General features: G+C 39.7%; 56 protein-coding genes and 3 pseudogenes (1 of these 59 running past the window's edge). 8 read left to right on the plus strand and 51 right to left on the minus strand.

From position 1 onward, the window contains the following. Positions 1 to 248 precede the first annotated feature (248 nt). Together AEQ18_RS00005 and AEQ18_RS00010 are read left to right on the plus strand one after the other, a co-directional pair. Positions 249 to 596 carry a GNAT family N-acetyltransferase gene (locus AEQ18_RS00005; RefSeq protein WP_082348556.1) on the plus strand — a complete coding sequence of 116 codons (348 nt, stop codon included), beginning with the start codon at positions 249 to 251 and terminating at the stop codon, positions 594 to 596. A 551-nt stretch (positions 597 to 1,147) separates the two neighbouring features. Continuing rightward, positions 1,148 to 1,684 (plus strand): hypothetical protein, encoded by a 537-nt coding sequence (locus AEQ18_RS00010; RefSeq protein ID WP_054114318.1) that lies wholly within the window; start codon positions 1,148 to 1,150, stop codon positions 1,682 to 1,684. A 378-nt stretch (positions 1,685 to 2,062) separates the two neighbouring features. Here the strand turns inward: AEQ18_RS00010 and gtfA are convergent, their stop codons facing one another. Genes gtfA through AEQ18_RS00025 form a run of 3 tightly spaced genes read right to left on the minus strand, consistent with a single transcriptional unit; the run spans position 2,063 to position 6,200 of the window. After that, positions 2,063 to 3,505: a sucrose phosphorylase gene (gene gtfA, locus AEQ18_RS00015; RefSeq protein ID WP_054114319.1), complete on the minus strand. Its 1,443-nt coding sequence runs from the start codon at positions 3,503 to 3,505 to the stop codon at positions 2,063 to 2,065. Then, the gene (locus tag AEQ18_RS00020; protein WP_054114320.1) at positions 3,505 to 4,917 is read right to left on the minus strand and encodes a glycoside hydrolase family 1 protein; all 1,413 of its coding nucleotides are present in this window, start codon (positions 4,915 to 4,917) and stop codon (positions 3,505 to 3,507) included. Before AEQ18_RS00020 ends, gtfA begins: the two co-directional genes overlap by 1 nt. 2 nt (positions 4,918 to 4,919) lie before the next feature. Further along, positions 4,920 to 6,200 (minus strand): PTS sugar transporter subunit IIC, encoded by a 1,281-nt coding sequence (locus AEQ18_RS00025; protein WP_054114386.1) that lies wholly within the window; start codon positions 6,198 to 6,200, stop codon positions 4,920 to 4,922. A gap of 129 nt (positions 6,201 to 6,329) precedes the next feature. Between AEQ18_RS00025 and AEQ18_RS00030 the strand changes: the two genes are divergently transcribed. Then, entirely contained in the window at positions 6,330 to 7,055 is a 726-nt protein-coding gene (locus AEQ18_RS00030) for a MurR/RpiR family transcriptional regulator (RefSeq protein WP_054114321.1), read from the plus strand. A gap of 205 nt (positions 7,056 to 7,260) precedes the next feature. Here the strand turns inward: AEQ18_RS00030 and AEQ18_RS00035 are convergent, their stop codons facing one another. The 14 genes and pseudogenes from AEQ18_RS00035 to AEQ18_RS15280 form a co-directional block, all read right to left on the minus strand. Continuing rightward, positions 7,261 to 7,614: a PTS glucitol/sorbitol transporter subunit IIA gene (locus tag AEQ18_RS00035; protein ID WP_054114322.1), complete on the minus strand. Its 354-nt coding sequence runs from the start codon at positions 7,612 to 7,614 to the stop codon at positions 7,261 to 7,263. A 16-nt stretch (positions 7,615 to 7,630) separates the two neighbouring features. Beyond that, entirely contained in the window at positions 7,631 to 8,887 is a 1,257-nt protein-coding gene (locus tag AEQ18_RS00040; protein WP_054114323.1) for an NAD(P)H-dependent oxidoreductase, read from the minus strand. After that, the gene (locus AEQ18_RS00045) at positions 8,862 to 9,266 is read right to left on the minus strand and encodes a transcriptional regulator GutM (protein WP_160316036.1); all 405 of its coding nucleotides are present in this window, start codon (positions 9,264 to 9,266) and stop codon (positions 8,862 to 8,864) included. The genes AEQ18_RS00040 and AEQ18_RS00045 overlap by 26 nt, the downstream gene beginning before the upstream one ends. A gap of 5 nt (positions 9,267 to 9,271) precedes the next feature. Continuing rightward, positions 9,272 to 10,273 carry a 2-hydroxyacid dehydrogenase gene (locus AEQ18_RS00050; protein WP_054114325.1) on the minus strand — a complete coding sequence of 334 codons (1,002 nt, stop codon included), beginning with the start codon at positions 10,271 to 10,273 and terminating at the stop codon, positions 9,272 to 9,274. Beyond that, on the minus strand, positions 10,270 to 11,361 hold the full coding sequence (locus tag AEQ18_RS00055) for a zinc-dependent alcohol dehydrogenase (RefSeq protein ID WP_235505450.1): 1,092 nt from the start codon (positions 11,359 to 11,361) through the stop codon (positions 10,270 to 10,272). Before AEQ18_RS00055 ends, AEQ18_RS00050 begins: the two co-directional genes overlap by 4 nt. 26 nt (positions 11,362 to 11,387) lie before the next feature. Then, positions 11,388 to 12,398, minus strand: coding sequence for a PTS glucitol/sorbitol transporter subunit IIB (gene srlE, locus AEQ18_RS00060; protein WP_054114327.1), 1,011 nt, complete (start codon positions 12,396 to 12,398; stop codon positions 11,388 to 11,390). A gap of 12 nt (positions 12,399 to 12,410) precedes the next feature. Continuing rightward, a complete protein-coding gene (srlA, locus tag AEQ18_RS00065; RefSeq protein ID WP_054114328.1) occupies positions 12,411 to 12,941 on the minus strand; it encodes a PTS glucitol/sorbitol transporter subunit IIC in 531 nt (176 codons plus the stop codon). 730 nt (positions 12,942 to 13,671) lie between these two features. Then, positions 13,672 to 16,547, minus strand: a pseudogene (locus AEQ18_RS00070) (DUF3427 domain-containing protein). Position 16,548: 1 nt separating this feature from the next. After that, on the minus strand, positions 16,549 to 16,956 hold the full coding sequence (locus tag AEQ18_RS00075; RefSeq protein WP_054114329.1) for a (deoxy)nucleoside triphosphate pyrophosphohydrolase: 408 nt from the start codon (positions 16,954 to 16,956) through the stop codon (positions 16,549 to 16,551). A 392-nt stretch (positions 16,957 to 17,348) separates the two neighbouring features. Then, a complete protein-coding gene (locus AEQ18_RS00080) occupies positions 17,349 to 17,552 on the minus strand; it encodes a hypothetical protein (RefSeq protein WP_054114330.1) in 204 nt (67 codons plus the stop codon). Positions 17,553 to 17,570: 18 nt separating this feature from the next. Further along, positions 17,571 to 18,170 carry a hypothetical protein gene (locus tag AEQ18_RS00085; protein WP_152911850.1) on the minus strand — a complete coding sequence of 200 codons (600 nt, stop codon included), beginning with the start codon at positions 18,168 to 18,170 and terminating at the stop codon, positions 17,571 to 17,573. 158 nt (positions 18,171 to 18,328) lie between these two features. Continuing rightward, positions 18,329 to 18,472 carry a hypothetical protein gene (locus AEQ18_RS15835; RefSeq protein WP_160316037.1) on the minus strand — a complete coding sequence of 48 codons (144 nt, stop codon included), beginning with the start codon at positions 18,470 to 18,472 and terminating at the stop codon, positions 18,329 to 18,331. A 42-nt stretch (positions 18,473 to 18,514) separates the two neighbouring features. Continuing rightward, positions 18,515 to 18,610 carry an NUDIX domain-containing protein gene (locus AEQ18_RS15840; protein WP_160316038.1) on the minus strand — a complete coding sequence of 32 codons (96 nt, stop codon included), beginning with the start codon at positions 18,608 to 18,610 and terminating at the stop codon, positions 18,515 to 18,517. A 128-nt stretch (positions 18,611 to 18,738) separates the two neighbouring features. After that, complete coding sequence (locus AEQ18_RS15280; RefSeq protein WP_235505451.1) at positions 18,739 to 18,900, minus strand: hypothetical protein; 162 nt, start codon at positions 18,898 to 18,900, stop codon at positions 18,739 to 18,741. Positions 18,901 to 19,247: 347 nt separating this feature from the next. Here AEQ18_RS15280 and AEQ18_RS00090 point away from each other — a divergent pair, with 347 nt between their 5' ends. Then, a complete protein-coding gene (locus AEQ18_RS00090; RefSeq protein WP_054114332.1) occupies positions 19,248 to 20,087 on the plus strand; it encodes a hypothetical protein in 840 nt (279 codons plus the stop codon). Between the two features lie 655 nt (positions 20,088 to 20,742). Here AEQ18_RS00090 and AEQ18_RS00100 read toward each other — a convergent pair. From AEQ18_RS00100 to AEQ18_RS00150, 12 genes and pseudogenes are all read right to left on the minus strand, one after another. Then, complete coding sequence (locus tag AEQ18_RS00100; protein WP_054114334.1) at positions 20,743 to 21,042, minus strand: rhodanese-like domain-containing protein; 300 nt, start codon at positions 21,040 to 21,042, stop codon at positions 20,743 to 20,745. Positions 21,043 to 21,145: 103 nt separating this feature from the next. Next, positions 21,146 to 21,280 (minus strand): annotated as a pseudogene (locus AEQ18_RS15285) (Txe/YoeB family addiction module toxin); the annotation flags it as partial. A 105-nt stretch (positions 21,281 to 21,385) separates the two neighbouring features. After that, the gene (locus AEQ18_RS00105) at positions 21,386 to 22,549 is read right to left on the minus strand and encodes an MFS transporter (protein WP_054114335.1); all 1,164 of its coding nucleotides are present in this window, start codon (positions 22,547 to 22,549) and stop codon (positions 21,386 to 21,388) included. 3 nt (positions 22,550 to 22,552) lie between these two features. Beyond that, positions 22,553 to 22,864, minus strand: coding sequence for a carboxymuconolactone decarboxylase family protein (locus tag AEQ18_RS00110; RefSeq protein ID WP_054114336.1), 312 nt, complete (start codon positions 22,862 to 22,864; stop codon positions 22,553 to 22,555). 16 nt (positions 22,865 to 22,880) lie between these two features. Continuing rightward, positions 22,881 to 23,294 (minus strand): cupin domain-containing protein, encoded by a 414-nt coding sequence (locus tag AEQ18_RS00115; protein ID WP_054114337.1) that lies wholly within the window; start codon positions 23,292 to 23,294, stop codon positions 22,881 to 22,883. 113 nt (positions 23,295 to 23,407) lie between these two features. Beyond that, positions 23,408 to 24,289 carry a LysR family transcriptional regulator gene (locus tag AEQ18_RS00120; protein ID WP_054114338.1) on the minus strand — a complete coding sequence of 294 codons (882 nt, stop codon included), beginning with the start codon at positions 24,287 to 24,289 and terminating at the stop codon, positions 23,408 to 23,410. 94 nt (positions 24,290 to 24,383) lie between these two features. Further along, the gene (locus AEQ18_RS00125; RefSeq protein ID WP_054114339.1) at positions 24,384 to 24,653 is read right to left on the minus strand and encodes a hypothetical protein; all 270 of its coding nucleotides are present in this window, start codon (positions 24,651 to 24,653) and stop codon (positions 24,384 to 24,386) included. A 75-nt stretch (positions 24,654 to 24,728) separates the two neighbouring features. Then, positions 24,729 to 25,172 (minus strand): hypothetical protein, encoded by a 444-nt coding sequence (locus tag AEQ18_RS00130; protein ID WP_152911851.1) that lies wholly within the window; start codon positions 25,170 to 25,172, stop codon positions 24,729 to 24,731. Between the two features lie 7 nt (positions 25,173 to 25,179). Then, positions 25,180 to 25,821, minus strand: a complete 642-nt coding sequence (locus AEQ18_RS00135) for a hypothetical protein (RefSeq protein ID WP_054114341.1) — start codon at positions 25,819 to 25,821, stop codon at positions 25,180 to 25,182. 235 nt (positions 25,822 to 26,056) lie between these two features. Then, positions 26,057 to 26,902: an SDR family oxidoreductase gene (locus tag AEQ18_RS00140; RefSeq protein ID WP_054114342.1), complete on the minus strand. Its 846-nt coding sequence runs from the start codon at positions 26,900 to 26,902 to the stop codon at positions 26,057 to 26,059. A gap of 196 nt (positions 26,903 to 27,098) precedes the next feature. Then, complete coding sequence (locus AEQ18_RS00145) at positions 27,099 to 27,476, minus strand: hypothetical protein (protein WP_054114343.1); 378 nt, start codon at positions 27,474 to 27,476, stop codon at positions 27,099 to 27,101. Between the two features lie 66 nt (positions 27,477 to 27,542). Then, complete coding sequence (locus tag AEQ18_RS00150) at positions 27,543 to 27,968, minus strand: cytidine deaminase family protein (protein WP_054114344.1); 426 nt, start codon at positions 27,966 to 27,968, stop codon at positions 27,543 to 27,545. A 110-nt stretch (positions 27,969 to 28,078) separates the two neighbouring features. Here AEQ18_RS00150 and mazE point away from each other — a divergent pair, with 110 nt between their 5' ends. Further along, on the plus strand, positions 28,079 to 28,309 hold the full coding sequence (gene mazE, locus AEQ18_RS00155; RefSeq protein WP_054114345.1) for a type II toxin-antitoxin system PemI/MazE family antitoxin: 231 nt from the start codon (positions 28,079 to 28,081) through the stop codon (positions 28,307 to 28,309). A 221-nt stretch (positions 28,310 to 28,530) separates the two neighbouring features. Here the strand turns inward: mazE and AEQ18_RS00160 are convergent, their stop codons facing one another. The 10 genes from AEQ18_RS00160 to AEQ18_RS00205 form a co-directional block, all read right to left on the minus strand. Then, positions 28,531 to 29,565 (minus strand): threonine aldolase family protein, encoded by a 1,035-nt coding sequence (locus AEQ18_RS00160; RefSeq protein WP_054114346.1) that lies wholly within the window; start codon positions 29,563 to 29,565, stop codon positions 28,531 to 28,533. Further along, positions 29,565 to 30,008 carry a MarR family winged helix-turn-helix transcriptional regulator gene (locus AEQ18_RS00165; RefSeq protein WP_054114347.1) on the minus strand — a complete coding sequence of 148 codons (444 nt, stop codon included), beginning with the start codon at positions 30,006 to 30,008 and terminating at the stop codon, positions 29,565 to 29,567. The genes AEQ18_RS00160 and AEQ18_RS00165 overlap by 1 nt, the downstream gene beginning before the upstream one ends. Before the next feature lie 189 nt (positions 30,009 to 30,197). Beyond that, complete coding sequence (locus tag AEQ18_RS00170; protein WP_054114348.1) at positions 30,198 to 32,831, minus strand: calcium-translocating P-type ATPase, PMCA-type; 2,634 nt, start codon at positions 32,829 to 32,831, stop codon at positions 30,198 to 30,200. Between the two features lie 140 nt (positions 32,832 to 32,971). Continuing rightward, positions 32,972 to 33,319 carry a 2-dehydro-3-deoxy-phosphogluconate aldolase gene (locus AEQ18_RS00175; RefSeq protein ID WP_054114349.1) on the minus strand — a complete coding sequence of 116 codons (348 nt, stop codon included), beginning with the start codon at positions 33,317 to 33,319 and terminating at the stop codon, positions 32,972 to 32,974. 31 nt (positions 33,320 to 33,350) lie between these two features. Then, on the minus strand, positions 33,351 to 34,634 hold the full coding sequence (locus AEQ18_RS00180) for an SLC13 family permease (protein WP_054114350.1): 1,284 nt from the start codon (positions 34,632 to 34,634) through the stop codon (positions 33,351 to 33,353). A gap of 102 nt (positions 34,635 to 34,736) precedes the next feature. Further along, a complete protein-coding gene (gene dapA, locus AEQ18_RS00185; RefSeq protein ID WP_054114351.1) occupies positions 34,737 to 35,645 on the minus strand; it encodes a 4-hydroxy-tetrahydrodipicolinate synthase in 909 nt (302 codons plus the stop codon). Between the two features lie 102 nt (positions 35,646 to 35,747). After that, positions 35,748 to 36,917, minus strand: a complete 1,170-nt coding sequence (locus tag AEQ18_RS00190; RefSeq protein WP_054114352.1) for a sialidase family protein — start codon at positions 36,915 to 36,917, stop codon at positions 35,748 to 35,750. 20 nt (positions 36,918 to 36,937) lie between these two features. Beyond that, a complete protein-coding gene (gene pdxA / locus AEQ18_RS00195) occupies positions 36,938 to 37,954 on the minus strand; it encodes a 4-hydroxythreonine-4-phosphate dehydrogenase PdxA (protein ID WP_082348564.1) in 1,017 nt (338 codons plus the stop codon). A gap of 52 nt (positions 37,955 to 38,006) precedes the next feature. Beyond that, a complete protein-coding gene (locus AEQ18_RS00200; RefSeq protein WP_054114354.1) occupies positions 38,007 to 39,164 on the minus strand; it encodes an iron-containing alcohol dehydrogenase in 1,158 nt (385 codons plus the stop codon). After that, positions 39,158 to 40,417, minus strand: a complete 1,260-nt coding sequence (locus AEQ18_RS00205; protein ID WP_054114355.1) for a four-carbon acid sugar kinase family protein — start codon at positions 40,415 to 40,417, stop codon at positions 39,158 to 39,160. The genes AEQ18_RS00200 and AEQ18_RS00205 overlap by 7 nt, the downstream gene beginning before the upstream one ends. A gap of 179 nt (positions 40,418 to 40,596) precedes the next feature. On the opposite strand from AEQ18_RS00205, the gene AEQ18_RS00210 reads away from it, so the two are divergent. Further along, positions 40,597 to 42,384, plus strand: coding sequence for a PrpR N-terminal domain-containing protein (locus tag AEQ18_RS00210; RefSeq protein ID WP_054114356.1), 1,788 nt, complete (start codon positions 40,597 to 40,599; stop codon positions 42,382 to 42,384). Between the two features lie 462 nt (positions 42,385 to 42,846). Here the strand turns inward: AEQ18_RS00210 and AEQ18_RS00215 are convergent, their stop codons facing one another. From AEQ18_RS00215 to AEQ18_RS00230, 4 genes are all read right to left on the minus strand, one after another. After that, on the minus strand, positions 42,847 to 43,581 hold the full coding sequence (locus tag AEQ18_RS00215; protein ID WP_054114357.1) for an amino acid ABC transporter ATP-binding protein: 735 nt from the start codon (positions 43,579 to 43,581) through the stop codon (positions 42,847 to 42,849). Between the two features lie 12 nt (positions 43,582 to 43,593). Beyond that, entirely contained in the window at positions 43,594 to 45,201 is a 1,608-nt protein-coding gene (locus AEQ18_RS15290) for an ABC transporter substrate-binding protein/permease (RefSeq protein ID WP_082348558.1), read from the minus strand. Between the two features lie 379 nt (positions 45,202 to 45,580). After that, positions 45,581 to 46,822 carry a DUF4179 domain-containing protein gene (locus AEQ18_RS00225; protein ID WP_054114358.1) on the minus strand — a complete coding sequence of 414 codons (1,242 nt, stop codon included), beginning with the start codon at positions 46,820 to 46,822 and terminating at the stop codon, positions 45,581 to 45,583. Beyond that, entirely contained in the window at positions 46,819 to 47,367 is a 549-nt protein-coding gene (locus AEQ18_RS00230) for an RNA polymerase sigma factor (protein WP_160316039.1), read from the minus strand. Before AEQ18_RS00230 ends, AEQ18_RS00225 begins: the two co-directional genes overlap by 4 nt. Before the next feature lie 327 nt (positions 47,368 to 47,694). On the opposite strand from AEQ18_RS00230, the pseudogene AEQ18_RS15295 reads away from it, so the two are divergent. Further along, positions 47,695 to 47,796: pseudogene (locus tag AEQ18_RS15295) on the plus strand (transposase); the annotation flags it as partial. 132 nt (positions 47,797 to 47,928) lie between these two features. Here the strand turns inward: AEQ18_RS15295 and AEQ18_RS00235 are convergent. The 5 genes from AEQ18_RS00235 to AEQ18_RS00255 are packed head-to-tail and all read right to left on the minus strand — an operon-like array spanning position 47,929 to position 53,151. Next, positions 47,929 to 48,987 (minus strand): zinc-binding dehydrogenase, encoded by a 1,059-nt coding sequence (locus AEQ18_RS00235; protein ID WP_054114360.1) that lies wholly within the window; start codon positions 48,985 to 48,987, stop codon positions 47,929 to 47,931. A gap of 13 nt (positions 48,988 to 49,000) precedes the next feature. Next, positions 49,001 to 50,269: a PTS galactitol transporter subunit IIC gene (locus AEQ18_RS00240; RefSeq protein ID WP_054114361.1), complete on the minus strand. Its 1,269-nt coding sequence runs from the start codon at positions 50,267 to 50,269 to the stop codon at positions 49,001 to 49,003. Between the two features lie 27 nt (positions 50,270 to 50,296). Beyond that, the gene (locus AEQ18_RS00245) at positions 50,297 to 50,587 is read right to left on the minus strand and encodes a PTS sugar transporter subunit IIB (protein ID WP_054114362.1); all 291 of its coding nucleotides are present in this window, start codon (positions 50,585 to 50,587) and stop codon (positions 50,297 to 50,299) included. A 19-nt stretch (positions 50,588 to 50,606) separates the two neighbouring features. Beyond that, the gene (locus AEQ18_RS00250) at positions 50,607 to 51,083 is read right to left on the minus strand and encodes a PTS sugar transporter subunit IIA (protein WP_054114363.1); all 477 of its coding nucleotides are present in this window, start codon (positions 51,081 to 51,083) and stop codon (positions 50,607 to 50,609) included. A 1-nt stretch (position 51,084) separates the two neighbouring features. Then, positions 51,085 to 53,151, minus strand: coding sequence for a BglG family transcription antiterminator (locus AEQ18_RS00255; RefSeq protein WP_054114364.1), 2,067 nt, complete (start codon positions 53,149 to 53,151; stop codon positions 51,085 to 51,087). Positions 53,152 to 53,499: 348 nt separating this feature from the next. Here AEQ18_RS00255 and AEQ18_RS00260 point away from each other — a divergent pair, with 348 nt between their 5' ends. Continuing rightward, the gene (locus tag AEQ18_RS00260; protein ID WP_054114365.1) at positions 53,500 to 55,872 is read left to right on the plus strand and encodes a phosphoketolase family protein; all 2,373 of its coding nucleotides are present in this window, start codon (positions 53,500 to 53,502) and stop codon (positions 55,870 to 55,872) included. Between the two features lie 47 nt (positions 55,873 to 55,919). On the opposite strand, the gene AEQ18_RS15980 is transcribed toward AEQ18_RS00260, so the two are convergent. From AEQ18_RS15980 to AEQ18_RS00275, 3 genes are all read right to left on the minus strand, one after another. Beyond that, complete coding sequence (locus AEQ18_RS15980) at positions 55,920 to 56,162, minus strand: transposase (protein WP_268760903.1); 243 nt, start codon at positions 56,160 to 56,162, stop codon at positions 55,920 to 55,922. A gap of 172 nt (positions 56,163 to 56,334) precedes the next feature. Continuing rightward, positions 56,335 to 57,303, minus strand: coding sequence for a LacI family DNA-binding transcriptional regulator (locus AEQ18_RS00270; protein ID WP_054114366.1), 969 nt, complete (start codon positions 57,301 to 57,303; stop codon positions 56,335 to 56,337). Positions 57,304 to 57,356: 53 nt separating this feature from the next. Next, positions 57,357 to 57,671, minus strand: partial view of an ROK family protein gene (locus tag AEQ18_RS00275; protein WP_054114367.1) — the end only. It continues 564 nt past the right edge of the window; only the last 315 of its 879 coding nucleotides appear in the window; its start codon lies beyond the right edge, outside the window; the stop codon is at positions 57,357 to 57,359.

Raw genomic sequence — 57,671 nt, forward strand, 5'->3', positions numbered from 1 at the left:
TAGTTCGTCTGTTGTAAGATGGGTGTAGGTCATTTGTACTCACTCCTTAATAATTCTTTGGTCGGAACTATTTTGAGTGTAGCACAAATGATCTTTTTAGTTGTCTAGCTTAATTTTACAATCGACGTATCTATAAAATTTATTCTTATTATATAGCTAATTCCACAGCTACATTTGAATATGAAAAACCAAATGAAGCATAATTTTCGAAGGAATTAAGAAACGAGTTAAACTGCTTACCTGGATTTATTGCTTATACCGATAATGATATATGTTTAGGATACGCCTATGCCTCGAAATACTCTTATGAAAAAGCTTATGAGAAAACAGTAAGGCTAACTATTTATATGAATCCGCATCATCATCAAAAAGGGGGAAGTTCAAAATTATATGATTATTTAGAACAGGCTTTAACAGACCAAGGTATTATTCAAATGTTAGCATCTATCACAGCAAGTAATTTAGCAAGCTTAAAATTTCATAAAAAGAGCAATTTCATAGAAATTGCACGTTTAGAAAAATTGGGATTTAAAATGGGGGAATGGCATGATGAAGTATTGATGCGAAAACAAATTAACCCCTATAAAAATTTTTGATTTTCTACTATTTTTTTATAAATTTGTACTAATTTGAACCATCCGTTTTTTGTCTTAACCAATATATCTATCTGTATTTTCAAAAAAAACTATAAATTAAGTAAAAAAAACTTTCAGTATCCCATACTAATACGAAAGTATTGTAATAATTAATCTGATGTTAATCTGAATGGTTGGCACTTGCTTATAGTCTTTAGAGACGCACTAAAATACAAGTAAATCTATTATTTTAATACTCGGAACTTTCCCTGCTTTATTCAATATAATCCCAAGTTAATTCTTCTGCCTCATATTCAGCATCGCTCTCATCCAACCAACATACTTGATTATTTCTTTTCTCAAAAAAAGATTGACATTTTTTTGAAATCTAGTATATATTCCCTGATCCAAAAGAGCGCTCAGATTTATTTTGAGGTCTCTTAGTAGTTCTTAAGCATTTGCTTTTTTTCTCTTAAAACCAATCAGATTCAACATAACTTGGTTTATGCTAAGCTGTTTTTATTTGTTAAAATAAGTAGCAAGTATACGTCTAATTTTGAGAGGTGATCAGGATGATAATAGAATCTAAACTAATTGAGCAGCCATATTCAGGCAAATACAAAGAGACAATTTTTGATGTAGAGAGTAATTGGAATTCATCTGATTGGACTTATGTTGAATTTATAGAAAAAGATTTTAATACGTGGTGTGGAGTCTTTAGAGGCGCACCTAGAGGGATTTCTTTTTCTAAAAAACACAAAAGTATATTGATTCTTACTTCAGATTATTTATATGAAATGAACAGTCTTAACAGTACTCTTGTTGATTATGAAGCCAATGAGGTATATAAAAATCTAACAGTAGACGAAATATCGGGAGATTTTCTAATTTCAGATGAGTATAAAATTGAGATAATTCAATTGCCACTAAGTAATAAGGTATTAATTGAAAGTCCAATAGAAATGGATTTAATTGAGTTCACATCTTGGTCTAATAATAAATTAAAAATAGCTTGTAGTGAGCTTACAAATTGGGATAACCAGTTTTATCTAGAATTAGATCCTAAATTACGCAAAATAAATATATTGAATTCTGAAATTAAAAAATAGTTATTTAGCACATCACTTAACATAAACCCATCTATCCCAATATCTATTAATTCTATGGTTTTTCAAGGTTTCTGAGAGATTGATCACCTAAGGTAGAATGTATACGTTTTGTGTTATAGTAAGTTTCAAACTATTTAATTTCTCCCATTTGAGCCTGATCGATATCTCTGAATGGAGTACCATTGATCAGCTCTCTTTTTTTCTTTTAATAGAAAATCTAAAACATGCACTAAAAAACATACCATCTAATCAGTTTATAAATAATTTGGATAAAAAAATCAAGACCTTAAATATTCTAAAAGGTCTTGATAACATCTATCGTATTGATACGTCCTAAGGATCTTTAATACAAAAGGCATTATTTCCTGCATCAGAAACCTAAAATAATACCAATGTATCTCCTTTGAAAATTTGAAAAGCTTTGGTTTTTAGATTCGCTTCTAAGCGAACTTGTTCAAGCGTCTCAAGATTCGTTCGCGTAATGTGTATTGTATTCTCTGAAGGTGTTTCTACTTCAATTGATCCAGATAAATCAAATGCAGATTCTGTATTTCGAAATTTTAGAAGCTTCAACAAGTTCTGAACGATCGGCTGCTCTACCTGATTGGCAATCTCTACTAGGTCATAATAATGACGGTTTATATTCCGACCTTCTTTGGTTTGTTCCAACAACTCTATATCATTCTCTCCAGCAAGCAAGCCAACATAATAGACCTGTGGAATACCTGGGGCAAAACATTGCACCGCGCGCGCCAATAAATAACTTGCATCATCATTTCCTAAGGCACTGTAATAAGTGCTATTGATTTGATAGACGTCTAAATTATTATAGTTAGCAGTTGAGTATATTTTTTTTACATTCGCACCAATCTGATATAATTTTTCAGAAGTATATACCAACTCTTCATCTGCCAAAATATCTTTTGCATCAACAACGCCGATTCCATCATGTGTATCTAAAGTAGTAAATTGTTTCATTGGACTTTGACGAAGCCACGCTGCCAACCGTTCACTTTTCCCACTATATAAGGAATATAAAGTAACCATGGGTAGCGCAAAATCATAAATAAAGTAATCATGCTTTGCAATTTTATGTTGAATCGTAAAGTGCTCATGAATCTCTGGAAGCAAATCTACTTTATACTTGATTGCTTCTTTTTCCACAAATTTTAGCAGATCCCATATTTCTGGTTCAATAAAGAAATCAGATGTACCCAATTTCTTTATGGCATAAGCGAATGCATCTAGACGGATCAACGAGCATCCATGACTCGCCATCTCAGAAATGGTCTTTTTTATAAATGTTTTTGTAGTATCGCTTGTGACATCTAAGTCAATCTGATCCTCTCCAAAAGTGTTCCAGACCTCTGCTGTCTGGCCATCTGAAAAGGTCACTTTTTGAAAAGGAGCCTTATCTTTTCTTTTATATATTAAATCAATATCCTCTTTGGTTGGACGACCGACAGGAAAGAATTCATCCTTTAGAATAAACATATCTTTGTATGCTGAATCTAAGTGCTTTTCTTGAAAATCTCGAAAAAAAGGAGATTCTCTTGAAATATGATTAATCATAAAATCAAACATGAGGTAGTACTGATCACCCAAAGCTTCAATGTCTTCCCACGTACCAAACCCAGAATCCACTGTCGTATAGTCCCTCGGTGAAAAGCCCCGATCACCAGAAGAAGGGAAGAACGGTAATAGGTGCAGACCCCCAATTGCTTCGGAAAAATAACGATCTAATACCACAGTTAACTCAGATAAATTCTTGCCTAAACTATCTGCATAAGTAATCAACATTACCTTATTATTTATTCCCATTAAAGGTCTTCTCCATTCGTTGCAATCACTTTTTGATACCACATAAAGCTATCTTTTTTATAGCGTTTCATTTCTTTCAAGTCAAATTCGTCACGATCAACATAAATAAATCCATATCTTTTTTTCACGCCAGAATGTGTACTGACAAGGTCTATCGCTGACCAAGGACAAAAACCAAATACTTCAACACCATCGGATATCGCTAGTTTCATTTCAGCAATTTCATTTTTTAAATAGTGAATGCGATAGGTATCGTGAACCTTTTTGTCCTCTGTCAACTCATCAAACTCACCCAATCCATCTTCAGTAATCATGATGGGTAATCCATATCTTTCATACACACTCCGTAATGTTGCTCTAAACCCTACAGGATCTATTTCCCAATTAAAATTAGTTCTTTCTAAATAAGGATTGTACTCGGCTTTATACACGCCCTTTTCTCCTAATTCAATCTGCTGATCGCCATCATCCGGACCGACTACTTCATCTGTAAAAGAACTGTGAGATGCGGTGGATGTATTATAATAATTAAATGCGATAAAGTCAGGTTTCCCAGCTTTGAACACAGCGATATCTTCAGGTGTAATTTTTGGCGCATACCCACGGTCTCTCAGGTAAGAAAGAGCTATAGGATTATAGCGACCATAAACTGCCACATCCAAATATAACCAATTTCGAATCGCGTTCAAATTTTGAGCTGCAATAAAATCTTTAGGATTCGATGTCGCCGGATAGACTTCTGAAATATTGGGTGCTGGACCAATTTTGGCATGCGGGCACAAATCATGGCACAACTTCATTACCTTTGCTTGAGCAAGAAGCATGTAATGATTTTGTTGATATAAGTCTTTTTTAACATTCGATACCTTTTCATTGACCGTACCAATAGCTGCTCCATGAAGAATCATCATATTTTGCTCATTTATAGTCAACCAATAGTTTACTTTATGGCCTAGTTTTTCAAATAATACCCTCGCATAGTGCACAAAAGCTTCCGAAGTTTTAGGGTTACTCCATGCGCCTATTTGATTCAAAGCATCTGGTAAATCAAAATGATACATTGTCACAATTGGCTCGATTCCATGCGCCAGACATTCATCAATTAATTGACTATAAAATTCAATTCCTTTTTGATTCACTTCTCCGGTACCATTTGGAATAATCCGTGTCCAAGCAATTGAGAAACGGTATGCTTTAAATCCCATTTCGGCAAATAATTGTATGTCTTCTTTATATCGATGGTAGTGGTCACTCGCTACTTTAAAATCAGTCGTACCTGGTGTGACATCTTTGGTATCTTGAACGGATAAACCTTTCCCATCGATATTATAAGCTCCTTCAACTTGATAGGCAGATGTTGAGCCTCCCCACAAAAAATCTTTGGGGAAAGTGGCATATTTTTGATATTCCATCTTTATTTCTCCTTCGCTTCAATCAATAAATTCATCTTATCTACTTTCTTTATGAATGGAAAATACATAGCAAATGACAAAGCTAAAATGATAACTTGTGATAAGGCCATACGCCACCCACCTAATAAAAATCCAGAAATAACCGCAGGTGTTGTCCATGGAACAGTAACCCCACTAAACGGTGGTACCAATCCAAAGTAAATAGCGCCATACATTAATACACCGACTAATGTTGGTGTTAAGACAAAAGGAATAAACAAAAACGGGTTCATAACAATCGGCGTTCCAAAAATAACTGGTTCATTGATATTAAAAATTGAAGGAACAAAAGATAATTTCCCTAGTTCTTTTAGTTGTTTAGATTTCGCAAAAAATGCCATAAACAGCACTAACCCAAAGGTAGTTCCTGTGCCTGTTAAGTTAATAAAAATAGCTGTAAATTGATCTGTTACAATAAATGCACCATTTGAAACAGTTAACGCTTGTCCACTATCAACAAGTGCTTGATTCGCCGTTAAATTCGACAGTAACAAAGCACCCATGATACCTGTCACAATGGAACCTCCATGGACACCAAACCACCAAAAGATAGTAGCAATTGTACAATACAAAATGATGCCAAATAGAGAATCAGTTACGCCTTGCATTGGGGCTTGAATCATTTGATAAATAAACTCAATAAACGTCGTATCAAACGAAGCAAAAACTTGATATACAATAGTTGATCCTGCAATTAATACCGCTCCTGGTACCAACGCTGCAAACGAACTAGCTACATTTGTTGGTACTCCTTCTGGCATTTTAATCGTAATTCCAGACTTGATAAACCAACTATAGACAGCACCTACAATTAAACCAATGATGATTGCTCCAATCATCCCTTGACCAGAAGTCCAAGATTTATTAACAATATTTGAAACCACATCACCGCTTTCAGACAATACTGTACTTCTCAGAGTAATCAAAAAGCAAACAAGTCCTAAGAATCCGGCAGAAAGTGGTTCTACTTTCTCATTTTTTGCATAGGAATAGGCAATCCCTACAACTGCAACAATCGCGCTTATATTAAATGTTGCTCCACTAACTTGGTTAAACGCTTCCATCCAACCCAATTCATTGATAATATCTACAACCGGTTGATAAGGAAAGCTGGAAATCAATAAAAAAACTGATCCAATCATTAATAGTGGTAAAGTAAATAATATCCCTTCTTTTAGTGCGACTATTCCTTTCATATTGACAAATTTCAATGCTTTTGGTACTACTTTCTCATTCATAAACATAAATAATTTCTTTTTCAATGATATCGCTTCCTTTCTTAAATATAGTTTATAATAGTTTTAAAGAAAGCGGAACCGATTCCCTGGCTATTGTAATTTATTACATCAAAAAAAATAAAAGGAATGAATATAATGTTTACCATTGAACAAATCAATCGTTTTAGTGAATTAGAAATCATGATTTACAACTTCATTATCGAGCATCCTAAAGACGTTGCGAATATGTCTATCCAAGAATTAGCTAATCACACACATGTCTCAACAACTACTATCTTAAGATTTTGTCGTTCACTTGGTTATACTGGTTATTCTGAATTCAAATTACAATTGTCTTATTCTCAAAATAACAAAGAATTGGTTTCTCTTCATTCGTTTTATCAAGATATGTCATTCTTAAACAAATATACTGAATCGGACTTTCAAAAAAAGATTGAGGAAGCCGCAACAATTCTTCAACAATCAACTGGGATTATTTGGTTAGGATTTGGTGCATCTGCTGGAATTTGTAAATATGCGGCAAATTATTTTGCAAACACTGGAAAAATAAATCTTGTGATCGATGATCCCTATTTTCACAGCAAAGTTCCTCTTTTTAGTGGAGCGACTTTGGTCGTTCTCTCTGTTTCAGGTGAAATTGATAATACTATACGTATTTTACAACCCTTAAAAGCAAAAGATATTACCGTCCTCAGCATCACGAACTATGATCAATCAACATTATCCAAAATATCTGATTACGTTCTTCCCTACTATATAACTTATAATAAAAATAATGAAATTGACATGACCACTCAATTACCTGTCATGCTCATTATTGAAATGTTAGGCAATAAGTTGATGGAACAAAAAGCGCATTAACGCTTCTAGTCAAAAGTATATGGTCCTATTTAACGCAACAGTAAATACACACCTTTCTTTGTCTACGTATTGAATTTCTTGATGCAATCTGTCTAGGAAACAGAATACCTTTGAGCACTGAACAACAAAAAGCCAGACCTCTTCGCAATCGGTCTGGCTTTTTCACGTGAATTATTACTGAAAAACATGGCAAAGTCTAAGATAACTACTTCACCAAAATCTGATCTCCCACCATGATTTCAGGTGGGCAATCTGGTTCGATGACTACTGAGCCAGGGAGGTCAGCACCATCTGTTTCTCGAAAATACAAAGAAACATGTCCTAGTTCATTCAAACTTTGGTTCGCGTGCTCGCCGACTTTTTTGATGTGATAGGTCATCGTGCCAATCACTATTTGGCCGCCTTCGCATAATTGTGGTGCCTTTCCTTTGATGCCATCATGGACAATGGAAATCTCTTGGAGCTCTGGAGTAGCTTCCGGTCCAAAGAGAATGATGATTCCTTCTTCTAAAAAATCATCTACCAAAGAACCGATTGAGGTGATCGTCCATTTGCTCATCACTTTCCCCTCTTTTCTACTTGGATGATTTGAATGTCGTATTTTGTAACTGACGCAATTGCCATACCGTTGTACTTTGGTCTAAAGTCACATCTTCCTCTGTGATGAATGTGCCAGCAGAAATAGACCGTTTGGCCACGACTGTACCAGAAATCAAGCCAATGGGAATATGTCCATTGTCGGTCATGTCTTGGTGGGTTTCTAACACCCCACGTACACAATAGCCGCCAATCCCATCTAATATCTCTCCAGCGGCGATGTCTTTCTTTACAACAGCAACGGTTTCAGAGATAGGTCCGCCTTGTGGTACGATAGCATGGTCTTGTTGCAAGACTGCTTTGGCAATTGTTAGTGGTGTTTCTAAACTTGCTAAATGATATGGTCGGTAGAGAATGTGATGATCTCTTTGCCCTTTTTTCATGAGATAGTTCAGCTCATTTGAGACTTCTTGGTTTTGCCCTTTCACAATCACGAAGACGCCGGGTGCAAGTCCATCGACATACTCCACCACTCCGAATTGACTAAGTACGCCACCATTTGTTTGTAAATCAAGATCCGCTACTACCGTATCCAAATCACCTGATAGACCATGCATGCCGGTTTTATCTGGCACATAGCCAATCGCATTGGACAGTAGATTCATTTCTGCCATTGTTTTGGTTCCATCTTGGAAGGCAGCTAGCATATGTGCCGCCATATGTTTTGACTCTGCTTCTTTGGCTGCTGTCGTTGGATTGGCATGGATTTGCAAGGCATTGTTTTTGCCTTTGCCGGCAACCAACACTTCCATGCCCATCGAACGCGCAAACTCAAAAAGCTCGACAATAGCAGCTGGTTCATCTCCATCTGAACCGGTATACACTAAGTCAGCGCTTTGGTAAAGCTGATGCATCAATGGGCCAATCGTGATATCGACCTCGACATTCAGCAAAACCAAATGCTTTTTAGCCATTAATGTTTCTAAGGCTATTTTCGCACCAACTTCCGGTACACCTGTCGCATCCACGATGACTTCTGTCTGGGGATCATGGATGATTTCTTTGTAATCAGAAGCAATCATTACACTATGCTTGTCTTCTGACGAAGCCGTATATAATTCTTTTGCGTGACGTGCTTGATCTAGAAATAAATCACTGATTCCTGTGACTTGCATGCCTGGAATCGATGCGATTTGCGCAATCATCCCTCTGCCCATTTGTCCTGCACCGATTACGCCAACTTTGATTGGATTGCCAGCTGCTTGGCGTTCAATTAATTGTTGATAAAGTGTCATGTCTATTTCCCCCTATTGTTTGTCGATTTACTTCTCTTTTCACTTGTTCTCTCGCCTGTGCTATGGCTTTTTGTTCTGTTTTACTAACTGATTGACATGGCGACAGATAGGATTCTCCGTGCCATTCTGGTAGTTCTTTGAATCGTGCAAACATACTAATGCCTCGCATAGCTTGCAGACAAACGACCTTCTCATTTTCATCGACCACCAACAATACGATTGTGGATCGAATAAGTCCCTTATGCTGGCCAATTGCTAGGTAGCCTGTTTTGTATTGCGCCTGTGTTTGTTTGATATGCGTTTGTATGTTACGCCATTGCCATGCAGTCATAGAGATTCGCATGGACATGACGACGAGTATAACGATGATGAATGGCATTTGGCTCATTTTTCTTCAGCCAATAGATTCACTATCCGCTTGGCCAAAATTCTTGGTGAATTGGCAAAATTACCGTATGTGGATCCCGCAATATGTGGTGTGATCGTCAGGTTGTCCAGTGACAAATATGGGTGATCTGCTGGCAAAGGTTCTTGTTCAAAGACGTCGATTGCAGCTCCAGCAATCCTTTGGTTCTGTAATGCCTCAATCAGGTCTGGCTCACTAATTAGTCCTGATCTGGCACTGTTGATGACAACTGCATTGGCTTTCATTTTGGAAAAATGTGTATGGTTCAACATACCTCTTGTTTCTTCGGTCAATCGATAATGCATCGATATAATATCTGCTTGCTCAATCAGATACGACAGCGATACTTGCTGATCGATTGTTGCTCCATTGTAATACGCATCATAAAAGATGATTTTTCCACCAAATGGTCGTAATAAATTGGCCACTCTCTGTCCAATCGCACCGTAGCCAATCAAACCAATCGTTGATTCTTTCAATTCAGGGGCCAATATACCGTTTGGATACGCTTTGACCCATTGATTGTCTTGTAATTTCTGATGTCCTCTGGCAATATTGCGTATTTCCGATAAAATCAAGCCAATAGTGAATTCCGACACACTGGTTTCGCTGCGCCCCGGGGTGTTGATTACGTGAATACCTCTAGACGCAGCATACTCGACAGCAACGTTCTCAATGCCAGCACGTAAGACACCTACACCCTTTACCTTTGTCGCTTTGTCTAAGGTAGTCTTTCCGATGGGTGCGAATTGAGTGATGATCCAGTCGTATTGGTCAATTCCTTCTAATAGGGCTTCTGGCAATGGAATTGCGTCACTTCCTTGTTGTTCCAATGTTATATTGTCTTTTTGCAGATTATCTAAAGATGAATGGTGCCACATCTTGATATCAATGTCGAAGCCGGCTTCAACTAAGTCGGTTAAGCCGGCTTTCATCATTTTGGGATCGATAAATAAATCGGCGATAGCCAAACATTTCATTTCCCTTCCTCCTTCTCCTCTGGTTGATTCATCACAACGGAGACACGAAAACTACCTGGGGTACTGGCACAGACAAAGGCTTCATGGATTTGCCCCAACGGAAATTGCTTCTCCACTAATTTTGATACATCCACACGTTTGGTATTTAGCAAGAAGGCGGCAGTTGCAAAGTCCGCCAATGTTGATCCATACGTGCCAACCAGCTCTAACCGCCGATAATGGATTGTGTTGGAATCAATCTCCATCTCCGGTGCGGGGTAACCTGCAGCATATAAAGAGATTTTGCCGTCTTTGGCTTTAACCATTTGAAGGGCTTGATTATTGGCAATCGTGGCACCCACTGCGACAATCACTACATCTGCCCCCCGCCCATTGGTTCGATTCTTTACTGCTTGAATGGGATCTTCTGCGTTGGCAGTGATGGTTTCGAATCCCATGGCTTGTGCGGTAGCTATTTTTTTGGGCATAATTTCTGAGACAATGACTCGGGCACCAAAAGCTCTTGCTGTCTCAGCATTCAATAGCCCCATTGTGCCACCACCAATGACAACAACTGTATCAATACCGCCTCTCAAGCGTAACTTGTTGAGATTTTGGACAACGGAAGACAACGGTTCTACAAAGGCTGCTTCACTAGGCGATAAGTCAGTATCTAATTTGACGAAGGATTGCGCTTTACGGACAAAGTAATCTGCAAACCCGAAGATCCCATAGTACGTACCTGAGTAGTTTTTGCCAAATTGTTGAATATTTTCGCAGCCTGTGACTTCCCCTTGCTTACAGGCTTGGCAATACCCGCAATAATCATAAACCACGGCTACGCGATCGCCGATATTGAAGGTGTCTTCAACTGCCTCGCCTTTGGCCATCACAATGCCGGTACATTCATGACCACCTGCCATAGGATAGCCTTGGTGTTCTCGTAATCCTTGCCATTGTTGATAATCCGTTGTGCAGATATTGCACACCTCTTGTTTCACCAAAAGTTCATCTGGCTGAATCTCTGGCAGAGGCAATGTCCGTACTTCCATCTTTCCCTGCGCAACCAAACAACCAAATTGACATGTTTCTGGCAACATCATCTTCATCTCCCTCGTTCTTTCTTCTTGTCATGCTACAACCCAATAGAAAATAGATAGGCAATGCCCACGGCCAATGGCCCTGTGATCAACCTTGAAAACAATACAGCAGGTACGCCGGTCGTAATCGTCTCCGGTTCTGCTTCTCCTAAGGTCATTCCAACAGGCGCAAAGTCACAACCAACTTGTGAATTGATAGCAAACAGCGCTGGCAAGGCATAATGAGGCGGAATATTCCCATTGGCTATTTCAGTACCAATCAGCAAACCGATGACTGCTGCGATGACTGCCCCAGGCGCCAATAACGGTGATAGGAAAGGCAGACTGGTAATAAAACCTAAGACAACTAATCCAAGAAGGCTGCCAGCTAACGGAGAAAGTCCCACAGCTATCCAATCGCCAATACCCGTATAATTGATAATACCGATCAACGTTGCGACAAAAGCCATAAACGGCAAGATATTGGTCATGACCGTATCTATGGTTTCCCGACCTGCTTGATACATGATATTGATGAACTCCCCTGCGATTCGACCGATTTTGTCAATGAAGCCAATCACACCTTTATTTTTGACGGGCTGTTCTTCTGCTTTTACGGTCACTGTTGTTTCAGATGTGTCAATTGCTGGGGTTTTACTTGTGTCCTCAGGTTGATGCAGGTTGCTTGGTTCGCCTTCGATCGTGATGCTTTCCAGATCATTGATGGTTGTTCCCGACACAAAAATATCTTCTGTCATAAATTTAGCCAATGGTCCCGAGGGCGCTTGAAGTTTGACATTGACTGTTGGAATCCGCATCCGCGGGTATGTACCGCATCGAGCCGTTCCACCACAATCTATAACTGCCGCAAGTGTTTCTTCTTTAGCTACCGGATTTTTGAAGGCATCAACGGCCGTCGTATGGGTCATTTCTGCTAACTTGTGGGCAACCGGATGGATCCCACCTCCCGTGACACTGATGACATATTTCTTTTGTTCGTCTGGGATAACGGTCAATGGACCGCCCCAGCCGCCTTTTCCTTTGTGAATCTTTACTGCTCTAACCATTCATTCTCCCCCTTAAGCAACTGCTTGTTTCTGATTTCGCCGGGCCAACAGTTGGGCAATCTTCTCGGTGATCATGCCGCGAATCAAAATAATGACAAAACCGGCTAACAAGTAGCGCAAAGCCAATTCGCTTTGGTTTGCAACCTCGCCAAAACCGGCGGCTACACCTAAGTACACAAATAATTCAGCCGAATTGGCATGAGGAAAGAGACCAACAATAGGGTGCAACATAGACACAGTGGCATCATAGTACCCCGCCTTGTGCTCTTCTTTGAGAAAACGGCCAAATGTATAACACATCGGATTGGTAAGGAAAAAGCAAGCAAGAAACGGAATCAAGGTGTAACGTAAAAAGAAGAACTTGGTGCATTTCTGCATAAAACCAAATACACGGTCTTCTCCAATAATTTTAACAAGAGCATTGACGAATAATATCAAGGTAATCAGCAAGGGAATGATACCAGTCAAGAAACCCATAAAGGTTTCTGCCCCGGATTCAAACATGCCAATAAAATGGTCAGATAATGTGACTAAAAAATCCATTTCGTTCCTCCTTCTTAGATAAACTGCTGTACTGTGCAATCAAACGAATAGAAACCAAAAACTGCCCTTCTTTATCTAGGATCAGAAGATTGATCCCGATGCTTATTTCAGCGATAGGTGGCACAAGTTGGTGCGACGTGTATATTTTCAAATTATACCTATGCCTTGGTTCAACTATGACTGCCTATTTTCGTGCCACCTATGTGCTTTGCGGTCTCAGTAGTTGGCAGCTGCTGAGACTAGAAAAGACGTTGCGGTACTGCGCTGGTACCGAGGGTATACCCATCATTCATTTCAAATCGTCTATCCTTTATCAAACAAAGCAAAAAGGCACTGGACGGGTGTCCAATGCCTGTGAAATAGCGAAATAAGCGTATAGCAGCACGTATTTTTTTCACGAAAAAGGTGGAAAACCACTAGAAATGAATCCGCTTTTTCGGTACAATAAACACGTTGATGCCTACGGGTATCAACTATGGCAACTTGATTGGTCATTCCGGTATAGTTGGTGACTAGTCAGGGCTTCGTATAGGTGCGCCAACACCTTACGAAGTGCCTATTTTTTTGGTTTCTATTCGCTTACTAGTTTATCTGAAAGCGGTTTAGGTTTGCAAGGGGAACATTTGCGGTGAGGGGTTTAATAACATGGGGATTGGGGTGCATATATAAGGGAGGGGTAAAAATAACAAAAAAATCTGCACAGCGGTTGGGCTTTGCAGATTTCCATGCTTTATTCTACTTCTTCACTGCTTTGTGTCAAAAACTCATAATAATTTGGTTCTACTGGATCTTGTAACTTAACTCTAATTCAACTACATTTTTTAGCTTTCCATCGGTCGTAGGTTTTTGTAATTGCTGAATCGTTTCTTCAATTGGTGTTAATTCACCTAAATAATAGAAGTCTGTTTCATTGTCTTTATTATTATATTTTCGCTTAATAAATAAATGAATATGCCAGTCATCTGCATTTTTTAAAATCTGAACTTCTTGTGAAGCCAATGTTCTTGGTGATTTGGTGAACCATTTGAAAGTACTCTCATCAATGAACTCATCTTCATACGCCATTAATGAACCTTTAAAGTCTTTTCCTTTATGCAGTGTAACGAATATAGCGAAATGTTGATTGCTATGAGTATAACCACCTATAATCTGTTCATTATATTTAAACTCCATATTTAACATTCGTAAAACATCTTTTCGCCGATACTTCTCATAAAGGTTAAGCGGCTTGGTTATATCATATCGTTGCGATTTGGCTAATCCAGTATCTACCAAGTCTTTCAATAATTTAAGGAAATAAGGATTCTGACGGTATGATTTGAAATTATCTGTAACCGCTAATCCCCGATCAGTTAATGTAAACATTCTCGAAGCTAGATAGCTTTTCCTAGTTCCTTTTTCGTAGAAAGAAAGATCTAAAACATGGACTGCTGATTCGATCGTGTCTTTCGTATAATACACATTCAGTCCATCAAACAGCTGCTTCATTTCAGAAAATGTTAAGTTATTTCTTTCTGTATTTATGAATTGGTCAATAAGCAACAATTCATGAGGTCTAATCCCTAGCAACAGTTCTACTGAAACGAACCGTAATGCTAAGTTCTCTGCTTCTGATATTTCACCTTCGGCTTCACCTATTTTTTTCAAGAAATGATAATACGTTTTTTCTTTCCCGCTGATAATTAATGGATCAATGCTATCCATTTTTTCAAAATCCAGTAGATAGGGTACACGATTTAAGCGATGTTTAGCTTTGTAGAAGCTATCCTTCAAATCCGCTAACGTATTTAAGCGCACTTGATCAATTGATTTGAATATACGTTCTTTAGCTACTTTTTCGAAGTTAATGGAAGATAATCCAGAAATATAAGTGACATCAACAGTATCTCTACGAATGTTATTTTTGTTTCTAGAATTGTCTCCCGATAATGCCATTGGAATCATATAGTTATTTTTATAATTCCCAATGAAATCAATGACGGTCACAAACTCTTTGGACGGATGTTTTCTTAATCCTCGTCCAAGTTGCTGGATAAAAATAATGCTTGATTCGGTATTTCTTAGCATCACTACTTGATTAATTTTGGGTATGTCTATCCCTTCATTAAAAATATCGACTGTAAAGATATAATTTATTTTGCCATTTTCAAGTTTTTGAACCTCTTGCTCACGTTTTTCTAAATTGTGATCGCCAGTAAGATAGGCACTTGGAATCCCCCTTTGTGTAAATAGTTCTGCCATTCTCTGTGCTTCTTCTTTACGACTACAAAAAACTAGCCCTTTCGGTACATTACCTGAGCAACCATAATAGTCAATTTTTTGAATTAAAAAATCAACTCTTTCCTGATCCATCAAATAATTCAAATCAGATGTTTCGTCAATAACATGACCATCTTTTTCATAATCGGTAACGCCAAAATAGTAAAAAGGACATAGCATATCTTCTTCTAATGCCTGCTGTAGACGTATCTCATAGGCAATATTATAATCGAATAATTCAAAGATATTAAACCCATCAGTCCGTTCAGGTGTCGCTGTCATGCCTAACAAAAATTCCGGCTGAAAGAAATCGATTGTTTTCCTGTATGAGCTGGCTCCAGCTTTATGGACCTCATCAATTAATATATAGTCAAATGCATCGGCACCTAATTCGTTTTGATAACTATCTTTAGAAATAGTTTGAATTGTTGCAAACAAATATTTAGCCGACGTATTTTTTGAATTGCCTGATAAAATACCAAAGTCTGCATCATCACCACTGATAATTTTTTTGAACGATGCCATTGCTTTTGTTAAAATTTGTTCTCGATGTACAATGAACAGCATACGCTTCGGACTAAATTGATGCACATCAAAGCCGGCAAGATATGTTTTACCTGTACCTGTCGCTGAAATCACTAATCCTCTTTTAGCGCCGGTTTGTCTTAACTCTTGTAGATTATTTAGCGCTTGCTTCTGCATTTCATTTGGGACCACATAAGGTGGGTATGATTTTTGTTGAATATCCTCAATCCATTTTGTTACTTTAAGACCCTGATAATTTTCTTCAAAGTTTTCTACCCATTAACGGGTCAAGGGAACAGCCGCTTCCCATTCTTGAATCAGATGTTCTTCTATTGTTGAGATCATCTCACCATTATCGTTGGAAGTAAGTTTGACGTTCCACTCATAATTTAATTTTAAAGCGGACATTGTTAGATTTGAGCTACCGATAATAAAGGTTTTATGGTCTTCTTTATCAAATAAATAACCTTTAGAATGGAAACCTTTTTTAGGTGAGATTCTTACTTCGACATTGGGAATGTTTAGCAGCGAAGCAAATGCTTTCGGTTCATTGAAACCTAGATACGTTGATGTTAAAATTTTTCCAGCAATTCCTCTTTCTGCTAAATCTGCAAGTTGCGCTTTGATTGCATTTAGACCATCTTGTGTAATAAAAGCAACTGAAATAAAGAAGGACTGACAGCTATTCATTTCTTGGTGTAACGTCGTTAATAAATAGTCTTTTTTTTCAGGATTATTCACAATAAATTTCGGATTCAGTTTGTCACTTGCTATTGTCTTATCGATGAATGCTTTTTGCAGTGCCCGCTCTAAATACTCCATTTTATATGCTCCCTACATCATATCTCATTAATTTTTCAACAGTTGGCACATCTGCTGGTGCCCATTCTACTGTCTGCAATTCTTCAGGTGATAGCCACTTTACTTGTATGTGTTCTGTTAATTGTGGCTCTCCTTCATCTAATGCACAAATAAAGGTAGTTAGATTGACGAAACCAAAATCATATTCATAACGACAAAATTCAAAGTCTTCCTCTTGAATGCTTACTTGTATCCTAAGCTCTTCTTCTAACTCACGTCTAAGCGCTTGCACTTTAGTTTCATCTTGTTCGATCTTGCCACCAGGAAATTCCCACAGGTTCGCTAATGATCTTTCAGGTCCTCTTTGACAGCATAAAATCTTCCCATTTTTGATAATGATCGCACCAACTACATGTATTTCTTTTTTCATATATAACCCTCTTATCTTGATAGTATTCTTCTTATTAGGATCGCATAAAAGTTCAAATGAGGCAACAAGTTAATTCATGGCTAATATGTAATACACTATCATTTTGAATGCAAATTTATTTCCATTTTTAGTTCACAAAAAATCAGGCCCAGTTTCATTTTAGATATCAAAAAACATATCGTTCTCTCTTACGATTAAATCACGACAAAATAACCAACTAAGAGGACGATATGCTATATGAATGATTCTATCAAAAAATTGTTGAGGATGACCGATACAAATTTTTATCTTTTCTTTTTCACAAGATATATCCTTTTTCTTTAATTTGACACATAAATTTTTCCATTGGATCAATAATTAAACAAAGATGTATTCCATAAATCCATGTATTATTAGAGGTCTTTTAAAATTAGTTTAATGCCGAAAAAAGACAATATACATGCCATAATTAAATATCTAGCTGCATTAATACTCATTCTTATATTGTACTCCGTTGTGGGCATATCTTCAAAAGAACGAGGCTCAATAAAGTTATTTAAAAATATTAGTATCAGCACACCAACAACTAATAATAGAATTCCTATTGTTTTTTTCATTAAGAAACCTCCTCAGGTCTATTTATATACAAATTTTTTACTAAATGAAACACCATAAGCTTTTTTTATAGTCCCAGTTCCTTGTTTACTCCATTGGAATGAATTCCAGGGCATCTTATGAACATCAAATGTCTTCGTTTTATAAACTGTCTTAGCAATTAAAGAACAATTCTTAACTTTTTTCTTTCCAACTGTTTTGGGTACTGTATACGGACCGCCAATAATTGAAATTGATGTACTACCAGTAACACTCCATCCTACTTCCCCAGAGATTAATTTATTACTTGCTCCAAACTTCGCACTTACCGTTGTGGATACTGACTTTGTTTGATTTATAGACAATGGAATATCAGGTTCACCTACTGCTATAGCAATTTGCCCTCCGGTATAATTAGAACCAGATTTCACATTATTCACTTTATACCTGGTGACTCCAGCTCTAGTTTGTATACTTTCTTCTGCACTTTCATCAGGTGATAAGATCTCATCAGTAGCTAATTCTGGATTGATAACTACTAATTCATCAATGTTCTCATTATTTAAAAAATCTTGAACTATTTCTTTTTCATTTACTTTAAAATCTTCATTGGTAACAAGAATCTGATGTGAATCACCCACGTTTAACTCTTCTGCACTAGCAAGGTTTACGCCAAATATGAATAGTGATAAACCAAACAATAAACTTAATTACGCCATTTTAATAAATAAAATCTTCCTTCCTTGTTTGATGAAACAAATATCTCATGATTTTACTATTTTTATAAGCAATCATTGGTTTACATGGTGTCAATCAGAGAGCGCACATCTTTGATATCACTTTTTACTTGTATGTGTTCTGTTAATTGTGGCGCTACTTCACCTAATACACAAATAAAGGTCGTTAGATTGACGAAACTAAAATCATATTCATTACGACACAATTCAAAGTCTTTCTCTTGAATGCTTACTTGTATTCTAAGTTCTTATGCTAACTCACGTCTAAGCGCTTGCACTTTAGTTTCATCTTGTTCGATCTTGCCACCAGAAAATTCCCACAGGTTCGCTAATGGTCGCGCCAACTACTTGTATTTCCTTTTCAGATATCCCTCTTAACTTGAGAGTATTCTTCTTATTTAGAATCGCATAAATGTTCAGATGAGGCAACAAGTTAATTTAGAGTTAATTTGTACTATACTAGCATTTGGTTTCAATTTCCAAACAGCTGTATCCGCTCTTCCACTTTTGTCACAGTAAAAGAAACTGTTGACCAAACTGGACCAGCCTCAGCTTGAACATTTACTTCGAATGCAATAACCATAAAAATTGTTAATGTCAGTCCTACAAAAACTGTTCTAGGAAATTTCTTCATAAATAAACCCTCCTATTCCTTTGATACTCTCAATATATATATTCTTTTCAAAATTTGTATAGCACAAATCTGTTTATTCGATAGTAACTAAACCTGCCCATGTAGCCTTAGTGGGCTTTGTATTTTGAGATATATTCATAAAACGTACTCGACAAACCCTTCCCGTCCCACGTATTGTATTGGAATTTTTAGGACCTGCATTAACAATGAGGACACTACAACATCCCTATGCTTGAAAAACAAGGTGGAAGTTTTAATCATCTTGAATTGAAACAGAAATTATCTATTGTAATTTTTTTCACAATAAAGTATATTTTTATTATCTAAACTAAAAACGAGGTGCGTTAATGAAAAAGAAAACTTGGTTGAAGGGTATGATTGGAATGATGAGTATATCTGTAATTTTGTCAGGATTTCCTGTAAATTTGTTTGTTCAGCATGAATCTGGTGAATCAATCCTTGAAAGTGTTGCTTTGGCAAGTGATATTTCAGAGGAAGTTGTTGATGTTCCTACAGATATGGAAATAGAAAGCTTAGCAAAGGAAAAAATAGAAGCATTATCTTTAGAAGAAGATGTTTTTCAGGAAGATTTGGCTACAGCTTTTTCGGAGTATGATTCTGATGAATTTGATATACAACAAATGAATTCTGAACAAGAAGCGATTTTAACAAATCTTGTAGTACAAGAAGCCGATAAAATAAATTTGCCTACCGAAGAAGATAAGGACTCATATGTTCAAGTAATGCTAGATTTTTATGATTCGTCAAGTGAGGTTTATCAAGATATAGAAGCAGGTTCGAAAGTTTTGTTGGAAGAAATTGATGAAAATCACTCGTCTCCTCTAGATCCTATTACAGGTGAAGATGTTTTGGCGGCTTCTCATGGATGGATTTCTAGGAGTTTACTAGCTTCTGTTACTAACACAACAATTACTCTTATTGTTGCTGGTGCTGGCTTTGGTACAATATGGAGTTTTATAAAGAAAAAAGGAGTATCATATGTCAGAAATTATTTTAAGAGCAGAGTAAAAGCGCGAATAATTGCTTGGTTTGGTGCAGCTGTTGGGGTATATGCAGTTTATATTTGGGATTTTCTTATGACTGTCTTAGATCCAGGAGCAAAATTTGCGAAGTGGTTAGATGCACGAGATAAGATCCGTAATAACGGTTGGATTGAGTTGTGGTAGTTATGAAAAAATTCAAGAAAATATGGTTAGTAGCTGTGGTTCTTTGGTTTATTGTCGTAACATTTGTAGATTATTTTTTTGGACATTCAATACGTGCAAATTCTTGGTTTGTTCTTGTTTTTTCAATTGTGAAAACAACAATTATTTTGATCTTTTTATACAAGTTAGTAAGTGACAGACCTAAGTAAGTGAATTAACGAAGGATTCAAGACTTTGCTATGGTCGGGGATGTTGCACCTTTCTTACAAGCTAGGACGTACCGAGTTACTAGAAACGTTTGAGGTAACTGACCCAGATAGTACTGAAAGTATAGAAACGAAGCCGTTTGCTCAATTACAACAAAAGGATCAGCTGCAGTCTTTGTTAGACCACCAACAAAAACTTCTCGATCAGGAACATTTCTCAGACGGTTTAAATAAAGAATCGAAAAGTAAAATTTTTTTAAACTTATTAGAAACACTATGAGCGGCGTTATGAATTTGATCCAACGATCGTTACTGACTGCAAACACAAAATTATTCGGATCGCATAAAAGTTCAGATGAGGCAACAAGTGAATTCAGACTAATTTGTACTAAACTGTCATTCTGAATGCAACTTTATTTCCGTTCATAGCACAAAAAAACATGAGCTCTTCACTCGCTCATGTTTTTTATTTACCTACTAATCTCACCTTGCCACTCAGACATCCCGCCTAAAACATTCACCACTCGAACGCCTTCACTGCTCAAATAACTACAAGCCTGCGACGAACGCCCGCCGGACTGGCAAACGATATAATACGTTTTATCCTTCTCAAATGAGTCGATTTCTTCCACCAATATACTCAATGGCCGATTGATTGCCTGGGGTATGTGTCCTTCTGTAAATTCATCGCTTTCTCGTACATCGATGATCGTTAAAGGTGTTTGTTTGCTTTTTTGATAAAATGCGTCATTGCTGATTGATGGGAACATTTTTGCCACTCCTTTATGTCTTGTGGCTTTATTTAACAGGTGAAGTGGCTTTTTGTCAATTGAACTGCAATAAACCACATCGCTGGATGTGGGTTTGCTTGTTTCAGTAATGATCTTTTGCCGAGTAAATAAAAATTGTGTCATTTTCAACTTTATAAATCAGCCGGTGCTCATCTGTAATTCTTCTGGACCATTTTCCAGATAGATCATATTTTAGTGGTTCTGGTTTTCCTAGAAAAGGGTATCCACGCCTTACCTTTCCATCTCTGCCTCAATTAAATCATGTGTGGTAAATTCACCTTTATTGTACATTATATTCTACGCTAAAGTAAGCGACCTTTTTCTATCTCTTCCTTGAATCATTTTTTCCTATCATAAAGCCAACATTCCCCACAACCACAACGCCACCCAACACCAGCATCAACACAGCCCCGCCATAAAACAAGCCTGACTGGTGCAAGAAAGGAAATAGATGTTGCAGATAGGCGATTGTGAGTGGTGTGGCAGCAGTCCCGATATTGAAGAAGATCAGCAGCAGCGCTGTTTGAGCTGTGGCTTGTTGACTCTTTTGGTTGACTTCATTAAAGACATACGGGACGAAGGTTCGGAAGGAGAAGCCGCATAGGATGACTGCGAGAGAGGCGATCCAGAGATTTGGTGCACGCGCTAAAAGCAGGAGCGCTATGCTCATTCCTAAGAATGACACGGGAATCGTCCATTCCTTAAAGATACGGACTGTTTTGCCGAATACCATGCCGGCTGTCATTGCACCGAACCCGATGAACGCCAATAAATTACTACCATCTGTTGCATCCCCGATCGCTTTATCATAGAGCAAGCCCGTGACCTTTACCGCAATCGACATATAGACAGTCACTGCCAGAAAAAGCAAGATCAGATAATAGATCAGTGTCCGATCAATCGTTGGCCCTGTCTTGGCTTCTTTCTCATTGGATGTGGTTGGTCTGATGTCAGGTACAAACAAACCAAATAGAAAAAGAATTGGTATGGCTAGGGCGTAGACCATAAAGGAATAGCGCCATCCAGTGACCAATAATTGGCCAACCAAAAAGGTGATCAGCATCCCACCAATACCTTCAAAGGCACTTTGCAATCCAATGACTGTCGCCAGATGACCGCCCGAATATAAACCGGCAGCTATCGTATAAAGCAACGGATTAAATAGCCCCACGCCAACGCCAAAGAGGATCCGGCTTAAGAAAAGACTAGTGAAGGAGGTTGTCACCATTGGCAGTAAGCCTGCCAGACAGACAATGCCAATCCCTACTTGGACAGTTCGTTTGTAGCCGATGCGTTGCGCGACTTTGGGACTGATAAGAATGGTTAAGATAATAAATAATGAAGGGATCGTTGTCAAAAGTTCGATCAACGTTTCATTAACGGTAGGATAAGCCTGAGCGATCGCTGGGATATTTCCGGCGATCGCCCCTGCTGAAACAACCAATAAAGAAACGGACAATAAAGAAATCTTCCTTAGTTGCGCCATTGATTATTCGAAGATTTCTTTTGCCAATGCAAAGGCACTCCAAGCTTTTGGCCAGCCTGCGTAAAAAGCCAAATGTGTGATCAGCCCAACGATTTCGTCTTTGGTCACACCATTGGTTTTTGCGATCGTCAAATGTGCCTCCAGTTGTGGGGCACCCATTGCCAAAAGTGCCGCACAGGTGATCATACTTCTGTCATGGGCAGACAAGGTGTCTTCTTTTGCCCAGACTTCTCCAAATAAAATATCATCGTTCAATGCTGCAAATTGTGGGGCGAATTCGCCTAGTTGCTCTCTGCCAGCTGTTTGTTTTTTCATCATAAATCTCTCCTTCTTATTTGTCTAAGTTGTTGTACCATTCATCTGTGACTGGTTCCAACCATTCTGGGGTGCCTGCGGTGATCGCGATATGCGTGAACCAGCTATCCTTTGCGGCACCATGCCAATGTTTGACGCCATCATGAGTGGTAATGACATCTCCAGCTTGTAAGAATTGCGCTGGTTGACCTGCTTCTTGGTACCAGCCTTCTCCCCCTGTGACGAGGAGTAATTGGAACCCATCATGATGAATATGCCAGTTGTTGCGGCAGCCTGGTTCAAAAGTCACGTTGCCGACACCAACATTGATTGCTGGATCAGCGATTAGGCTTTGCAAGTAGCTTTGCCCGATAAAATATTGTGCATAGGCATCATTTTTTTCTCCGATTGGGAAGATCAGACCGTCTTTTACTTCTTCATGTTTGCTCATATTACTTTCCTCCAGTATGTTGATTTCGCCCTACAAAAAAAACGAGAGGTACGATGTATAGCATCATCGTACCTCTCGTTTCACTATTCGTCTAATGCTCTTTTTAGATCATACTATGCTTTGAAGGCATGTTTGAAGCGCGTAATGATTTCTTGCACTGCAGGTGTTTGCATCCGTTCTTTCCACACCAATAGACAGTTTGTCTGGATCGCTGGTTCCATGGGAATAAACACGGTATGATCAGCTGCTCGTTTCGTCACAGCACCTTCAATCGTTAAGGCGATTCCCACGTTATGTTCAACCAATGGCAAAGTATTGAACAATAAATTGAAATGGCCAACGATCGAGAGCTGTGCCATTGGCACACCAGCCCACGAAGCCAGTAACCGCTGCACTTCTTCTCTATTGGAACACAGCAACGGCAGTCCTTGAATATCTGCTGGCGTCAACTGGTTTTTGCGTGCAATGGGCCAATCTTTTGACACTAAGAACCCCCATGTTTCTTCTCGTGGCAGCTTTAATACATGGACATTTGTCAAGGATGCTGGTTCCAGTAAGACAGCTAGATCCAACAATCCTTTGTCGAGTTTGTCACTGATATCATCACTAGTGCCCGTCACCAAGTTGAAGGTGACTTTGGGGTAATCCTTGACCATTTCTTCCAGCATCATGGCAACAGTGTCCGAATTATCTGCTTCCACACAGCCGATGGTCATCACGCCTTCAAGCTGCGCCTGCTTCCTTTCAGCAAAGTTCTGATCTAATTTATCACTAAGAAGAATCAACTCTTCTGCCCGCTCTTTGAGAAAAAGGCCATCCGGCAATAAATACAGCTGGTTCTTTTCTCTGCGAAACAACGGCACGCCCAAGGTTTCTTCTAACTCGCGAATCTGACGACTCAAGGTAGGTTGTGTGATATTCAATAGTTTCGCTGCTCTTGAAATATTGCCTTCTTGGGCAACTGTCCAAAAATAACGTAAAAGTCTGATTTCCATCCTGTGCCTCTTCTTTTTTTATTTTTACTATAGCAGATTTATGGGGATAATGCGCTATCGACTTTTTTCAAGGTTTATCGTCTTGAAATCTACTTTATACGTACTGATAATAGACAATTATAAGGCAAATAATCAAAGCCAAAAAAACGACAATGACCTTTGTTGTGCTTTCTAGACTATCTGTCTTCATTTCAAACTTGGCCGGTCTAAAAGTAGGATTCAAGGTTTTCGTCTGATAGTCAACTGAACTAGAAAAGAAACTATCTGAAGGAATCATAAAAATGAACATCACGCCATAGATAATCGCTGCAAAAATGAATGGGCTGAAATCAAATATATGACCAACAATCAATCCAATAATCATTGGCACACCTATATATAATATGGTTCTGAGTAGGATCAAATAGCTTTTTTTAATATTAACTCCCCCTTTTTTATTTCACTCAAAAACAAATTCCCTCTTATGGTCATTCAATCCGTCAACATACGTGACAGCCATCACGATTCTTCCTGCGGCTTCCTCGAAATCAACGACTTTAAGCTCGAGTGAATATTTTTTTGTATTGCTATCGATATACCCAACGATTGTCTGAGCTTGACCATTGATCATCAAGGATAGACTACTCTCACCGCTGATCTCGTTATCAGGGATAGCTGCTTCTGCAGAATGGATTGTATCGCTGTGATATATGGTTTCTTCTCCATTTTGATACTGTCTTGTCAGGGTCATCGACTGTTGAATCGTCCCTTGCGCATTGATGATCGACAGGTCTTTTTTGGGGTGAGTGAGAAAGAAAACAGCTGCGCCTAAGACAATGATGAGCCCACAAAATAATACGCCGATTCCAATCTTTTTCTGGTTGCTTGTCATAATACTTGTCATCCCTTCTCTACAACGTATCCGGTTGATGATAGACATAGATTGCAGCTGGCACTGCATCTAACTGATCGAATTCTGTAAAAAATGCATGATACGTATTTGCTTCTTTATTGTATACAACCAACCATTGGTGTGAAGGAACGCTTTCAAAAGCATAGTACACCAACGTGGCATCTTCATCTAGGATAAGCAACTGCTGGGTGATATTTTCTTCGACCGCCAAATATTGATGAAATGACTGGCCATGATATGTGATAGCATCTATCGATTCATATGGAAGTTGGTCAAAAAATGTGATAGGTATCGTCTTCACATGGTTGGCAACATGCAGAACGCGAATCAATTCCATTTCGGCATGAAGTGTATAGAGATGATAGTCCATTGGCTCTTCATCAGTGACTTGATACAGTTTTTCTTTTGAATCAAAAACCTCTATTCGATTGCGCCCGTTTGTGAGATAGCCCAAAAAGTCGCCTTCGTCTATATGTTCTGCATTGTAGACGGGATAGTACATGGCCTCGTTGAATTGTAGGCTGCTGTCTTCATCTTGTATAATCCCAACAATATGTCCATTGATATAATTGCTATAAGCATAAAATATGATGCTACCGATGAGCATGATACTGATAAGTACAAATATGCTTTTTTTCACAAAATCACCCCTTTACATGCTGCTGTCGTCTACATGCTTCGCATCGACTTAGTCATAGTATATCTTACCCTTCAAACTAAATAAATACTCTCTTGTTGGCAAAAGTTGAGCGATTGAGGCCTTGAACGCCTCAGAAGAAAATTATATACACAAAAATGACAGCCGAAGCAATCAATATCTGCTTTTGGCTGTCATTTTTGGACTGCATGTTCCAGAATAAAGCTTCTCTATTTCCTTATTGCAGCAGTTCTTTTAACCCGTCCACACGGCTGACCAATGGTTTGCCTAATGCTTTTTCAAAGTCATCGCTGTAAACTGCCAGTTGATTGTCTCTGATATCTTGTTGGAAAGTCAAAAAGATTTCCGCTACTGATTGCGGCAGTCCTCCTGCCACCAAGTGCCGTACAAAGCCTTGATCATCGGTGGCCACGATCTCTAGATTTTTACCAGTTGCTTCTTTTAGGGCTGCGCCCAATGCTTCATACGTGATTGGTGCCCCTGATAATTCAAGAATCTCAGGAAAGTCCTTACCAGCTAATGCATGGGCGGCAACTTCGGCATATTCTCTTCTCAATGCCCAGCCAGTCTTGCCTTCTCCTGCAGCGTACACAAACTTACCCGTTTTGAGTGCTTCACCAATAAGCAATAATTCGTTTTCCAGATACCAGTTGTTGCGCAAAAATGTATGGGCAATCCCGCTTTCGCCAATCAATTTTTCCGTAAAGATATGGTCTGCAGCTAACGCAGTTGTCGATTTTGTGGCCTCAGCGTAACTTGTGTAGGCAATATATGAGACACCCGCTTCTTGCGCCGCTTTCACAACATTGGTATGTTCCGCCTGACGATTGTCTGTGCCGCCTGACACAAATAGCAAACGATCGATACCTGTCAAAGCCTCTTTCATCGAATCTAGATCAGAATAATCCCCGATCCGCACATGAAAGCCCGCTTCTTTCAACGCAGCGCCTTTTTCTTCACTCCGAACCAACGCATAAATCTCTTCTTGAGGTACCAACTCTTTCAAAAATTGTAGCGCCAATCCGCCAAATCCACCTGTTGCACCAGTGACTAAGTAGGTCATTTATCATACACTCCTTCATTTTTGATGTTTTTTAGTTGTAATTAACATAGTTACAACACCATCATACGCAGTCTGGTGTGTTTCGTCAAGTAAAAGAATACGCACCGCCCTAGCTAGACAAAAAAACGCAATCTTCATTAGATTACGTTTAGTTTATAGACGTGTGTTGAGATTACGTATCCCCAGCAACACTTTCTCACATATACGCTTCCATAATATCCATGAACTGCTGAAAGGAAATATATTTTAGTTGTTCCACATCATAAGGAAGCAACGCTGCGACCTTGTTTTCGGCTTGTTCAGCCACATAATACACTGTTTTCCCCAAAGAAATGGCTATGCCCAATTCAAATAATGTTGTGGCATCAACATCACCAGCCATATATACTAGTTCACTTTTTTTGATAGCCGCTATCGTTGCTGCCAAAGAATCATTCATGCCTGTAACTATCGATACCTGTCCCTGAATGCTAAATCCGATAGCTTGTTCATCCATCGAAAAAAGATCGCCCTTTTGGTGTTTGGGGTTGGTAGATATGTGATAGATATACGTACCATTCGATTCTTTATCCATTCGCTTGCTCCTTTCCAGAGATTGATTCTGATATTCATCCATTCATTTGGCACTTCAGACTATGATTCATGGTGCTGCATCATACCTGTCTGCACCCCACCATTTCGGCAGCAATTCTTTTAGTGTCACGATTTCTCTTTTCTGGTAATCCACCATAAAAGCTATTTCCACATTTTCCTGATCCAATTGCATCAGAAACTCTCGACAGGCGCCACAGGGCATACCGCCGACTGCTGCGGGTGCTTCATCACGAAAGGTGATGATCCTGTTGATTTTGGTCTGTTTGCTTTGTTGATACATATTAAAGGCGGCTGCACGTTCGGCGCAAAGATGGAAAACACCAGCTGTAGCTTCAAAACAATACCCGGTATAAATTTGCCCATCGCCGGCTTCTAAAGCACAGACGACATGCTCAGCATAGATAAACGGTGATACTTCATGCGGATTGTACAGTGCTTTTGCTTCTTGATAGAGTTTCTCCCAAATATCCATATAGACCCCTTTCAGTTATGACCAATTAGGATTCAATTATACCATTGTTCAATGAAACAACGATGCTTCTACCTATATCATGGTATAGTATACCAAAAGGAGTGGTTCACATGCTTACAGCTACATCGAGGATGCAAGGAAATTCTGTAGTCATCACTTTACCATCTAATCATGAACACAAGCCTATGGCCAATCAAGACTATATTGTTGTGTATGCCGAAGATGGGACGATCTTTTTGGTTCCGAAGGTAGAAGACCCTTTTTTAATAGGCGATGAAGCTGCTTTTTATGAAGCAGATGAATGGATGGCTCTCTTACCCGGGGGAAGAGAACTTATTTGATGACAGATGACAAGCGCTATATTACCTAGAAAAAGACGCTCTAGCCTAGTCATGCTTACATATGAATTTAATCTATAGCGGATTACTTCAACACCGACTATTCTATAGCTTCTATGTAAAAAAATCAGGCATCAACTCACAACGAGGATGCCTGATTTTTTATTTATTCGATGGTCACACCAACAATCCCTCGCATTACCATTTTCAAAAACTGACTTTACTCAAACCTCCGGCAGATACCCCAGCAACGCCGCAATATTCTCTGCTGAAGTAGCCCAGCTTGTCGCAAAACGTACGACTTCATGATGGTCATCGTAGTTTTCCCATCGAGAAAATTTGACATGCGACTCCAAGGTTTTCAACGTGTCCTTGTGCAGGATAAAAAATTGTTGATTTGTGGGTGAATCTAAGTACATAGGGTAGCCTTTGGCAATCATGCTTTCTTTGAGTATCATTGCCATCTCAACGGCATGTTGACTGATTGTTAGATACAAATCATCCATATACAATGTATCAAACTGAATGCCTAAAAGTCGACCTTTGGCCAGCAAGGCACCATGTTGCTTGATAAATGTAGTGAAATGCTTGGGTTCATTTTGTTTAGTAAAGACGACAGCTTCTCCGCAAAGTGCGCCTATTTTGGTGCCGCCGATATAAAACACATCACTTAGTGCGGCGATATCCGCAAAGGTCAGATCTGCTTGCGGACTGGCTAGCCCATACCCCAAACGTGCACCATCAATAAATAAAGGAATCTCATAGTCCTGGCATACTTGAGACAATTTGGTCAATTCTTCTTTCGTATACAACGTGCCATATTCTGTGGGATAAGAAATATAGACCATCCCTGGGTACACCATGTGCGTGTGATTGGCATCGGCATAAAATGTTTGCAGATAGTTGGCTACGGATGCGGCCGATAGTTTTCCCGCCTCGGCAGGAATCGTCAATACTTTGTGGCCGCTGTATTCGATGGCACCAGCTTCGTGGGTGCTGATATGGCCGGTATCGGCAGCAATCACGCCTTCGTAACTGCGCAATAGGCTATCGATCACAATTTGATTTGTCTGCGTGCCACCGACAAGGAAGTGAATGGTCGCTTCTTTTAGTCCAATCGCTTCTCGAATTTTTTCCTTGGCCGATTGAGTGAATATGTCTGTGCCATAGCCGCTTTCTTGCACCATATTGGTTGCGGCAAATCGGTCTAAAATAGCGGGGTGAACCCCTTCCGCATAATCATTTTCAAAAGATAGCATTAGATTTCCTCCATTTCATTTGGCACGACTTTTTCGAGTATTGTCGTAATCTTGTCCATGGCACCAACGAGTGTCTGTAGCTCCTCGTTATCCAAGTGTTCTGTTAGTCCCTGCACTTTCTCATTCGACCGTTCTTCGATAAAGTCATTTAGCTGTTGGCCTGCTTCTGTCAGGTAGAGATGATAGACACGGCTATCCGCTGGATCTTTCTTCCGATAAATCTGCCCGTCTTTTTCGAGCTTTGACAGCATACGGCTTAAATAGCTTTTTTTTATCATCAAGTACTGAGTCAGAGCATTGGCGGTGACACTAGGCTGTCGGCTGATTTCACCGAGGATCCGCATTTCCACCATTGAATACTTTGAATCAAATACTTTTTGGTCAAACATCCCTAATATGCGGGCGTAGTAGCGATTGAAGGTTCTGATTTCTTCGATAGGCATCGTTTTTCGCTCCTTAGTTTACTTTTTAAACTATATACAGTCTACGCCTTTTGGTTTATTTTGTAAACTAAAAAAGAAAATTGACGTCTTTTTCTTACAGATGTTGATCAAGGTATAGAAAAAATTGACAAGCAAAGATCACAAAAAATCATGCATACCCACAAAATTCGGGTTGCATGATTTTTTTGATTATGCAGCTATTTCAGCTGCGTTGTCTTGATTTTTGCCGCCGTGACGAATCAATTTGTTCAATTCACTGACGATCAACGGAATCAAGGATAAGCCAATCACGATGATCCATTCAGTCACGTTCAGGCTTGTCACTCTGAAGATATCTTGCAAGAATGGAATGAACAAGACAGCCAATTGCATTGCCAAGCTGACAACAAAGGCTTTGTTCATGGCGCTGTTTGAAAACAGGCCAATACTAAAGATTGAACGGGTCTCACTACGTACGGCATAGGCCCGCGTCAATTCACCGAAGACCAATGTGGCAAAGGCCATCGTATTGGCCGTACCATCTGCGATTGCTGGATCGGATAGTACATATTCCCCTAACCAATACGCAGCCAACGTGATCGCCCCGACCAAGACCCCATAAAAGATCATACTAGAAGCAAATCCGTCCGCAAAAATACTTTTACGTGAATCCCGTGGTTTTTGTTTCATCACGCCTGGTTCAACGGGTTCCATCCCTAAAGCCAAGGCAGGCAGTGAGTCAGTCACCAAGTTCAACCACAATAACTGGATCGCCACCAATGGCATTTGGTGGAAGTTCAACGCTGTCGCAACAAAGATCGTAATGATCTCACCAATGTTGCAACTCAATAAATATTGGATCGATTTTTTGATATTGGCATAGATCCCCCGACCTTGTTCTACGGCATGAACGATCGTTGCAAAGTTATCATCTGTCAAAATCATATCAGCCGCGCCTTTGGCTACGTCCGTACCGGTAATCCCCATGGCACAACCGATATCTGCCACTTTCAACGCTGGCGCATCATTGACGCCATCACCAGTCATTGCCACGACCATGCCATTGGCTTGCCAAGCTTTGACGATCCGCATTTTGTGCTCCGGCGACACCCGGGCATAAACAGAATAATGACCAACTTCTTCTTCTAAAATTTCTTGCGGCATCGTATCTAATTCCGCACCAGTCAAGGCTTGATCACCTGAACGAAAGATGTCTAATTCTTTTGCGATCGCAACGGCAGTCAATTTGTGGTCCCCTGTGATCATTACTGGGCGAATCCCAGCATCATAACATTGTGCCACAGCTTCTTTGACTTCTTGACGCGGTGGATCGATCATGCCGACTAAACCAGCAAAGGTCAAGCCATTCTCGATGTCTTCCGATGTCAACTCTGCTGGAATCGCTGGAATGTCTTTGTATGCAGCGCCAAGTACCCGCAGCGCTTTTGACGCCATTTCGGCATTTTTGTCCGCAATGGTTTGTTGTGCTGTGCCATCCATGATACAACGGGTCAATAGTACATCTGGTGCACCTTTGACCATCACACGATAGCCTGTTTCTGTTTTGTGGATCGTACTCATCAATTTGCGTTCTGAATCAAAAGGAATCTCAGCAACCCGCGGATAGGTTGTCTCTAATTCATTTTTGTTCAACTGTTCTTCATAAGCTTTGGTAACAAAGGCTGTTTCTGTTGGATCGCCTGTGACTTGAACATCTCCGGCAGTCGCCGTCAATTTGGAATCATTACATAACGCACCAATCGTCAACAATTGCGCTTCTGACTGATCGCCATAAGTAAATGTTTCCACGATCGTCATCTTGTTTTGTGTCAGTGTGCCGGTTTTGTCGCTGCAAATCACGGATGCTGCCCCTAAAGTTTCCACTGCTGGCAATTTTTTCACGATTGCATTGCGTTTGACCAACCGTTGGACGCCTAAAGCGAGAACGATCGTTACGATTGCGGCTAAGCCTTCAGGAATTGCGGCTACACCAAGTGACACGGCCATCATGAAGATATCCAAAATCGGACGGCCATATAATAAACCAACCACGAACATCAAGACACAGATGCCTAAGCAAATGATCGATAACAGTTTAGAAATTTCTGCCATTTTCTTTTGCAATGGTGTCGTATTTTCATCTTCTGAGATCAACATGCCGGCGATTCGGCCAACTTCTGTTTTCATCCCAGTCTCGGTCACGACACACGTCCCACGACCGTTGGTGATCACAGTTGAAGAAATCAGCATGTTTTTGCGATCAGCCAAGCCGGTATCTTCTGGCAAGGTCTCTAGGTCTTTCTTGTTGACGGGCACTGATTCACCAGTCATTGCTGCTTCATCCGCTTTTAGATTGATTGCTTTAAGCACTCGGGCATCGGCAGGAACCAAATCTCCCGCTTCTAACTCAATAATGTCTCCTGGTACCAATGTGGTTGTATCTACATGTTCCAGCTGTCCATCCCGGATCACTTTGGCCAAAGGTGCAGACATTTTTTGTAAAGCTTCCAGTGATTTGCTGGCATTGTTTTCTTGCGAGATCGAAATAATGGCATTGATCACCACGATCAAAAGAATGATCACTGATTCGACCCAATCTTCAAAACCGCTGGATACATAGGAAAGAAATGCCGCAATCAACAATACGATGATCATCGGATCTTTTAATTGGCCAATGACTTTCTTCAATAAACTTTCTTTCTTTTGCACATCTAGTGCATTATGACCAAAAGACTGTAGACGTTTCTCCACTTCTTGCTTGGACAGTCCTTGTTGCTGGTCCGTATCCAAAGCCTGTAAGACGTCTTCTTTGGATTTGGCAAACCATAATGTCAAACGATTCATCCCCTATTCACTTTTTTTATACATCAACTACTATACTCTATTTTCACTGGACTTTGGTGAATTTATGAAAAAAATCACAGCAGTTTTTAGCGATTTCTGCTGTGATCTCGCTGTCAGGTTAGCTTTATTGCTGCCGCAGCTTATTTTTTCAAAATATGAATGGCAAATCCGCCAAATTCTCCAGCCAAATAGATATTCTTCAGTTTGTTTTCTTCATCGTAAGCTGCAGTATCCATGTTGAACTGCAAGCCTTTTTCTTCCAACTCAGCAACTGCACTTTCTAAATCTTTGGTACGCATGGCAATATGTCCATTTGCGCCCAAGAAAGGCGCCTTCATGCATTCAAAGTAATCACCCGCAAATTCGGATTTTTGCCCTGCACGAGGCTGCAGATTAAAGATCATACTTAGTTGTGCAGCTAGATTTTTGGCCTCTGTTTCATTCTCCGTATTGATACCAATATGTTCAAGTTCGAATGTATTTTTCATATGCTATTCCTCTTTCCTTCTTTATCTTTGCTTACATTGGAAACATCAAGATCGAACCAACAGTCAAAAAGACCAACCGAATGAAATATTGCGGGATCGTAAAGCGCCAGAACTGACTGGCGGTATATTTTCCTGTTCCTAAGATCATGGCTGGCATGCCATCGATTGGTAAGAAGTGACCACACCAACCTGAGATCACAATGGCACAAGCTGCCGCTGTCGGATCAAGGCCTAGACTGGTACAAGTGGCAATCGCTAATGGTGTGAACACATATACCGTGCCAATCGTTGATCCTGTCAATGTTGCCAATAAGCTGGTCAAGATACAGAAAACGAAAATCATCACAAATGGACTCACGTTGGTGCCTAACATCCCTGCTACAGTCGTGCCGACTAAGTTTGTCAAGCCAGTACTGCCCAAGGCATCAGCCACACCAATCACCCCAGCAGACATCAGAATGATCGGCGCGCTGATAGAATCACGGATCTCTTTGAAATCCAAAACACCGATCACTAGGATAACAGCGACTGATAAGCCTGCCATCGCATATCCGGCATCACCAATTTTACTTTGCAGCAACATACCGACAACTGCGAAGATAAAAGCAGCATATGTCACAAGTTCTTTCCAACGAGGCAGCAAAGGCGCGCTATCTTCTTCATCACACACAGGTGCATCTGGATCATCCCCTGATGTTGGATGGTCCGGTAAAAATTTATATTGAATAATACAGTTTAGTAAGAAACCTAAAGATAAGAATAAATTGACAATGGCAAATTTAAATACGGATACTTCTGACATGATCCCTGCAGCATTCAACACAGCAATCACGATGCCATATTGCAAGGCGGTATTGAAAGGCACCAAAGGATGGTTGGCTGCAAACCCTGCCGTCATAATGACTTTAGATGGTGGCAATTTTTTTGAATAAGGCAATGTTGAAAGCAAACCCAATGTCAGAACATAATACGCTGTCGATCCAGTACCAAACAAACTACAGCCCAACATTACAATACAAATAATCAACAAGTATGATCGAAATCCACCCTTGTTCGCCATAGCGAACATGGCTTTTTTGAAAACGACAATAAAACTTGTCTTTTCTAAGGCGGCAATGATGGCCATAAACTCAGCCAACATAATGATCGTGGAATTTGAGAAACCAGCAAATGCACCTTTGATATCAGTGATACCAAACATAACCAACAATAGACAGGCGAACAATGGTGCTGCCCCAAAAGGGATTTTTTCAATCATGATCAAGACGATCATGACTACCGTAATTGCTAATGCAATCATCATTTGTACCGTCATAATATCCTCCTACTTTTACCTATAAGTGTGATCAATCGATTGGCGGCATCTTGTGATATGCAGAATGGCCAATCGTTGACCTCCTTAAGCGGGTTGTTTTGATCAACGCATACCGTTGTTTTTGTTTTCTTCCAACACTTGTTGCAAAGCAGCAATTCCAGCTTCTGGAATTTGATTGAAAGGTGCGCGACATTTACCTACAGGATTCCCTAATAATCCGGCTGCTGTTTTGACGATCGTGTTTGGATTGCCATATTTGAAGCAGTCTCTAAAGTTTTGGATACTGCCATTGGCCGTCTTCGCTTCTTCAATCTTGCCTTCAACAAATAAATCATAGATAGAAGACATTGTTTGCGGGTAAACATTCGCACATCCGGCAATACCACCTGTACCACCTGCCAATAATGTCCAAATAATCAACTGATCATTACCAGATAATGTGTAAAACTTGCCATTGGTCTTGCTTCTTCCTGCTTCGATATACCCTAGGATGTTGCTGAAGTTCCCACTAGAATCTTTCGCACCGATAATATTCTCGATTTGTGCTAGACGTGCGACAGTTGCTGGCGCAATTGCGTTACCGGTCCGAGCAGGGATATTGTACAAAACGATTGGCATATCTACGGATTCCGCAACCGTTTTGTAATGGGTATAGATTTCCTCTTGGCTTGCTGCTGCAAAGCTTGGGGCAATGATCGACAAGACATCTGCTCCAGCTTCTTGTGCCATTTTACTTTGAGCGATGGTTTCTTTCGTGGAGATCGCACCAGTACCTGCATAAATTGGCACTCGTCCTGCGGTTTGATCAACCACTACTTCTAAAACAGTTTTCTTTTCTTCTGCCGACAAGATGTACCCTTCTCCATTTGTGCCAAATGGAAAAATACCATGGATCCCATTGCTGATCATGCGTTCGACTTCGTTGCGCAGTTCTTCAACATTGATGCTTTCGTCCTCGTGCATGGGTGTCAAAATTGGGCTGATGATTCCTTTTAATTCAATTGTTTTCATTTTAGTTTCTCCTCTTTTTTTATAGTATACGTTTTCATTTGTTCTAGAATGATCGACAGATGCGTACGTCCCAGGAAGTGCACGCATCTATCGTCTAATTGCTTATTTTTCTACACCTTCACCCGAAGTCGGGTTATAGACGCCACTTGTTTCTCGCTTTTGACCAAATAGATCTTCACGGGTAAAGCGCACATATTTCACGCATAATCGATTACGATACGCATAGACTAAGTGCAGGATACCCTGACTATCTTGATATAGAGTAGGATACTCATGCTGTGAATTATTGGTCTTGTTTTCGGCACCAATATAGCCTTCTGCTGCTTCAAAGATACGGCCAACGGGCCACGTTTTGCCAAAATCTTCACTGACTGATACGGCAACTGGGTTGCGCAATCCTGGCCATGCTACCTGACCAAATACCGCATTTGGTGCTGCATTCAGGTTGTAAGCCAAAGCAACTTCTCCTGAATCAAGTTTAATGGCACTGATGCTGGCATTATTGTTCGGCAATACCGTTGCTTCAGGTACCGACCAACTGTCACCAAAGTCTAGTGATTCACTACTGTAAACAAAATCAGCAAAGCGGCTGCGCATAAAGGCGATCAAATGACCTGGCTCAACTTCAACGACATTGGCATGGACCCGACCACTACTATCAGGCATCCGAACTGGTTGCCAAGTTTGGCCTTCATCGTCGGAAATCTGAAATTCAGTAGGATCGTTGGTCAGTCCTTCTGCCGAATCTTCGCATAGCCAAGTACTGTATAACCAGCGGCCATTGCTTAAAATCTGAATGCATTGGCGACCAAATGTGCCTTCATGTCCAAACAATACTTCTGGCTCTCCCCAAGTTTGGCCTTCATCAGCGGATTTTTGGACCATGATGATCGAGGTGAATTGCATGTTGTCTTTTCCTTCTTGGCGACTCACTTGTGATGTATAAATCAACCAGATCTGATTATCTGGTGCACGAAAGAAAGAAGGATTTTGTTCACTACGCTCTTTTCCATGAGAAACGGTTTCTGGTACAGACCAGGTTTGTGTCATTGGATCTAGCTTAGATACGACAATGGAAATGTCTCCACTCCCTTCAAAGCTGCCGGCAAACAAGGCACATAACAGGCCGCCGTTGGCAGTTTCAATCAATGCTGGCGCATGTGCTGTCTTGTTTCCACCTGTGGGAATCAGCCCATAATCGATGCCTAGAAAGTCTTCATGATACAATACTCCATTTGGTTCTGATTGATGAACACGCGTTAATTGAGTCACGTTGTGTCTCCTCCTATAGATTAGATTTGCGTTTGCTTGGTATTTTCTGCAAGACGGATTGCGTAGTCAATGGCATTTTCAAGACTTGCTTCACTCGCAGTCCAATGCCCTGCTTGATCAAACGCTGTCCCATGATCGACAGATGTTCGGATGATTGGCAAATTCAGGGTAATATTGACCCCTTCGACAGCCGCCCATTTTTGTGCTGCTTGATCATAGACAAAGCCCAAAAGCTTCAGTGGAATATGTCCTTGATCGTGATACATGGCGACGACGATATCGTACATACCACCGTTGGCTTTAGAAAACAAAGTATCCGCTGGCAAAGAACCATAAACATTGATTCCTTCAGCTTTGGCTGCTTCAACTGCTGGATTGATTTCTAAAATTTCTTCTTGACCAAAGAGACCATTTTCCCCGCAGTGGGGATTGAGTCCTGCCACTGCAACACGAGGATTTTCAATGCCTAGATCCTTACACGCTTTATCCGCGATACGAATCACATCTAGCACTCTTTGTTTCGTTGCCCGGTCACAGGCTTCTCTTAATGACACATGTGTCGACACATGTACCACCCGCAAATTGCCATCTGCCAACATCATCGTATATTTTTCGGTCCCGGTAAGGTCCGCGTAGATTTCGGTATGTCCGGCATAATGATGGCCTGCCGCATTCATGGCTTCTTTGTTCAGTGGATTGGTGACTGTTGCATCGATTTTCTTGGCCAATGCCAGTTCAATCACTGTTTTGACGTATTGAAAAGCAGCATCTCCGCCGGCTTCTGACACTTTTCCAATTTCAAATGTATGCATATCGATGAGATTCAAATCAATCAAGTCGATTATGCCGTAGACGTATTTTCCTTCGCTTGGCTCTTCAATCACATTTAGTGTGAGAGATAATTCTGGATGTTGTTTTAAGTAATAAGCTAATACTGATGCATCGCCAATCAGTAAGGGACGGCATTGGTCATACAATGCATTATTTGCGAAAGCTTTTAGTGAAATCTCAGGTCCGATCCCTGCTGGATCGCCCATGGTAATACCAATCAATTTTTTCAACTTTAACTACGTCCTTTCTTTTGCTGTATTACAAAATTTGTAAATAGATAGCCCGAGCATCTTCTGGGGTGACTTCACGCTTGTTGTTCACAAGCAAACGTGTGACTTCCATCCCTGCTTCAACTAATCCGTCAATGTCTTCAGCCGGTACGTTGAACGTTTGTAAGCTAGTGGGAATCTCCAGCACTTTGACGATCTCGTCTAATCGGTTGATCATATAGGCTGATTTTTCAGCTTCAGATAAGCCTTTGTCGCCATCTTTTACGACACGGTCATAGGCGATGGCCAATAAATCTTTGATCGCTGGCTCATTGAACTTCATAACTGGTGTCAACAAGATCGCATTCGACACACCATGCGCGATATGGTATTTCCCTCCTAACGGATAAGACAATGCGTGAACTGCTGTCGTGCCTGAGGCAGTGATCGCTACGCCCGCATAAAATGAACCTAGCAACATCTTACTTTTGGCCGTTAAGGCTTCTGAATTTGTACAAGCTTCAATGATATTGTTCATAATCAAATCTAATGCTTCTAAGGCAAATGTATCACTGATTGGGTTGGCTTTAGCAGAAGTGAAACATTCGATGGCATGACAGAGCGCATCGACCCCAGTTGCTGCAGCGATCGGCTGAGGCAAGTTTTGAATCAATCGGGCATCTAGCAAAACAAAATCAGCAATCATCTCTGGATTTACGATCCCAATCTTCAAATCTTTTTCCGGAACACCAACAATCGCATTTGGCGTAGCCTCAGCACCGGTTCCTGCGGTAGATGGAATCATCAAACTTGGCACTTGTTTTTTTGCTAAAAGAGGATTGTCTAATAAATCTTTGACAGTATACGCATCCGTCGCCAGAATCGAAGCAAGTTTGGCTACATCCATGACCGATCCGCCGCCTACAGCAATAATAAAGTCTGCCTTTTCTTCTTTAAAGGCGTCGATCATCGCTTGTGCTTCATGATAATTGGGTTCTGCAGGAATATCAGATAAAATCGTATATTCGATCCCAGCTTCTTTTATCATTTGAATCGGCAGATCAACCAGTCCTAGTCCTAACAATCCTTTGTCTGTAAAGATGACGATTTTTTTGATCGAATCATTTAAGATATCTGTCAATTGCTCAATGGCATGCGCACCAGCGCGAATATTTTTAGGCATTTTCAAACTATAATCTGTTAACATGGTATATCCTCCTCTATGTTTGTCTCGGTCTTCATCAACTCTTCAAATAACGTTTTCGTCCCAAAGCCTCCAGATTTTGTGATAACTTTCATTTGCTTATTATTCCACTCCAGCATTGATAAAACAATACCTGGTTGCATTTCTGTCAATGGTATGATGCCCTTGATGCCTAAAACTTCCATTGATTGAAATAACGTATCTCCGCCAGTGAATAAAAAAGTGTTCTCTTGATGTTCTGTCCACAACGCTTCAGTCAGCTTCCCAAGTGCGACGCCAATCTGAAAGCGGCTGTCTCTAACCGAATGATTGGTTGTTTCACTTCGTCTGCGTAGCTCTGCGGATGTATCCTCACTGAATGTTTCAAAAATGATCAAGGGATATTCTTGCATCAATCGGCTATAGGCCTGTCGATCTTCTTTTCCTTGCGGACTATCCCAATAGTCTGCTGTTAATAATTGGTCCGCTGTGAGAGAAATTCTCGGGTAACGTTCTTCTGCATATTGGACTTGCGCTTGCGTGATTGGATTGACACTGCCACAGACGACGACGATCGGTTTTTCGATCGTATGGGCGACGTTCTCTCGTGCCGGGAAGAGCTGTTTTGCCAAAACCTTAGCGAATCCAGCACAACCCACCGTAACCCTTAATAAATTTGCTTCTTGTAATTTTTCTGCTTGCCATCGCAGCATCTCATCGGTTTGGGCATCAAAGACATGGACTGCCGCATCTTCTTGATGGATCGTTTCTGCTTGAATCAATACTGCTGAGAGATTTGCCTCTTTTTTTAATCGCTGGATAATATTGCTCTCTCTCACCGGTTCATAAGGATCTTCTGCAAATACACTCTCTGACACCAGTACATCATCTATATATAAGTGCCCATTTACCACTACCCGATTCATCTCTGGGTAAGCAGGTAAAAAGGGAATTGCTTGTTGCGGAAAACTATCAACGACTGCTTTGATCTCTGAACTGATATTTCCTCTTAAGGCAGAATCCACCTTTTTGTAGATATAGGGAATGTCTGCTGCTAAAGCATCTGAAAGAATGGCTTTGATGCGTTCATATGCCTGATCCTGACTCAAATGACGACTTTCGGCATTGATCACCAGCACTTCCAAAGCTGATGATATCCTCCCGTAATCGATCTCGGTTTGTGTAGACACCATCGTCTGAATGCCCTGACTTGAAAATTGAACGCCTGTATCCAAAGCGCCAGTAAAATCATCTGCGATAACCAATAACTTTAACATTTACTCACCGCCTTGAACTTCTTGACTTGATTATAAAAGCAAAATACAAGCGTTTACATTCTGAATTATCTAAAAAATGTTTAATTTAGAAACAATCTTCAAAATAATCTTACTTTTTTAAAATAAATCATGTTACTATTGTTCATATATGAAACATATGATAGTAAAGGAGAATGATTATGGAGAAAATCAATGTGTTGGGTATCGCACCTTATGAAGAATTAAACCACTCCATGCAAGTGATTGCGGCGCAATATTCAGAAATCAATGCGTCCATTTTTACGGCTGATTTGGAAGATGGTCAATTATTAGCGGAAAAGATGCAATCTGAGGGTTTTGACGCGATTATTTCTCGCGGAGGAACAGCTCGGTTGATTCGCCAATCCGTTTCTTTGCCTGTCATTGATGTGTCGTTATCGATTTACGATGTTTTGAGCGCCATTCGACTAGCCGAAAATTATACGGAAAATTTTGCCATCGTAGGGTACCCCAGCATCACCGAAAAAGCCCATCTACTCTGTGATCTTCTCGGCTATTCAATAGAGATCCAAACGATTTATGATAAACAAGATGCGCAAACCATTCTTGATACGATTGCAGAAAAAGGCTATCCTTTGATTTTGTGCGATGCCATCACCAATCGAATCGCGCAAAGCCGTGCGTTCAATACACTATTGATCACCTCCGGTCTAGAAAGTATCAAAAGTGCTTTTAATGATGCAGTCACCATCGTTACCCAAGTCAATCAAGTCAAGCGAGAAAAAGCGATATTGGCGCAAGGTATCCTTGCCCAATCGCCTTATATGATCTTATTTGATCAAGCATTTCGTACCGTATTTACGTCGATTACTGATGAACGGTTGCAGGATGATATCCGCCAATCTTTGCGTACTAATCAAACGAAAACCGGCGAAAGTCAATTGTACGTTGCCCATTTAGATCGCTTTTTTTCATTAAACATTGCTAGTTATACCCTGGATGATGGTATTTTTTATAGTTGTTGGCTGCAAAAACAGCAAACACCCAATATGCGGAAGGAAGGTGCGGTCACCTACCAGAAGAAAAATGATGTGGAAGACCAATTGGCGAAGCAATTATTAGCCACCCAACTCATTCCAAGTACCATCAAAGATGAATTGACCCACTATAAAAACAGTTTTCGCGCCTATTTAGTATTTGGTGAAAGTGGCACTGCCAAAAATAAAATTGCCAAAAAAATCTATTTGGAACAAACGAAAAACAACAACTATTTGATTACGATCGACTGCAAAACAGCAACGGACAAGTTATGGAAATTTCTTGTGAATGCTGCAAATGGCCCTTTCGTCGACATGCATAATACAATCTTTTTTTCAAACATTGATCAGTTAGATCTCACAGCCATCGAGCGACTACTTGATTTGATCAAATCAACCAATGTCTTACGCCGCAATCAGATAATCTTCACTTACGATACCAACCATTCAGATAATCCCCACAAATTTGATCGGCTCGTCAGTGAATTGCATAGTGCCAAAATCTATGCCCCAGCTGTTCGTGAAAGAAAAAATGAATTAAATATTCTCACGACCTTACTCTTGAATAAAGTGAATATCGCCTATAGTAAAGAAATCATGGGGTTTGAACCAAATGCGTTAAACGCATTCCTCGACTATGATTGGCCGGGAAACTTTGATCAGTTAGAAGACTGCGTCAAAGAACTTGTTGTCAATGCAACGACCCACTATATATCTGATCACCAAGTCACTGAACTTTTGAACAAAGAACGTTTGATCCACAATTTCGCCAGCATGAAAATTCTGAACGTAAAAACCAAGAATTCTCTGCATCAGCCAACCTTGTTTGATTACACGAAAGAGATCATTCTACATGTGCTAGAACAAAATAAAGGCAATCAATCAAAGACAGCTGCTCAATTGGGCATTAGTCGGACGACTTTGTGGCGGTATTTGAAAGAAGATGCATAAAAGGAATTGTCTCAATGTGAAGACGAACAGACCCATCCCGCATGGAATGAGCCTGTTCGTATTCACACTTATACACAATGTATAGATAAGCATTCTACACCAGTCAAGTCAGCAAATTCTACAAACTTCAAAACATACATTGATTAAAAGAAAATAGAGCGCCTTATTTTTATCAGTCCTATATCAGATAGCCTATAACATGCGACACTGCTTCAAAGGAGAATGACTTCATCTGGGTAAGTCAATATTTAATATGTCACAAATATGTGCCGGACGTTGCTTGTTTTGTTGTCACACTGCCAAATCTTTTTCAGTCAATGGATGACTCAGTTTTTTGGCTACCAATATAATTCCCTTTTCACATCTCGTTCTTGCATATTTCTGCATTTAATGGACTATTATCCAACTGCAGTATCATGTCCTAGTGTAAGAAAATCGTTGATTCCTTCTTCGCTTGTATTCTCACGATTGAAATCCTTGAATAAACTGTCTCGTTCGTATTTCTTTTGAATGGTTAAACAATTCGTCTGGGGTGCCTCGCTCTAAAATCGTCCCTTGATCCAAAAATATGACCTGATCTGATACTTCTTTAGCGAATTTCATTTCATGAGTCACGAGAATCATCGTCGTATTTTGATGGGCAACCTTTTTTATGAGCGCTAAAATACCTGAGACAAGTTCTGGATCCAAAGCCGACGTAGGTTCATCAAATAAAATGACTTCTGGTTCAATGGCTAATGCCCGTGCGATGCCTACACGTTGCTGTTGCCCACCTGATAATTTATTCGGATAAAAGTCCATTCGGTCTGCCATACCCACCAAATGTAATTGCCCCTCTGCACGTTCGATGGCTTCTTTTTTAGACAGATTTTTCACTTGAATCAGCGCTTCCATGACGTTTTCTTTAACTGTCTTTTTAGAGAATAGGGCATAGTTTTGAAAGACCATGGCTGTTTGTCTTCGGACAGCCAAGATATCTCTTTTTGTAGCCTTGGCTACATCGTAGACAACCTCGCCGATTTGAATAGTGCCTGCGTCTGCAGGTTCTAAGAAATTAATCGAACGCAATAAGGTCGATTTACCGGAACCGCTTGACCCAATGATCGTAAGTACGTCACCAGTACCGACAGTCAAATTGATATTTTTTAATACATGATTATCTTTAAAAGACTTGTTCCAATTATTTAATGTAAGCATATCTTTTCTCCTTTACTGATCCACTTTCAACTTGCGTTCGACTACCTTTGATAACTGCTCAATAAAAATACACATCGCCCAATACACAAGGGCAACGGCAATGTAGGCTTCAAAAAAGCGCAAGTTCGCACCGGCAATGATTCGTGTTTGACCCATGATATCTACAATTGTCACAGTGAAAGCTAATGAGGTTGCTTTAAGCAGACTTATCAAGCTATTGGCTAGATTCGGCAAAGCTACTATTAACGCTGAGGGCAAAATGATCCGGCGCATGGTTTGCGCATTCGTCATACCAATCGATTTGGCCGCTTCAATCTCACTTTGATTAACAGATGATAAGGCCGCACGGAATGTTTCCGAAGTATAGGCAGCTTCATTCAGTCCAAACGCAATAAATACATACACTAACGCAGGGATCGCATTGACATCCGCACTAAAATGCAGCTTTTCTCCAAGCCATTCTACGAGAATAGGGAAGCCATAAAAGGACAAGAACAGTTGTACCAATTGTGGTGTCCCCCGCATAAATGAAACAAAAACATTACTCAACTGAGTCAATACAGAAATCTGTTTTATCTTAATCATGGCAATCAAAAAACCCAGCAAGAACCCAATCGCCACTGATACGACCGTCATCAGTAAAGTGATGGGTAGTTTTGGCAACAATTGCTTCATGATTGTTGGAATCATCGACGGAACAAATAATTTCCCCTTCGTGCTTGCTTCGGTCTCGACAGCAGGATTTTCTGTAGCTGTCACGATTTCTTTGTTCAACGCATCATTTTTTTCAATAATCTCGTTTGTTAGTTTTGTATCGTCTTGACCTAAATACCGCTCACTGATTTCAGCCAATGTGCCATCCGCACGCATTTCTGCTAAAAGTCCATCCATTTCATTCCGTAATGCCACTTCATCTTTACGGTAAATAAAGTACGAACCGGGTTGTCTGATATCTGCTTCGTTTTCAATGGGATGCGTTTTTAGTGTAATGCCAAAGGTCGATTCCACATCATGGACATAGGTCGTCGCGTAGATTGTTGCGTCAAATTTCCCGCTCTCTACATCGCGAATGATTTGCGATGGATCCGAATCCACATATTGGATGCGTACAGCTTGGTCTGGATTGTCCTCATTCCACGACTCTAAAAATTGTGATTGTGGTGAAGCAGGGACAACCGCCACTGATTTTCCTTTCAGATCACCAATCGACAATCCATCTGACTGGTCTGTAGCGGTTATCAACACATTATGAGTGACGATATATGGATACAGAGAAAACAAATATTTCTCTCGACGGTCACCACTTTCCCCAAGATTATTAACGACTAAATCAAATTTTTTCGCATCCAGTCCCGCAAACAATGAGGCAAACTCAGCTGTTTCAAATGTAAAGTTCAAAGTGTCTGAACGCTCGTCCATTTCTTTCAATACATCGATTTCAAATCCAGTCAATTGATTGTCTTCACTGAAAAAGTTCAATGGTTTGGTTTGACCAGAAGTTCCTACCACCACGGTTTGCGCTGCTGCTTGAAAAGGACTCCCTACTACGACCAGTAATCCCAATATGACGGCTGCAACAACCAGTTGCCACCCTTTCTGTTCCTTGTCTCTTTTTTTCATTTTTCTCCATACCTCTTTCCTTATCTACACAAAAAACCGACATCAGATCATTCTAATGTCGGCAGAAAGTTGTATAAAAAATCAGTTTCGATTTCTCAGCCCTACATTAGATTCACCAATCTATGCAGGCACCAAAAATGAGCTCTTCATAGATACAAACAACTGTTGTTTGCATCTATATGACGCAAACATCATCTATAAAAAGCGTAATAATAAAATTGTCCAGTATTCATTACGTGCGTTTGCATCAAAAAAGCCTCCTTGTCTTTATTAAGAAATATTCTATCCATTTATTCAGGGTACGTCAACTGTTTTTACTTTTTTTATTGCCTCATTCGTTATTTTGTTGATCATTCAAGCCATGGTACCAAAGTACCGATTACCGGTGGACAGCTAGTGTAAACACCTCATCACCGATATATACCTTTTCGATTCGACTAAGATCATTATAGTATGTCATATAGGTCATATCATTGGTTCCCTGCTGATCCTGTGGATTTAAAATTGCCAATTCTTGTTTGTTCCCTTCACTATCTTCCGCAATCACTGAACTACCTGCTAACCGTGTTGTATACGGTGTTTGGATATGGACAGATAATGGAGAAACAGTAATAGATACTGCTTTGTCCGTACTTTCAAATACTTTCGTTGGCAATGGATCAGGATCACCCATGTCTATAGTCCAATCAGCAGAAATTTGTTCTGTAAACAACGTACCAGAAATAGTGAAAGCATCCACCTTATCCAATTCATCTATGTCAAAAACAAATTCTTTCCGATACGTTTTATTCGCTCCCTGATAATAATCAAACAGATATGTCACAGTCGGCTGATATGCCGCTTCTGTGTCTGTATTCACTGAAAGTAAAAGGTCATTGATGGATTTGTTCAGGCTTTGAATCTGGACATGGAATCTATCTTGAATCATCCCATAGCTGTTGATAGCGAAATAGTCGTCTGTTGACCGATGTTCTCCCTTAAGAATCAAGAGCGGATCATTGGCTTCCTCAATGCCTGTACTGTTTAAAATAGCTGAACGAGATATTTGCTCAGATTGCTTGGCAGCCCTCTCTTCAATGCTGCTTAACTTTATCTCCTCTTTGATTTTGACTGGATTTGTTTGCAGCAGTTTAATCGCTAATTCGGATAATTTATCGAAACTGGTGAGTAAAAAGAACTGCTTCCTATGCTCTTTTTCAGGCGTGATTTCTTTGACCACAGACACACCAGGTACATCAGCAGGATCAATCAACACTTTCTGCTCAGTCCCTTCAGTCGATATGACTGTGTAATACACACCATTATCTTGAAAATACTGCATCAGCCGAATTTTAACCCCATTTTTTGTGACACTGGTTTCCTCTTGCGGTGTCAACAAAGTGCTAAAGTTGTGCCCAAAATACGTGTTGATGATTTTGGAAAGATAAGGAACAGTCGTAAAACCAACTAAAGTAAGGATCAAAAAAAACGCAACCATCAATGCGACACTTTTTTTCAGCCTCTTCGGTTTTCGGGGAACTGATTTAGACTGAACTGCGCGAAAAATTCGTTGTTCATCAATCGTATCAAGCAGGCCTTCTTCCTGCAAGAAGAGATCCACTTTCTGAGTATCCTGTTTCATCTCGCATCCATCCCCTCTCTGATCATGTCTTTCAAGCGTTTTTTATAGTAGAAAAGGATATTATTGATTTCTTTCAGTGGTATGCCGAGTGCATTTTGGATATCTTTTGGTTTTTGATTCAAAATCAATCGCCGCACCATGACCTCTCTGGCTTTGTCAGGCAAGGCAAGGAACATATCAAGATAGTGATCATCAAACCAATCAGGTATTTGTTGATGTTGATACAGACCAGCTAGTGAAGCGAACAATTTCTTCTCTCGATTGTTCTTTACCACTTTGTTTTTTGCCAAACTGATGACTTTCCAAGACAAATAGGTTTTCAAAGAGGCTCTTTCAGGATTGTACTTTTCGGGATACCGCCACAGAAAAACAAAGGTATCTTGTACGACTTCTTCTATTTCTTGCACACGTTGCGCATACTGTTTGGTAAGTACAATCGCCGCTGCCGCATACAAGTCATGCGAATAGGTATCAATGACTTCTCTTAACGCATCATTGTTTTGCTGCAGCAAACGGTCTTTCAAATACGCATCTTTTTCATTCATCTCCAGCATTTTTCTCCTTTATATTTATATACAAGACAAAGTATTAAAAATACTAAAATGATGTAAAAATTTATTTCGGCTCTATAATTTATGGGACTGATGAATCAGAAATGATTCTTCAGTCCCATTTTCATTTTGGATAAAAAATATATCATTTTCTAGTATGATTAGGTCAAGACAAAAAAAATCAACTGAGAAAATGATATGCTACTGGACAATTAATTGATATTTTGGCCACAAAATATCTACACGATTAGCAAGCTATTTCCTTAGCTATATTAACCCAAAAGAAATGGAATTCTTAGTTACAGATATGAACTCGCTTACTTCCAGCTCACCAATGGAAAAATAGAAGCGAAGAATACCCATATAAAGACAATGAAGCGAGGATCCTACGGATTTAAATCATTTGAGAACATGAGAATTTGAATCTTATTGATCAATCAATTAATCAAAGTAAGATAACAAAAAAATCTGAGCCAGAATAAGGTACATTCTGACCCAGATTTAATCTTACACAATTCATCAGTCCTTATTGACAAATATCCAGAATTATTTCAATCAAAAATCTTCTGGGTTTGACGCGATAATTACCTTTATCTCATTACCCTCCATGACTTTTTCAAAAGCTGTATGCCATTTTTCAAGAGGATATACTTTGGTGATCATCCTGTTGATGTCGATTGCACCTTTATCTAAGAGATGAATTGCTATTGGCCAGTCATAGGGATTTTGTGAGCGACTGCCAATATACTCTATTTCTCTTTGAATAATAGACTCGGTATCAATATCGACTACCTTTGAAGAAAATAAACCCACTTGAATGAATTGTCCTTTTTTGCGAATCAAAGGTAAGCCCTCATTCACTGCAAGGACAGCACCTGAAGCATCATAAACTTTATCAACGCCACGACCATGGGTTACTTTTTGGACAACGGCGGCTAAATCATCTGTAAGTGTATCAACAACGACATCAGCGCCCATCGACTTTGCTAATTCTAAACGATGCGCATCTTTGGTAATTCCTGTCATAATCACGGTGGCACCAATTTCTTTTGCGATTTGTAATAAGAATAAGCCAATCGGTCCAGGACCCATAATAATAATCGTATCTTGCAATTCAAGACGACTCAATTGATACATTGCGTGAACACAGCAGGCTAACGGCTCACTCATAGCTGCTCCTTCATAGCTTAAGCTGTCTGGGAGAATATGGATGCTTTCTTCTCTGGCCAACACATAATTTGCCATACTACCATTTTGCTGTGTCCCAAGACCTTTTCGATAAGGACAAAGATTGTATTGTTTATTTTTACAGTACTCGCACTTATTGCAGACATAAAAGGTTGTTTCACTTGTAACGCGATCACCAATTTTGACACTGGTCACTTTTTGACCAATAGCTACGACTTTCCCTGAAAATTCATGACCTAAAACCACTGGAGTTGTTGGATTATTATATTCACCTTTGTAAGTATGGATATCTGAACCGCAGATACCAGTATAAGCCACCTCAATCAAAACCTTATCTTCTGTTGCTTCTGGAATTGTCAATTCAATAAATTCCATGTTGTCATATCCAGGACGCTGTTTTGAAACACCGTACATTTTTTTTGTCATCGTCAACTGCCTCCTACATTAAAGTTGAAACAAGTTCTGCTAATTTCAAGAAAATCCAATTTAAAAAGTTTCCGCCAGTATCTAGATTACTGATTTCAGCGGCGCCTTTGGGAAATTCAACGATTCCTTGTGCCATTTCTGTCAACACAGGCGCATAATTGGTTGCCATAAGCAAGGCTAGTGTGATAACGACTGTCAATGAAATCACAGAATGAAGAATATTTCCCTTTCTGCTTGGGACCACAAGGGCTGCAAAAAATGGGATCGTTGCAAGATCCCCAAAAGGTAAGACGCGATTGCCAGGCAATATCACGGCAATAAATAATGTAATGGGTACCATTAAAAGACCGGTAGCTAAAGCAGCAGGGGATCCAGTGGCTAAAGCCGCATCCATACCAAGATAAATTTCGCGATCACCGTAACGCGTTTGCAGCACTTTTTGCGCACTTTCTTGAATTGGTATCAAACCTTCCATTAGAATCTTAACCATCCGAGGCATAAGAAACATCACACCACCCATGGTCATTCCAATTTGTAATATTCCTGCAAAATCATAACCGCCTAATAGACCTAGCCCTCCCCCAATAATGATTCCCATGATCATCGGCTCACCGAAAATACCGAATCTTTTTTGGATGGTTTCTGGATTGACGTCCAATTTATTAATTCCTGGGATTTTATCTACAAGCCATCCAATCGGGATACCAAGCAAAGCATAGCCTTGCGCAGATCCAGTCGTTAAACTGATTCCCTCCAAGCCATAATATTCTTGCACGCTTGGTGCGGTTTTATCTGCGATTATTTGAACAAAAACTGTGTAAATAATCCCGCAAATGATGCCAAAAATAAAACTATTTGTTACAATATAACCGGTTGCTGCAGCCGCACTCATGTGCCAGTAATTCCAGATATCGATATTTAGTGTTTTTGTCCAGTTCAAAGCGAGCATAATCAAATTGACGATTAAAATTACTGGAATCATCACAGCTGCGATTGGTTGCGCCCAAGTACCAGCTGCGACTGTTGGCCAGCCTGCGTCGATAATCGTTAGGTTTAAACCAAACCTTGCGACCATCGCTTGTGCTGCAGGACCAACGCTTGTTGTTAATAGGTTGATGACTAAATTGATGCCTATCATCCCGATCCCAACAGTGATACCTGATAGTATCGCTTTTTTGGGATGTACCCTAAAAATAATTCCCACAATGAAGATGATAATTGGCAGCATCACACTTGCTCCGACATTTAAAATACTTTGAACAACATTCATTAGACTATCCATTTTTTTCTCCTTTTTTGATTAAATTTATTATTGCATGTTTTTCACTACCTCAATAATCTCATTTTCAAGTTTTTCTGTTCCAATCCCCGTTAAAAATGCCATCGCCTTTATTGCGGGGATTTTGTAACTTGTTGGCAGCATGGTGGTGGAAATCAGTAGATCTGCTTGATCTTGCTTCGCGGCAGCTTCTGAAATTTTTATTTGGACAATATCAACAGGAATATTTCGCCGTTTGAACAACTCTTCGACTTTCTTCATGACAACTGTTGAGGTGGCGATTCCAGCGCCACATGCGACTAATACTCTGATTTTTTTCATTTTTATCTCCTCATCTTTCTTATAGTTGGTTTTGTTTGATTGTTTCCAAAAATTCGTTTGTGTTCGTTGAATCAATCAACTGTTGTAAAACGATATGATTTTGCAATAGCCCTATTAGAGACTGCAACATCTCTAGTTGGGCATGAGGTCGATTCAATCCGAGTATGAAAATAATATCTGCTTTTACGGTTTGTTCTGGATCCTCCATACTACTAAAATCAATAGGTGATTTATTTGTCACCACCGCAACAAATTCTTGCAAGACACATTCTGCATCTGTATGGGGAATGGCAGCGCCTGCTTTACCTAATTGAATACCGGTGGGAAAAGATTGTTCCCGTTCTTTTATTCGTTGCAAAAAATCTGCTCGCGTCCATCCAAGTTCCAGGGCAGCTTGACTAATTGTTTCAAACAATTCATCTTGGGTTGCCATCGATGCTTGAATAAAGAGTAAAGGTTTCTTCAAATAAGTACTCAATTTTGGGTTCTCTTCCATCCTATTGCCTCCAATATGCTTCACTAAATTTTTTTAATAGATCCCTGATTTCTATGACTGATCGGGCTTGTTCGATCTCTGCAATCATAGTTGAACCAGCCAAACTCATCAGTTCAAAAATCAAGTCAATATGTTCTTCTTTGTCATTTGATCCAAGCAAAATCACTGTATAGATTTTTTTCCCTGTTTCTGAAATAATTCCCTTTTTAACAATACCAAGACTAACTCCAACACTTAACGCTCCGGCCTCTGGAATAGTGTGAGGTAAGGCAATCTTGTTTCTCAAAATGATGTAATCCGGCAGTTTGGGCATCTCTTTTTTCAGCTCTACGAGATACTTGTCGGTAATGATGTTGTTTCGTTTTAAAGGTTTGGCTAGCTGTGATAATACGCAGGACCAATCCTCTTCTTCTTCAAAGAGATGGATCATGCTTTCATCAAGTAAATCAATCAAATGCGGGCGCTTTTTTTCAAGAATTTTCGTTTCTTTCGGTGTGAATAGCGAAAAAAGTGCTTTATACAAGCCATCTTCATCCTTGATATCCGCATATTTTTTTGTTATAGAAAGAATACTATCTGGGGTGACGCTTCTTGTTTGTAACAAGGAAGCGGATTGCAAAAATCTTCCTCTAAGATTCTTTTTTTCTTCATCGGATAAGTAGTTGTTGACAACAAATACCTTCATCTTTGTTTCTAGTGGAACTGCCGAAAAAATAAAATCAACTTTATGGCTGTTTTGATAGAATTCCCGAACAGACATGGTTGTGACAAAATCAACCTCCGGCAAAAGATTTTTTAAGGTATTTTCCAATAAAATCGCCATTGAAACCCCATTAGGGCAAACAATGATAGCTTTTTTTCGGCTTTCATGAGGAACAATATCACTATTTTCTACTATATGACTGCCAATAAACAAGGAAATAAAGAAAAGCTCAGGATCTGGAATTGCTTGACCAAAATAATGCTCTAATGGATCACTAGCCTCTTTAACTAAATAAAATAAGGAAAAGAGATTCTCATTTTTATTTTCTTGGTAAAATTTGGTTTGAAGATTTAAATGAAATTTGATACGGTAGTATGCAGGTCGCATATGGACCAATAGCCGATCCAGTAATTTCTCTTTTTTTTCTAGATTGATCCCGGCAATTTTTTCGAAGTTTTCGATGACGGCTTCAAGAACGGTCCGCATATGGTCTATTTCATTGGCTGACAACATGTCTGCTCGTGATAGATTGGTGGTTAAAAGTAGCATTGTCAAATAGATTCGCTCATTTTCCGGCAGCCCTTCACTATCCCAAATGACTCGATCAGCTGCTTGATATTCTTTTGTGTCGGCCAGTTCAAGATCATTTATTTGAAAATGATAGGTGATAAGTTTTCCTTTTTGTGCCCGTCTAATAATCAAAATGATTAAAAGCGGCAAGATTTTAATCCGCTCATCTGTGAATTGGACATTCAAATCCTCTTCTACTAAGGCCACCCTTTTTTTGACAGTCGCTACCATCTCGCGATCAATGTTACCAAACCTTATAATCAACTCATTGCCATGATAAAGCTCAGCAAGATTTGTCAATAAATTTGCCAGTAATTTCCGCTTATTCCACTCATCTCCTTTTATAAAATACCCATTTTTTCTAGTGTATTTTAACGCAACATCATATTTTTTTATCCCCTGAGCGGCTTCTTTTAAGTCTCTGAGAATGGTGTTTCGACTGACCTTTAATTCGTCAATAAAGTGATTTAATGAAAGGTAATCTTCTTTACTGAGAATCCTCAATTGGATCAGTTCGATTCTTTCTTTACTAGAGAAAGAATAGGTACTCCTAGAAGGCTCCCTGTCCACTCCTTTAAAAGTAGACAGGATTTCCCCAGAAACAATAAAATGTCCTGTCTTGGTTCGTTTAATGCTTGCCAGTTGTTGTTCTTGCAGAGAGTCATTGATTTTTTTCAAGGCATAGTTTAGTTGCCCCCGAGTAAGCTCAAACTTTTTGCAAAGAACGGAGCTACTGATTTGAGGATTGTTGACTAACTCCAAAAACAATTGATTGGTTCGTTCTTCTAAATTCATTTCTCATCCCTCTTCACCTACATAATTTACATTAAAAACGCTTTCATTCCAATCGTTATTGTTCCCAAATAATTTAGTGTTTTTTTTGCAACATGGGGTCCAAAAAAAAACCAGTAATTATATTTTACTCGATTCTTTGATTTCATTGGGGATAAAAAACTTTAACCACATTTATTTTAGCCTTTTTATGTAACTTGGGACTGTTCGCTAGAGGATTTTGGGTGAGCATCCCCATTATTTAACAATAGATTCTGCAATTTGTTCTCAAACCAAGTTTACATTTTCACAAACTGTACGTATGATTAAGTCGTAATTTAAAGTAAATCTTACTAAAAAGGAGCAAAGAACATGAAAGCAAGTATATACGAAGCACAAGAATATCTGGATAGACTAGATGGTTTTTGGCGAGCGGCAAATTATCTATCTGTGGGACAGCTTTACTTAAAAGACAACCCACTGCTAGAAAGAAAAATCGTTAAAGATGATTTAAAGATCCATCCAATAGGACATTGGGGTACAATTGCAGGACAAAATTTCATTTATGCGCATTTAAATCGTGTAATCCAAAAATATGAGTTGGATTTGTTGTTTCTTTCAGGGCCCGGACATGGTGGACAAGTTATGGTATCAAATGCTTATTTAGATGGTAGCTACACAGAGAAATTTCCAGCGATAACCGAAGACAAAGAGGGGATAAAAAAATTGTTCAAGCAATTTTCTTTTCCTGGAGGAATTGCTTCTCACGCAGCACCAGAAACCCCAGGTTCGATTCATGAAGGAGGAGAATTAGGGTACGTGTTGTCTCATGCCGTAGGTGCAGTACTGGATAATCCGGAGATCATAGCTGTACCAGTTATTGGTGATGGCGAGGCAGAAACTGGCCCTTTAGCCACTGGCTGGCTTTCCAATACCTTTATCAATCCCGTGAATGATGGGGCGATTTTACCAATTCTTTACTTAAACGGAGGGAAAATCTCCAATCCAACGATTCTAGCTCGCAAAACCAATGAAGCATTGCAAAAATATTTTGAAGGATTGGGCTGGAAACCCTATTTTGTTGAAGGGAATGATCCAAAAAAGGTCCACAAACTTATGGCGAATGTATTAAATGAAGCGATTGAGGAAATCCAACGCATTCAAGCGGTTGCCCGTAAGAGGCCAGCTGACCAAGCGATTATGCCTCAGTGGCCGGTACTCATTTTTCGGACACCAAAAGGCTGGACTGGACCAAAAGAGTGGAACCATGGAAAAATTGAAGGAACTTTTCGAGCACATCAGGTACCGATTCCAGTAGACGCTGAACATATGGACCACGTTCAAGTATTAGAAGACTGGTTAAGGTCGTATCGTCCAGAAGATTTATTTGATTCTACTGGGCAACTAAAGCAAGAATATCGTAACATCGCACCTAACGGGGAGAAACGAATGGCTGCTGCACCCATCGCAAATGGGGGAATAAGAACAGAAGAATTAACGCTTCCCAACTGGAAAAAATATGGGGTAGATACAACGATACCTGGATCAGTCGTTGCACAGGACATGACTGTTTTTGGAAATCAAGCGCGGGATATACTAATTGAAAACCCGAAAAATTTCCGGATTTTTGGACCAGATGAAACAAAATCGAATCGATTGAACGCCGTATTTGAGGCTACTGATCGACAATGGTTAGAGCCAATAACAAAAGAGGATGAATGGCAATCATCTGTCGGTCGAGTGATTGATGGGCAATTGTCTGAGCACCAAGCAGAAGGCTTTTTGGAAGGCTATGTATTGACCGGTAGACATGGTTTTTTTGCAAGTTATGAATCGTTTTTACGGGTGGTCGATTCTATGCTGACTCAGCATTTTAAGTGGTTAAGAAAGGCAACCGATCAATCTTGGCGCAAGGAATATCCTTCATTGAATATTATTGCAACCTCAACAGTTTTCCAACAAGATCATAATGGCTATACCCATCAAGATCCAGGGATCATTACCCATCTTGCGGAGAAAAAACCGGCATTCATTCGTGAATATCTGCCAGCAGACGCCAATACATTAATGGCAGTGATGGATCACGCCCTGAAAGAAAAACAAGTAATCAATCTGATTGTTTCCAGTAAGCATCCGCGGCCACAATTTTATTCGACGGATGAAGCAGAACTATTGGTGAAAGAAGGCGCAAAAATCATTGAATGGGCGAGTACAACAGGTCCAAATGAACCAGACTTGGTCATTGCTGCTGCAGGAACTGAGCCCAATTTAGAAGCGCTAGCAGCTATTACACTGTTAAATGAGGCTTATCCGTCCTTAAAAATCCGGTTTATAAATGTTGTAGATATTTTAAGGTTGCGTCATCCTCTTGTGGATCCCCGCGGTTTGAAAGACGCAGAATTCGATCGTTTATTCACTAAGGATAAACCAATCATCTTTGCTTTTCATGGTTATGAAGGATTGATTCGCGACATCTTTTTTTCCCGACATAATCACAACTTGCACATTCATGGATATCGTGAAAATGGAGATATTACAACACCATTTGATATGCGTGTTTTAAGTGAGATGGATCGCTTCCACTTAGCAATAGCTGCGGTAAACGCGATTAATGCTAATGAGTCAACTGCCTTCATCCAAAAGATGAACGCAAAGCTTGCCTTCCATCATGAATATATCCGAAAAAATGGTGAAGATATACCTGATGTGATAAACTGGCATTGGCAACCCTTGATTCTGGGATAAAAAATGGTTCTGTTGAAAGTTTGAAAGTAAATCAAACTTGAACGTTTCTAATTCTTATTTAAACAGCAATGCCAAATAGTATTTGTATTTCTATGCAAACCAAAAAGCCGAAACGAGTTCTTTCTTTTCGGCTTTTTGGCTCTATATTTTTCAACTTCTTGAACCCATCGATACAAGCTATTCGCGTGAACTTCTAGCTGTAGGCTAACTTTTTTAACAGAAAATTTTTCTTCCGTCACTAGTTTTACAACGCCGATTTTAAATGCTTTATCAAATGAACGTCTTGGCATAATCTAGATCTTCGCCTGCCCTTAATTCTTTGTCTAGTTTATTATACCAACTCCAGATTTATCCACTCCCAAAAAGTCTAACTTTTAGGGTCACTACATTAACTTGAATACAACAAGAGGTGCTTCTATATTTTACCTCAGTTTAGCGGGTCGCTTCCAAATTCACTGGATATTATTTAGTAGTGCCGCCTTCAGCAAATTTCACCGGCAAAACCGTACGTTTTTCAACCTCTTTGCCTTCAATCACATCTAAAAGCAGTTCTACAGCCTGGATGGCCATGTCCTGAATAGGTTGCACAATCGTTGAGACCAGATAATCTTCCTCCGCTCTAATGCGCTGCCCATCAAATCCAATCACTTGGACATCTTGAGGTACCCTTCGCCCCATTTTAGACAGCACTCGGCATACTTCTAAAGCCATTGAATCATTGATTGTAAAAATGCCATCGATCAATGGATGGGTAGTCAAAAATGCTGTGATCTGTTCCTCAATACATGCAATCGGTTCGAGCATATTTAACACATCATACCTGATTCCATAACGTTCACAAGACAATTCAAAAAATTTACGGCGATTTTTTGTTTCATTCGGTGTATCTTGATATCCACCAATATATGCTAAGTGGTGGCACTGCCTGTCTAGCAACTCTTTAACAGCCAATTCCCCTCCAGCTGCATTGTCAGATGTCACATAGATTACATCTTCAGTAAAATAACGATCAATACTTACAAAAGGAAGATTGCTAGAAATATATTCATCAATATCAGAATAGGTGATACCAATGATGCCATCCACTTTATTTTGCATGACCATTTGGATATATTCTCGCTCTTTCTCTGAATTTCCATTAGAATTACAAAGATAGAGTTTATAATGATTTCTTTCTAAATGACTTTCAACATGCAAAGCAAATTCTGAAAAAAAAGGGTGCCATACACTAGGCAAAATTAAGGCGATCGTATTGGTTTTATTTGTCTTTAATCCTCTTGCATAAATGTCTGGTTGATAGTTTAAAGACTTGATAGCAGTTTCCACTTTTTCTCGTGTGGATTGCTTCACAGATCCATTATTTAGCACTCTTGATACAGTTCCTACACCAACACCCGCTAGCTTAGCAACTTCTTTCATCGTAGCTTTCACAAAATCCCCTCGCAATCTCTACGATTTATTATAATAGAGCAAGACGCAAAAGACTAGTCCGGGATAAGTGGTCTCTCTGTCTGTTTAGCTAGTGCAAGGCATCCCAAAACGCCTTGCTGGTCATTTAACGCTGCCAATCTCAAGTAAGAATCTTGATCTCCTATTTTCTTATACGCATGATTTAGTTCATCAAATGCACTTTTGATTCTTGGTAATAAATGTGTTTGCTTAAAAACACCACCCCCAAACAAAATAACTTCAGGGTCTAATGTCAAACTCGCATTATACACAGATTGTGCCAAATAATTTGCCACATATGTCCAATGTTCATCCTCTTTTGAGATAAGCTTTCCTAATTTTCCAGTACG

Origin of the sequence: Enterococcus sp. RIT-PI-f (genome assembly GCF_001297065.1) — a bacterium.
Taxonomy (GTDB): Bacteria; Bacillota; Bacilli; order Lactobacillales; family Enterococcaceae; genus Enterococcus_D.

Bases quoted from the DNA above. Each gene is read 5' to 3' on its own strand.
- AEQ18_RS00050 (WP_054114325.1), bottom strand. From the start codon at position 10,273: ATGAAATGTTTGGCTATCGCCGATTTATTTATCGATCCCAAAATGATG.
- AEQ18_RS15280 (WP_235505451.1), bottom strand. From the start codon at position 18,900: ATGAAGAAATTTCCTAGAACAGTTTTTGTAGGACTGACATTAACAATT.
- pdxA (WP_082348564.1), bottom strand. From the start codon at position 37,954: ATGGGCGATCCAGCAGGGATCGGACCTGAGATTTCACTAAAAGCTTTC.
- AEQ18_RS00250 (WP_054114363.1), bottom strand. From the start codon at position 51,083: ATGGAAGAGAACCCAAAATTGAGTACTTATTTGAAGAAACCTTTACTC.
- AEQ18_RS00235 (WP_054114360.1), bottom strand. From the start codon at position 48,987: ATGACAAAAAAAATGTACGGTGTTTCAAAACAGCGTCCTGGATATGAC.
- AEQ18_RS00025 (WP_054114386.1), bottom strand. From the start codon at position 6,200: ATGTTTATGAATGAGAAAGTAGTACCAAAAGCATTGAAATTTGTCAAT.
- AEQ18_RS00180 (WP_054114350.1), bottom strand. From the start codon at position 34,634: ATGACGGTACAAATGATGATTGCATTAGCAATTACGGTAGTCATGATC.
- AEQ18_RS00110 (WP_054114336.1), bottom strand. From the start codon at position 22,864: ATGAAAAAACAAACAGCTGGCAGAGAGCAACTAGGCGAATTCGCCCCA.
- AEQ18_RS00100 (WP_054114334.1), bottom strand. From the start codon at position 21,042: ATGTTCCCATCAATCAGCAATGACGCATTTTATCAAAAAAGCAAACAA.
- AEQ18_RS00115 (WP_054114337.1), bottom strand. From the start codon at position 23,294: ATGAGCAAACATGAAGAAGTAAAAGACGGTCTGATCTTCCCAATCGGA.
- AEQ18_RS00145 (WP_054114343.1), bottom strand. From the start codon at position 27,476: ATGGATAAAGAATCGAATGGTACGTATATCTATCACATATCTACCAAC.
- AEQ18_RS00075 (WP_054114329.1), bottom strand. From the start codon at position 16,956: ATGAAAAAAGAAATACATGTAGTTGGTGCGATCATTATCAAAAATGGG.
- AEQ18_RS00130 (WP_152911851.1), bottom strand. From the start codon at position 25,172: ATGACAAGTATTATGACAAGCAACCAGAAAAAGATTGGAATCGGCGTA.
- AEQ18_RS00010 (WP_054114318.1), top strand. From the start codon at position 1,148: ATGATAATAGAATCTAAACTAATTGAGCAGCCATATTCAGGCAAATAC.
- AEQ18_RS00140 (WP_054114342.1), bottom strand. From the start codon at position 26,902: ATGACCTACTTAGTCACTGGTGCAACAGGTGGATTTGGCGGATTGGCG.
- AEQ18_RS00240 (WP_054114361.1), bottom strand. From the start codon at position 50,269: ATGGATAGTCTAATGAATGTTGTTCAAAGTATTTTAAATGTCGGAGCA.
- AEQ18_RS00245 (WP_054114362.1), bottom strand. From the start codon at position 50,587: ATGAAAAAAATCAGAGTATTAGTCGCATGTGGCGCTGGAATCGCCACC.
- AEQ18_RS00090 (WP_054114332.1), top strand. From the start codon at position 19,248: ATGAAAAAGAAAACTTGGTTGAAGGGTATGATTGGAATGATGAGTATA.
- AEQ18_RS00105 (WP_054114335.1), bottom strand. From the start codon at position 22,549: ATGGCGCAACTAAGGAAGATTTCTTTATTGTCCGTTTCTTTATTGGTT.
- AEQ18_RS00225 (WP_054114358.1), bottom strand. From the start codon at position 46,822: ATGAAACAGGATACTCAGAAAGTGGATCTCTTCTTGCAGGAAGAAGGC.
- AEQ18_RS00230 (WP_160316039.1), bottom strand. From the start codon at position 47,367: ATGAATGAAAAAGATGCGTATTTGAAAGACCGTTTGCTGCAGCAAAAC.
- AEQ18_RS00215 (WP_054114357.1), bottom strand. From the start codon at position 43,581: ATGCTTACATTAAATAATTGGAACAAGTCTTTTAAAGATAATCATGTA.
- srlA (WP_054114328.1), bottom strand. From the start codon at position 12,941: ATGGATTTTTTAGTCACATTATCTGACCATTTTATTGGCATGTTTGAA.
- AEQ18_RS00120 (WP_054114338.1), bottom strand. From the start codon at position 24,289: ATGGAAATCAGACTTTTACGTTATTTTTGGACAGTTGCCCAAGAAGGC.
- AEQ18_RS00210 (WP_054114356.1), top strand. From the start codon at position 40,597: ATGGAGAAAATCAATGTGTTGGGTATCGCACCTTATGAAGAATTAAAC.
- AEQ18_RS00040 (WP_054114323.1), bottom strand. From the start codon at position 8,887: ATGACACTTTATCAACAATTAATTGAACGCCAAGCAGCTGGCAATCCA.
- dapA (WP_054114351.1), bottom strand. From the start codon at position 35,645: ATGAAAACAATTGAATTAAAAGGAATCATCAGCCCAATTTTGACACCC.
- AEQ18_RS00150 (WP_054114344.1), bottom strand. From the start codon at position 27,968: ATGGATATTTGGGAGAAACTCTATCAAGAAGCAAAAGCACTGTACAAT.
- AEQ18_RS00035 (WP_054114322.1), bottom strand. From the start codon at position 7,614: ATGAGCAAATGGACGATCACCTCAATCGGTTCTTTGGTAGATGATTTT.
- AEQ18_RS00160 (WP_054114346.1), bottom strand. From the start codon at position 29,565: ATGCTATCTTTTGAAAATGATTATGCGGAAGGGGTTCACCCCGCTATT.
- AEQ18_RS00255 (WP_054114364.1), bottom strand. From the start codon at position 53,151: ATGAATTTAGAAGAACGAACCAATCAATTGTTTTTGGAGTTAGTCAAC.
- AEQ18_RS00175 (WP_054114349.1), bottom strand. From the start codon at position 33,319: ATGAAAAATACATTCGAACTTGAACATATTGGTATCAATACGGAGAAT.
- mazE (WP_054114345.1), top strand. From the start codon at position 28,079: ATGCTTACAGCTACATCGAGGATGCAAGGAAATTCTGTAGTCATCACT.
- AEQ18_RS00125 (WP_054114339.1), bottom strand. From the start codon at position 24,653: ATGATTATTGGATTGATTGTTGGTCATATATTTGATTTCAGCCCATTC.
- AEQ18_RS00055 (WP_235505450.1), bottom strand. From the start codon at position 11,361: ATGAAGATGATGTTGCCAGAAACATGTCAATTTGGTTGTTTGGTTGCG.
- AEQ18_RS00030 (WP_054114321.1), top strand. From the start codon at position 6,330: ATGTTTACCATTGAACAAATCAATCGTTTTAGTGAATTAGAAATCATG.
- AEQ18_RS00205 (WP_054114355.1), bottom strand. From the start codon at position 40,417: ATGTTAAAGTTATTGGTTATCGCAGATGATTTTACTGGCGCTTTGGAT.
- AEQ18_RS00080 (WP_054114330.1), bottom strand. From the start codon at position 17,552: ATGAAAAAAACAATAGGAATTCTATTATTAGTTGTTGGTGTGCTGATA.
- AEQ18_RS15290 (WP_082348558.1), bottom strand. From the start codon at position 45,201: ATGAAAAAAAGAGACAAGGAACAGAAAGGGTGGCAACTGGTTGTTGCA.
- AEQ18_RS00170 (WP_054114348.1), bottom strand. From the start codon at position 32,831: ATGAATCGTTTGACATTATGGTTTGCCAAATCCAAAGAAGACGTCTTA.
- AEQ18_RS00045 (WP_160316036.1), bottom strand. From the start codon at position 9,266: ATGCCATTCATCATCGTTATACTCGTCGTCATGTCCATGCGAATCTCT.
- AEQ18_RS15980 (WP_268760903.1), bottom strand. From the start codon at position 56,162: ATGCCAAGACGTTCATTTGATAAAGCATTTAAAATCGGCGTTGTAAAA.
- AEQ18_RS00020 (WP_054114320.1), bottom strand. From the start codon at position 4,917: ATGGAATATCAAAAATATGCCACTTTCCCCAAAGATTTTTTGTGGGGA.
- srlE (WP_054114327.1), bottom strand. From the start codon at position 12,398: ATGGTTAGAGCAGTAAAGATTCACAAAGGAAAAGGCGGCTGGGGCGGT.
- gtfA (WP_054114319.1), bottom strand. From the start codon at position 3,505: ATGGGAATAAATAATAAGGTAATGTTGATTACTTATGCAGATAGTTTA.
- AEQ18_RS00200 (WP_054114354.1), bottom strand. From the start codon at position 39,164: ATGTTAACAGATTATAGTTTGAAAATGCCTAAAAATATTCGCGCTGGT.
- AEQ18_RS00165 (WP_054114347.1), bottom strand. From the start codon at position 30,008: ATGCCTATCGAAGAAATCAGAACCTTCAATCGCTACTACGCCCGCATA.
- AEQ18_RS00260 (WP_054114365.1), top strand. From the start codon at position 53,500: ATGAAAGCAAGTATATACGAAGCACAAGAATATCTGGATAGACTAGAT.